We start from the raw sequence: 46,985 nt of genomic DNA on the forward strand, positions 1-46,985 counted from the left end.
CCGCTTTGAATTAAGGGTGTAGGTGCTTGATTTCAAAGGACGCATCAATACGTCCCTGTAGCTCTCTGCAACATCCCTGTTGCAGAAGCCTTTTCAATCAACCACCTACACCCACTAAAATTGGAGGGGGTGAGCAGATACGCTGAATGAACGGCTGAGCATCAGCTTATTCCAAATTTGCAAAGGTTTTCACGGTAATTTTTTTTGAAAATGATACGGTAACCTTTGTTTTTTTAAGGAGAGCCCTAATGACGCAACTATTATCCGCAACCGCCACACAAGCCGACTTTACAGAATTATTATGCCAAGAGTTTCTTTCATCGAAAGGTTATGGCGCGTTCGCATTTTTAAGTGCCTATGATGCCGCTCAGTTATTCACGAGCTATTCAAAGCAAAACCGCTCTGACAAGGATTTTATAAAAGACTTTGTTCGTAGCTTTGTCTGCGGAAGAATTACATTACCTCTCTGATGGTCCGTTTTGACCATTCCCCTGTTTTATTTGTACTCATTGACGAGTAAGCAAGCTGTTCCGGATTGCCTCTGTTTTCGTAATTGTTCAGCGGAACAACAAAACGAATGTGATGGACCGGGCAGGTTGGGTTAGCTCGGAGAGCTAGCCCAACAATCGAAGTATCCAGATTCCGAAAAGTCTAATTGTTGAGTTACGGCTATCGCCTAATCCAGCCGCCATTCCCAGAGTGATATTTTCAGTGTCATTTTGGTCTGGGAAAAGCCCTTTTTCCTTCAAATTGAGAATTGCTCGAGCTATCGCTGCCCGTTGGTGTATTTCAAGCATTAATGATAGGCTTTATATCAAACGACTATCCTTAAATTCGCAAGTTAGTCCATGGAAAGCACGAAAAACGCAAAAAACAAAAAGCATTATGTCCGTATTGCGCACTCTTTAATTTTGGCTATGTTCGCGTTAATAGTAGGCGTCGCCCCGGTAGGGATTGCCGGGGTCCAGAAGCCATGGATGGCGTTGGGCTTTCACATCCTTGTGACCTGGATTCGCTTACGCGGTCTAACGGCTCCGGCAATCCATGCCGGAATGACGGTGTTGATTTACTTTCAACTACTAACGAGAACATAGCCTTAATTTTTGGGACGGCAAGCTACGATTCGTTATTTCGTTAAATATTTTCATGCTTTTCTGGACAGATAATTTTTGTAACTACTTGCCCGCTTTGAATTAAGGGTGTAGGCGATTGATTTCAAAGGACGCGTGAATAGGTCCCTGTAGCTCTCTGCAACATTCCTGTTGCAGAAGCCTTTACAATCAACCACACCCAATAAATTTAAACAAGGTGAGCAGATGCTGATTATTAAGATTATTGAACGTGAGGCTTGAGTCTATATGAGCGCAAATGACAAATGTAACCAAGGTGAAGCCTGGGGTTCGCGTTTTGGGGTGATTTTAGCGGTCGCCGGTTCTGCTGTGGGATTGGGTAATTTTTTGCGCTTTCCGGGACAAGTGGCTGCCAACGGCGGTGGCGCATTTATGGTGCCTTACTTCATCTGCTTCATTCTGGTCGGCATTCCTATTTGCTGGGCGGAATGGACAATGGGGCGCTATGGCGGAAGGCATGGCTTTAATTCGGTACCGGGTATCTTTTCAGTTTTATGGCGGCATCCGCTCAGTAAATACTTTGGTGCGTTAGGTTTGCTGATACCCATCGTAATCTACATGTATTACGTTTACATCGAATCGTGGTGTTTGGCGTATGCCTGGTACTATCTGAGCGGTGAACTTGACCTGGGCAGAAATCCGGCTGTTTACGGTGCATTTTTCAGTCAATTTACCGGCATGGAGGCGCATGGAAGCGTATTTAAAGACGGCATAAAGCCGGTGTTCTGGTTTTTTTGCATCACCTTTCTGATTAATTTCTATTTCATCTACCGGGGCTTGACGCGCGGTATTGAAACCTTTTGTAAATATGCAATTCCGCTGTTGATTATTGCTGCGGTAGTGGTTGCATTCCGGGTTTTAACCTTGCCGGAACAGCCGATACCCAAGCCGTGGCAGACGGTTTTACCGACAGTGATCAATCAGGATCAGTGGCAAGCCATCCAACAATTGGCAATGAATCCACAAACCCGCCCGGCTGAACTAAAACAACAGGTTGAAAATAGTATTGCCGATTATCTGGCTCATCAGTTGAAATCAGCTGACACTCAAATTACCCAGGAAAATGTGCTGGTTCCTCCGGCCGGTTTTGCCAAAACAGAGGCGGCTTATGCTTTGGCGATGGTTGAAATCAGGTCCGGTCAACAAAGCAATGCTTATAGAATCTGGCTGGAAAAGGCAAAAGACGAACTGGATCAAGAAACTAAATTGGCATTAAGGGCCTTGGAGAAAGAAGCGCTTCAAGCGGATAAAAGTAATTCAGTTGAACATCAAGAAATGATTCATCGGCAACGATTAGTCTATTTTTCTAAACTGACTTTAGATTCTGTAGATCAACTTGCAGCTAATTTAGCGTTGGTCAACGGTGCTGAACGCTTCGGTCATTTTAAGGCGCTGGTTTTACGTTCAGCGGCACTTGAAGTGGCCGAATTACCAAGAAATGTGAGCAATGGCTTGGGTTACATGTGGAATCCCGATTTTGAAAGGCTCAAGGATCCAGCCGTCTGGCTGGCTGCGGCAGGACAAATCTTTTTCTCGTTATCGGTAGGATTCGGCGTTATTTTGACGTATGCCAGTTATCTTAAAAGAGACGACGATGTCGTATTGTCCGGTTTAACCGCATCAGTGACCAATGAGTTTTGTGAAGTCTGTTTAGGCGGGTTGGTCGCTATTCCTGCGACCTTTATTTTTCTCGGAACCGCGTTGACCATGGAAGCGGTCGCCGGTTCGACGTTTGGCCTCGGGTTTAACACACTACCTACCGTGTTTGCCGGTATGCCGGATGGTCGCTGGTATGGGGCTTTGTGGTTTATGCTTTTATTTTTAGCGGCCATAACCAGTTCATTAAGCATGCTGCAGCCGGCGATTGCTTTTCTTGAGGAAGGCTTCGGCCTGAAACGGCGCAGTAGTGTTGCCGCGTTAGGTTTAATGACGCTCAGCGGTGCCTTGCTGGTTGTTTATTTTTCCGGTAATGCAGTTGCGTTATCGACGATGGATGACTGGATAGGAACGGTCGGTATATTTCTGTTAGCGACGATAGAAGTGATTGTCTTTGCTTGGGTTTTGGGGGTTGATAAGGGTATGGACGAGGCCAACAGAGGGTCCGATTTATTGATACCCAAAGCTTTTCGTTTTGTTTTTAAATTCATTACCCCGGCCTTTTTATTAGTCATCCTGGGCAGTTGGCTGGTCCAGTCGCTTCCGGCAAAAATCGAGGCGGTTCGAGCTCAGCCTGAAGTATTACTGATTGTTTTATATTTGGTGATCAGTCTGATTTTTCTAGTGTTGATGGTGTCATTGGCGGGTGAAAATTGGCGCAGGAAGGCCATTCATGAAGAGGGGGATGTGTGACCTTATCCGGTTTGATTGTGATGATAGCCAGCTATCTATTGGTAGCGGTGTTGATGATATTCTGTTTTTTCAGGGTCTTGACTAATCCTCAGAGTGCGCTTAAAGAACATGCCCCGATGGACATTGATACGCAGGATGAGGATCCGCCTCTTGATTAAGCTTAGAGCCTGGATTCCGCTCCGCGTCATCCAGGCTACGAAACACGTTACTTGGGCGCTGATGAAAAAATGGAACCATCCAGAAACTCGCTCTGAGTTTCAATCAATTTGTCGTCTTTTTGTTCAATAAACAAAGCGGAAAGTTTTTGTGCATTAGCGGCTTTCAAACCTTCTTCCCGGCCCATGCACAATAAGGCGGTAGACCAGGCGTCTGCAATCGTCGGGTTGGGGTGTATCACCGTTACTGAAACCAGATCGTGAGTCACCGGGCGTCCGGTGCGGGCATCCAGAATGTGGCTATAGCGTTTTCCATCAGCATCGAAATAATGCCGGTAAGTGCCGGACGTCATGATGGCCGTCGGTAAATCCTTGGGTGTGGTGATGATTTTCTGCACGGTTTGTTTGCCGGGCACCGGTCTTTCAACCGCGATTCGCCAGGCCTGTTGATCCGGCTTGTGACCATTGGTTTTTAGTTCGCCGCCGATTTCGACCAGATAGTGTTTAATGCCTTGCGCTTCGAAAATGTGGCTGACGGTTTCAACCGTATAGCCTTGGGCGATGGATGAAACATCAACGGTCAGTTCCGGATGCAGTTTTTGTAAATGGGTATCATCGATGACTTTCAATTTATCCAGACCCGAGCGCGCCAATGTAAGCTGAATTTGTTCATCGCTAGGAATTGCCAATACGTCCTCTCTAAATCCCCACAATTCAAAAAAAGGCTTGATTGTTAAATCATAGCAACCCTGGCTTTCTTTATGAACCGACTGAGCGATGCGGATTAAGTCGATAATTTCGCTGTCTGTTTCCTGGGCTTCTGTCGTACGATTTTTGTTGAATTGCTCTATGACAGAATCATCACGGTAGTTGGATAAGAGCTGATCAATACGTTCCAGTTCGGCTTCAACTGCTTTTTTTATTGCGGCTGCATCAACCGGTGACTCGGACCAGTAACTGATGTGATAGCTGGTACCTTGCGTCATGCCCTGGAACTTTTGGATGGAAGGTCCTGAACAGGCCGTGAGTATTAAAAACAAGCTGACAAAAAGGGGGTTGAGCGTTTTCAATGCATACCTCACAAGGCCGAGATGGCCAGATAACCGGTATAAGCCATAAATACCGATAACAGAACACCACCCTCTATTCGGTTGATGCTCCCTTTGCCATCCCTGGAATAGCCCAGGATAAAGATGCCAAGGGTCAGTAAGGCCATCACAGGCCAATCGCGGGTCAGAATTTCCGAAGGAATTGACATCGGTTGAATCGCACCGGCAATACCGATCACAGCGGTTGTATTAAAGAGATTCGAGCCAATGACATTGCCTATTGCGATATCGTCTTCGCCTTTACGTGCGGCAATAATTGACGAGGCCAGTTCGGGTAAGGAGGTGCCGATCGCAACGATCGTCAAACCGATGATCAGGTCGCTGACACCGAGGCTATGCGCAATATTAACCGCGCCCCAGACCAGCATTCTGGAACTGACAATCAGTAAAACCAAACCGGCGACAACCCAGATGATCCCTTTTTTGAAAGGCATGGGGTGTTTGTCCAATTCTGAATCAACTTCTTGGGCCAGAGCATCGCCGCGGTTTTTTATGCCTTGGTAAATCGACCAGCCTATAATTAAGAAGAAGACACCGAGCAAGCCGATTGCATCCATTCGGCTAAACTCTCCATCATATATTTGAAATAATGCAAACAGCGTAACTGCAGCAAGAATCGGCAGTTCTTTTTTGATGATTTGAGAGTGAACCGTAATCGGGCTGATCAGTGCCGTTATACCTAGAATCATGGCAATATTGGCGATGTTGGAGCCGTATCCATTACCTAAGGCCAAGCCGGGGTTACCTTGCATGGCGGCAAGCGCGGAAACCGTCATTTCAGGCGCAGAAGTACCAAAGCCGACGATGACCATGCCTATCAACAAGGGTGGCATGCCTAAATGCCGGGCAACGGACGCCGCGCCCTCTACAAAACGATCTGCACTCCAGACCAGCAACGCAAGTCCCAAGACAATCATAACGATGGACAAAGCCATAAACTCTCCGTAAAAATGTAAAAAATAATGCGGCTTAATGATGAAGCAAGATCAACCGGGTACAGTCAGTGTGTTTTTGGTTTTTTTATCCAGACCCGGAAAAGACTTAAAAAATGCGTATGTTTTAGATACAAATTCATTGGTTGGGCTTGAATGCAGAATTGAGCTCGTGAAGGCGCACATAGTACGGTGAAAGACAGTGTCGGGCAAGTCAGGACTTGAAACGGCGTGGGGTGTAAGTATAGGTTTATTCTTACAGTAGCGTGATCAGCGGATGTGTCATGCCTTAAATAGCAAGGGCGGATATTAATTATTAAGCGTAGGTTGGGCGGCGTGCTTTTCGCAACCCAACAATTATCGCACTTGCCTTGAAATGTTGGGTTGGCTATCGCCAACCGAAACCTACTCGGTACATTACCTTAATTTTGTTGCTCCGCTGAATCGTTACGGTAGACAAAACGCCTCAATACCCGGTTAATTCAACATACCCTTGCCCGGAAATAGGGCGGCCGTTTTTTTCTCCGGTCAGTTTGACCGCGCCTTCCCAATAACGGTATCGCCCGTTCAACTCCTGATCGTTGATGAAAGGCGTAATGTCAAGACTGATGGCCTGTTCCGGAATCGTCAGACGCCATTTAGCCGGATAGGTACTTTGGGAATGCGGGCTTGTCCATTGTTTGGAAACGTCAATAGTGACACTGGCGGCACTGAGACGAATCTGTGAGTTATCTGCTTCGACGATGATGCCGGAACTGAAAGTGTCGGCCTTGCCGTCCTTGCGCCTAAGCCGGTAAAACATGATTTCACTGTGATCGGACAATTGCAGTGAAAACCAGTCCCAACCGGCTTGTTCGACTGACAGCGCGCTGGTACTCCACTCCCTGTCCATCCAGCTGGTGCCGGAGACCGAAAAAGGTTGATTCTTTATGCGGATGGAACCCGCCGTCGCCAAGCGAGTAAAGGAATAATAATAAGAGGCATTGCCCGCTTGTTCGCTTTTCTGGCTAAGGCCTTGATTGCCTTGCAAGACGACAGGTTTTTCCATCGTCAGCTGTAAATCAATCGCCACCGTTGAGTTTTTTGCGGTGAGTTTGAGCGGGAAAATAGTTTGACCGCTGCCTTCAGCCGACCAATCGTTAAGCCAGACCCGAAAGGGCTCAGCTTCAGCGCCTGCCAAATCCAATCCGGCACGGCTGAAACGTTCGTCATGATAAAAAGCGTTGCCCTGAATATCGGTAACAGTGAAGTGAGCCATATACATCTGTCGGTTTCGCCAGGCCGATTCAGAAGAGGTTGTCTGTGCCGCCAAGGCAAAACGGAAAAATGTCAATTGATAGCCGAATGGCCGCCCCGACGCATCTTTTAGATTGCCTGTGAAATACCACCATTCGGTACGGTAATCAGGATGAGCGCCATGGTCGGCAGGAAATTCGAACGGTCTGGGGGAATAGGCTTTGGCAAAGCCTTTATCATCAGCCATCAATACGTTAGCTGGGGCATCCTGTCTTTGCGTTGCTAACGGGTCATGCGCCTGAAAAAAGCGAACGCCTGCGAACGCCAGTAATACACTGATGAGCAAAAGACTGAATAAAAAGGCAGATTTTTTCATCATTCGTTACGCAAGGCGATAGCAGGGCTGGTTTTGGCCATTTTTAAGGAGGGCAGAATGCCGGCCAGTAAGGCCGCGGTCAATGCCAGCAGCAAGCCTTGAAACAGTGAGGCGGTATTCACATGAAATTCCATTGTCCAGCCGAATGACCGTTGATAGACCACAAATATCAGCACATAGGCGACGATAAAACCAACTGGAATCGAAAATATGCCGGCAACCAGTCCCATCAATCCGGTTTCTGATGTGATCATGATCGATAATTGCCTGGGCGTTACGCCTATCGCTCTGAGAATTCCCAACTGCCGGGTTCGTTCATATTGCAAAGCCATCAGCGCGCCAAATACGCCGACAAAGGCAATTCCTGCCGCCAGCCAGCGTAAGGCCTCGGTCACTGCAAATGTTTGCCCGAACACTTCCATCGAGGCCTCATAAATAGCTTTGTTGGACCTGACTGATTGCGCGCCTTTCATTAATCCTGCAATGCGAGGTTCCAATGCATTCAGATCGGTATCCGGCTGGGCATAAATGCCGATGCCGGTGAAGCCTAAATCAGGCCAGTAACGTAAATAGAGTTTTCGGCTCATGGCGATATGCCCCCGGTCGCCGCTGTAATCCTTGTAAATGGCCAGTATTTTGAAAGCCTGTTGACCTTGTGCGGTATGCAGTAAAAGGTCTTGCCCGGGGTTTAGCTGGTGATGATAAGCGTAAGGTTCGGTGATAAAAACGCCTTGTTGTTCAAAGGTCTGCCAAATATCAGCTTGTGGCGTATGAGTAAAAAGGAAACCGTGTTGGGCTTGATCGTTGAGTTCGAAAACAGACGCATCAATCAGACCGTCTTCGCCTCGGATACGCGTATGCAGCACACTGCTTAGCCTGGCGACTCCCGGAATTTCAGCAATTGCTGCTTTCAGTTGCTGATCGGCCGCAGCTTTGTTGTCAGCCAGTTTTTCACCGGGCAAGGCCACATATAAATCTGCCTGCAAGCTGATTTTCAGCCAGTCCGATACGGTTTGACGGAAGCTGGAAATCATCAAATCCATACCGATGGTCGCCGATACGGCAATCATCAGCGCGGCAATAGCGATGCCGGTCCGGCTTATTTCAGCCGTTACCAGTCGGGGTGGCAGTTTGCCCAGCACGCCGAATAGGCGCCCTGTTACCCATTCGACGCCTTTCATAATGACTAAGGTGATGCCCGGAGTCATTAATGCAAACCCGAACAACAGCATAAAGATGCACGCCAGGCCCAGTCGAATGCTGGTTTCTGAAAAATAGGCCAGGCTTAAGCCAAAAAGTATGAATATCAGGCTTAAACTGGTCGCGATTTTGATGATGCGTCTGATGCCCGATTCCAGTTGCGAGCGAATAATTACCGTAGATGGCGCCAATCGGGCCGCTTCCAAAGCGGGCGGCAGCACGGCCAATAGCGTTGCGCAAACACCCAGCCCTATGGCTTTGCCGATTTGCCAGTAAGAGACAAACCAATCGCCGCCTTCAATTCTGAAAAATATACTGTTCACCGTTGCCGAGACCAGATGCAACAGGCCTTGGGCTAAAACAATACCCAGCAAAATGCCGGTACCGGTGCCCGCCAGGGCCAGTAGCAACGCTTCCTGCACAATCATCGTAAACACCTGTTTCCGGCTGACGCCCAGTAAACGCAAACTGCCTATCAAGCGCCACCGTTGAATCACCAGAAAGGTCATGGTGTTATAGATGAGAAACATGCCCACCAGTAGCGACAGCAAGCCCAATGCATTCAGATTAATGGAAAATGCTTCGGTCATTTGCCGCATGGCCTGATTGTGCGTTTCCATGGCAATCAACTCAGCGGTATTCGGAAGGCTGTCTCGGATAGCATCGATCAAGGAAGGTTGGTGATCACTGTCATCCAGCACCCAATCAATGAAGCTCAGTTTACCGGATAAACCGGTGACTTCCTGAGCGGTGGCAATGTCGGTGATCAGCATGTTATCCAGCGCGTGTCGGCTTAGCGAGTCGCTGAGTGCGATCAAACCGATGATTTGCATCTTCCGCTCACCCTGGCCTGTGCTGATTGTCAGCCAGTCATCAACCTTCAATTCGAGTTTTTGGGCGGTATGCTCGCTGATCAAGAGGGTATTCGGTTCTGTGATTAATCGGCCGGCGAGTGCCGATTGATCCTCGGTCAATGCATTTTGCCAGCTAGCCTGAAGGCCTTTTTCAGCAAATGGATCGATACCCAGTAAAGTAAAGCGCGACTCGGGAAATTGGTTGAGTATTACCGTTGATTGAAGTACCGGGGATAATGTGCGCAGTCCCTTATCGACTTTGAGTTGACGATAAATACGCTCATCAAGGCCGCCATCGCCGCCTATGATTCTGTGCGTTGCCGTACCGGAAATAGCGCGTCCAGCCTGAGTGAATGATTGCAGCGAGCTTTCCAGCGCGATATCGATAGCAATGACGACAGCAACGCCCAGTGTAATGCCTAACAATGCCAAGGCCAGTTGCCAGGGATGTTTCAATAAAAAGTTGCGGCTGGCGCGGTTAACTAATGAAGTCATAAGGTCTTTTCAACGGTAACCAGCGTTTTGTCCCGGATAGTAAAGACTCTATCGGCCAGCCCCATAACTTCCTGACTGTGGGTTGCCATGATCATGGTTTTACCGGTTTGTCGTACCAGCGTATCCAATAATGCCAAGACCTGTTTGCCGGTTTCCAGGTCCAGGTTGCCCGTGGGTTCGTCGGCTAAAACGATGGCCGGTTCATGGATCAGTGACCGGGCTATTGCGATACGTTGCTGCTCGCCTCCCGAAAGACGGTCCGGATAACTGTCCTGACGCGGCTTTAAGTCCAGTTGATCAAGCAGGTTCAAGGCCTTGTCGACATCGGTATCGGTCATGCGATGCAGTAATTCCAAAGGCAATAATAAATTTTCCAGCACGGTGAGTGTTGGAATCAGATTGTAAGCCTGAAATACAAACCCTATATGCCGGCGTCTGAAGAGTGTACGTTCGTTTTCAGGCAACGCGGTTAAGTCAGTGCCCATCAGGTTAACTCGTCCACTGTTGGGCTGGTCGATACCGCTCAGCAGGTTCAGCAAGGTTGATTTTCCCGAGCCGCTTCTGCCCAGTAGCACGATCAACTCGCCTTGACGGATATTCACCGTTACATTATCCAGAATGGTTTGTTCAAGTCCTGATTCCCAATAACTTTTGGTCACTTGTTGGAGTGTGATGGCTGTTTCAGCAGAAGTCATGGTTTTTACGGATTCAGTAGTGAGAAAAAGGGCCTGGATAATGGCTATCAGGTTCACGCCGGTAAGCGGTAATAAGTTACTTTACGCCTGTTTGTTGATCAGTGATGCACACAATTTATCTTGAACCCGCGCTTGTGCAAATCAGGTCCTGAAGGACAAAACAGAAGACGGTTACCTTGATAATCATTAGAATGCAAAAAACGTCATGATAACAAGATCCGGAAGCAGTCGTTAAGACCGGACTGATTTCGGGAAAGACATTAAATTAAGGAGCATTACATGGATAATTATGGCCATATTTTGGTTGCAGTGGATTACTCGCATCATTGCCGCATCGTTGCAGAAAAAGCCCGGCAACTGGCAAGCCTGCATCAGGCACAACTCAGCCTTTTGCATGTGCTGGATAATATCCCCATGCCGCAAATGCAGTACGGCACGATAATACCTCTGGATGAGCTGTCCGATAACGCGTTATTGGAAGCTGAAAAAACCAAGCTGATAGAACTGGGTAAAGATTTGGGTATCAGTAAAGATAATTGCCAACTGGTTTGGGGCATGCCCAAGCGGGAAATCACGCTGTTTGCTGACCGCAAAGATGTGGATTTGATTGTCGTCGGTTCACATGGCCGCCATGGCCTCGCCTTATTGCTGGGTTCTACCGCCAATGCTGTGTTACATCATGCACACTGCGATGTGCTGTCGGTGCGTTTGAAAGATTAATGGTAACTACTCGCCCGCTTTGGAGTAAGGGTGTAGGTGCTTGATTTCAAAGGACGCATCAATACGTCCCTGTAGCTCTCTGCAACATCCGTGTTGCAGAAGCCTTTTCAATCAACCACCTACACCCACTAAAATTGGAGGGGGTGAGCAGATACCCCAAATGGGTCTAAAATTAATCTTGGTTTCTTGACGGTCAGGAATATCTATGCATAAAAGTATCTTGCTCTATTTACTATTCAGCCTTGCATTACTTTCCTGTAAAGATCGGGAGCGCTCAGTTGTTCGATCGGAAACAAGGATCACTGAAAACAGATTAGTGCTGGTTTGCGACAATGGTTATGACATAAGCGCCATCTACTATGCGCCTGATTCAGAGGGCCGATTGTCCAAACTCTCTTTAAAAATCAGCCGGGATGGTAAAACAGAGGACGTGGAAATGATCCCTGCGATTGCGGCCAGCGGCGCGAAATTCGAAACTCCGGATCGTCATCGATCTTTTTGGGAGCATCAAGGTGAGTTTGCTTTGGGAATAGACGATAAAAACGTCAGTGTTTGCCGTCAAGCCGTCAAGAAAACAGTGCCATAGCGAATGCCGGCGAAAAAAGATGTATCTTCTTTCTCTGGCAGTTTCCTGCAAGAGAACACTAAAGTGTTATTTTTTAAATGGGTTGTGATGAGTTGATTAAATTAAACTTTATCGTATTGCCTTAGGATCAGTACTGTTCAGCCTTAAAACGCTTTTTTCACCGGACAATATTTCTATTAATTCGCCCTGTAGCTCCTGACTATTCCATGACTTGTTGAGGCGGCCGCTGTAGCTGAAGCGATCGGTATAAATGGGTTTTAGGGTGAATTCCAGCCATCGTCCGTTAATGCGACCTTCGCCTGTTTCATACACTTTTTGCATGGCAGGGTCGATGTGTTCAATGTTGACCTGATCGCCTTGTTGAACGATTCTCAGATAGTTGCCGCCATCAAAATACCAATGTCCGGAAAAATCGGCAGGCAGCCATACTGTCCCAATGATGGCGGACACCAGCAGGCCTAAGGCGATAAGTCCGGCTGCTTTTTTCCAGGTAAAACTTTTGCCATCGACTTGCCTTTGTTTATCAAGGCCCTGGTCAAGAAGAGGATTGACCGATTCAATCAGTTTTTCTACATCGGCTGCCCACCGGCTATCGGTCAATTCTATCGCTTGCCGAAAAGCCAATGCAGAAATACTCGCGGGTAAATCGCTGGGCGCGGGCATTCGGGCGCCTTTCACTAAAACAGGGATAATGAGTATGTTGCGTTGCAGTGCTGTTTCAATTTCCAGGCGAACAAAATCTTCTGGATCATCAATTCTGCGGTGGCCTGCCTCGTCAAGACACGTAAGCCATTCTTTACCCATCATAACCAGCATGACGTGTGCGCTGTTCAGATTGTCATTGATGGTCATAAAAAAGTTCTGGCCGGGTGAGATGTCGTCATAATCCCGAAAAACCAGATCTTCACCCCATTCCTTCGCCAATCTGTCCGCTAAACGCCCTGTATATCCGGCGCTATCGCTACGGCGATATGAAATAAAAACGATGCTCATCATCCTCTCCCCAAAAACTTCATTGACGTTGAAATCTCTTTATTGCCCGCTAAGGACATAGAAAATCGTTAAGTTTGCCCTATCTCGATTGGAGGCGTAGACTTCTTCCTAGTCGCCTGATTTCCAGAGGACGCATCTATGCCGCCTATAAATGTCATTCGTTATAGCTTAATTTTTCTGTTACTCGCTGGCTTAAAGGTAGCGCCGGTGACGGCTCAAATGCAAGCGACACCTCAAAGCAGCAGCATCGTTCAATTGCAGATACAGGATGCAATAGGCCCGGCTACCAGCGATTATATCGAACGAAGCATGGACAAAGCGGTTGAATCCGGAGCAAAAGCTGTTTTAATTTTGCTTGATACGCCAGGCGGGCTTGATACTTCGATGCGGCAGATCATCAAAAAGATCATTGCTTCTCCGATACCTGTCATTACTTATGTCTCTCCGGGAGGCGCAAGAGCTGCCAGCGCCGGAACCTACCTGCTCTATGCCAGTCATGTTGCCGCGATGACACCCGGCACTAATCTGGGGGCCGCGACACCGGTTCAACTGATTCCTGCAGGCAATCCGGACGAGCCGTCCGGTGATGAGCTGGATAAATCCAAACCTTCCGGCGATAAATCTAAGGGGGAAACTGTAAAAAATCCGATGATGCAAAAAGCGCTTAACGATGCTGTCGCCTATATCAGAAGTCTGGCCGAGATGCGCGGCAGAAACGCCGATTGGGCGGAGCGCGCGGTTAGGGATGCTGCCAGTTTGTCCGCTGAGCAAGCCTTAAAGCTAAAGGTGATCGACATCGTGGCTATCGATAGGACAGATTTACTGAAACAACTCGATAACCGGGTAATCCCTGTTTTGGGTCAAAATCTCACGCTGCAAACGAAAGATGCTGAAATCAGGTTGATCGAACCGGATTGGCGCAGTGAGCTTCTGGCCGTCATAACGAATCCCAACATTGCCTATATTCTGCTGCTGGCCGGTATTTACGGTCTGATTTTCGAATTTTCAAATCCCGGCAGTATTATCCCTGGAACGATCGGCGGTATTTGTTTGCTGCTGGCTTTGTTTGCTTTTCAGGTGTTGCCGGTTAATTATGCCGGCATGGCGCTGATCTTGTTAGGCATCGCTTTAATGATCGCCGAAGCGTTCGTGCCCAGCATCGGCATACTCGGATTCGGCGGATTGACCGCATTTGTTATCGGTTCGGTTATTCTGATGGACACCGATGCTCCGGGATTCGGTATCAATATCGCGTTGATCGGCGCATTCGCGCTCAGCAGCGCCGCATTTTTAATCATCGCCCTGGGTCTTTTGCTAAAGGCCCGACATAAGTCGGTCGTCACCGGCTCGGAAGAATTGTCCGGTTCAATCGGTATTGCTTTGGATGATTTTAGCGGTACGGGCTTGGTTCGCGTCCACAGCGAAATCTGGCGAGCCCGTACTCGCGAATCATTGCATAAAAACCAAAAAATTCAGGTCAATAACAGGGATGGTTTAATTCTTGAGGTGAGTTCCATTCCTAATCAGGAGAATCCCCATGTTTGAATATTTCATTTATGTGTTCGGCAGTTTTGTCTTTCTTTTATTGATCAGCGCGTTCAGAGTTTTACGCGAATACGAACGTGGGGTCGTTTTTATGCTCGGGCGTTTTTATAAGGTCAAAGGCCCCGGATTTATTCTGGTTATCCCGCTGATTCAACAAATGGTCAGAGTCGACCTGCGGACGATTGTGATGGATGTGCCGTCACAAGATGTGATTTCGCGTGACAATGTGTCGGTTAAAGTCAATGCCGTGGTCTATTTCCGGGTTATCGACCCCGATAAAGCCATTATTCAAGTGGAAAACTTTTACGAAGCGACCAGCCAATTGGCTCAGACTACCTTACGTTCCGTGCTGGGCCAGCATGAATTGGATGAAATGTTGGCGGAACGGGACAAGCTCAATATCGATATACAGACGATACTGGATCAACAGACCGATGCCTGGGGCATCAAAGTCGCCAATGTTGAAATTAAACATGTCGATCTTGATGAGAGCATGGTCAGGGCGATTGCCAAGCAGGCGGAGGCTGAGCGGACGCGCCGTGCGAAAATTATCCACGCAGAGGGTGAAATGCAGGCTTCTGAAAAATTATTGCAGGCCGCCAGAATTCTTACCCAGCAACCTGAGGCTATTCAGCTACGTTATCTGCAAACACTGACTGAAATTGCGGGCGAAAAATCATCGACCATAGTCTTTCCTTTGCCAATCGATATTTTAAAAAGTCTGGTGAAATAAAAAAGCGGAGAACAATGCAGGTGAGGTTGCTCTGGTGATTAATCCTGCTTAAAGGGCAGCATCCCTGCTGCCGTCAAGGCCGCAAAGCGCACTTCTCTTCCTCTTGATCATCAAACTGGGAGTTGCTGGCTTGAGCGGTGAGCGATATAAACGGCGTTTGCGCGCTATTGCTTTAAACAACCCTGTCCTGTGGCTCCTTGCCGCCAAAAAAATCGGCTAGATTGGCTAGGACGCGATTGCCCATTGCTGTTCTTGTGCTTAAGGTTGCGCTGCCCAGATGAGGTAGCAGGGTCACGTTATCCAGCGTTAAAAACCCAGGATTGATATTGGGTTCCCCTTCGTAAACATCCAGCCCTGCTCCGGCAATTTGGCGATGTTGTAATGCATCAATTAGCGCCTGGCTGTCAACGACATCGCCACGGGCGGTGTTAATCAGATGTGCCGAAGGTTTCATCAATTTCAGCGAGTCGGCATTGATAAGATGCCTGGTTTCCGGACTGCCGGGGCAGTGCAAGGATACATAATCGGCTGCTGCAAGCAATTCCGGTAACGTTGGGCAGCGTTCAGCTTTTAATTCATCGGCTACCGATTGATCGGCGGTGCGAGGGCTGAAATAAATGATTTTCATGCCAAAGCCATGGTGCGCCTTACGTGCCATCGCTATCGCGATACGTCCGAAGCCAATCAAACCCAGTGTGGCGCCGGTGACATCGCTGCTCAGCATATGGGTTGGGCACCAGCCGGTCCATTGTCCTGCTCTGACCTGACGGTCTCCCTCGGCGCCTCGCCTTGCGGACATTAACAATAAGGTCATGGCCAGATCGGCGGTGCTTTCAGTTAGAACGCCCGGTGTATTGGTGACTACGATGTTGTTGGCTTTGGCGGCCTGGATATCGATATGATTGAAGCCCACGCCAAAATTACCCAGAATTTTACAGCGTTTGTCCGCTGTATTGATGACATCAGCTGGAAACGCGTCGCAGACCGAAGGGCAGACAGCGTCGAAGTTTTTCAGTGCAGATTTAAACTCATCGGCCGTCAGGGGGCGGTCATCGGTATTGAGCGTGACATCGTAAAGTGCTTTGAGTTTTTCTTCGACTGAGGAAGGCCATTTACGCGTAACAAAGACTTTGGGTTTACTCATGGGCTAATCTCGAAGGGTGGTGCGACAGAAAATGCTGTAGGTTGGTGTCGTAACAAACGAATAAAATGGTGTAACTAATCGCCCGCCTTGAATTGAGTGTGTAGATGATTGATTTGAAAAGACGCATAACTAGGTCCCTATAATTCTCTGCAATATCCCTGTTGCAGAAGCCTTTGTAATCAACTGCCTATACCTAATAGAGTTGGTCTGGGTGGGCGGATCGAAATATTTATATACAGAAAAAGCTTGATCAAAATGAGGGCGATCTCCGGGCCGTGACCCGGAGATCGCCCTCACGAGATGATCTGTTTTACGCTAACAGCAGGAAAAAACTTTACGCAGTTGCGCGGTAGTATTCAACTGCGGCGCCAACGCCGCTGCCGGGTTTGATGTCAAACCCATTATCAAGCAAGGCCATTTCCACACCGGCAAACGCGCCTAACATGGAAACATCATTCATGTCGCCAACATGGCCGATACGGAACACTTTGCCTGCCACTTCCGACAGTCCTGCGCCCAATGACAAATTGTATTTGCTGTAAGCGGTGCTGATCACTGCGCGGGCATCTTTATCAGCCGGTACAACAACCGCAGTCACGGTATTGGATTCAAATCCGGGTTTGGCGCATTGTTCCAAGCCCCAGGCGGCGACTGCCTTGCGAGTGCCTTCCGCCAGTCTGTGGTGACGGGCGTAAACATTTTCCAGGCCTTCTTCAAGTAACAGGTCTAACGATTTACGTAAACCATAAAGCATGGGAATGGACGGTGTGTAAGGCGTGTAACCGTCTTTGTTGGCGGTCAGTTGATCTTTAAGGTCAAGAAACGCTCTTGGGCAACGGGCCGTATCGCAGGCTTTGATCGCTTTTTGACTGAACGCAACAAAAGCGCCTCCGGCAGGCAGCATGAAACCTTTTTGCGATCCGGAAATTGCGCCGTCTACACCCCATTCATCCATTCTGAAATCAAGGCTCGCTATTGAGCTGACGCCATCGACAAACAGTAAGGCGGGATGATTAGCCGCATCCATTGCTTTACGAACGCCGCCTATATCACTGGTAACGCCGGTCGCGGTTTCGTTGTGAGTCGCCAGAAAGGCCTTGATTTCATGTTTGGTGTCGGCTTTCAGTCTGGCTTCAAGGTCATCCAAAGGAATGCCTTCACCCCAGGGGCGTTCAACCACGGTCACATCAAATCCCAGGCGATTGGCCATGGCTGCCCATAAATGGCTGAATTGCCCGAAGCGGTAAATCAGTACTTTATCGCCAGGGCTTAACGTATTGGTCAATGCAATTTCCCAACCGGCGGTTCCGGTTGCTGGAAATATAAAGGCATGACCGTCCTCGGTTCTGAATATTTTTTTCAGATCAGCGAGCAGCGGTTTGAACAGGTCAGGGAATTTGGGTGAGCGATGGTCTTCGCCGTTAACATTCATCGCACTCAGTACTTCTATGGGAATGTTGGTGGGACCTGGAACGTATAAATGATTACGACCTGCCATTGTGGGTTGCCTCTTTAAATCAGTTTAAAATGGGATTAAAAAATGGAATTGGCGTTGATGCCAAAAGCCAGCAATGATCCCATAGTTGATTTGAATCAGCAAGCCCGGTTTATGTCAGGCCAGCTAACGAATAACGTGATTACAAGCAGGGCTAAAACCAGCTGATTTTTCACGGCTTTGTCATCAATTCCCTGTTTAATGATAAAAAAGGGAAGGCTTACGTCAACCCTCAAAGCCCCATTAACAGTTCAAACCGGGAATTGCTGTAAGAATGGTGAAAACATTGGTCGGCTTGTTCATGATGCAGCGCATCAGTCGCTCTATCACCAAGGCGTCAGCACACGTTGCAAATCAGGTGTTCATGTTTTAGGGTTAGGGCCAAACCGGTTAACTCCGGGTTTGCTGTCTTGCACCATGAACACGATAAGCGCAATGACACCCACGATAGGAATGAATGCGATAAGCAGCCACCATCCGCTTCTATCGGTGTCGTGAAGTCTTCTTATGGAAACGGCGATACCGGGAATAAGCACCGCCAATGAGTAAATGCCGCCGAATAGACCAACCCCTGTTTCAGCGTTAAACGTGCCGGTCAGCCCGTCTATAAACGCCATGCCAATTCCAATCAGCATGTTAAAAAGGACGAAATACCAATACTCGCAGCGTCTGGCTCTGCCGTTAAAATCGGCATATTTTTTGAGAACCTCAACGTACCAATTCATATTTTTTCTCCTAAAGTTTTCGATAATCGAGTATCAACATTTAATGGCGAGTCAAAAATATATCTGAAAGCGGTTGTATAAATCCACTGTCCGAATGGCATAAGAAGTAGTCCGATTGTGAAGAAACGTCAAGTTAAAAAATTGACATTATTATCCTCAAAAGTAAAATGTCCGATTGTTTTGCGCTCGGGTCAGTTCCTTGATAGCCGAGGTTAGCCAAGTGCCTTTTTAAAAGGCCTTAATTTTTGATTTTTTAACTTGCCTGTTTAGGAACGTACAAAAAATGAGTCATACCTTATATGAAGCGTCTGTTCAACGCGTGCAACGCTGCGAACTCGCTGTTCCCGGCTCTAGTCCCGATATGTTTGAGAAAGCGTTAAAAAGTGGCGTTGATTTTGTGTTTCTGGATCTTGAAGATGCAGTAGCGCCGGATGACAAAATTCAAGCGCGAAAAAACGTGATCGAGGCGATCAACGATCTGGACTGGAAAGGTAACGGGATCACCGTTTCTGTGCGTATTAACGGTTTGGATACACAATTTATGACGCGCGACGTGGTCGATCTGGTCGAGCAGGCCGGGCATAAATTGGAAACCATCCTGATCCCTAAAGTCGGTGTTTATTCGGATGTTTACATGGTGGAAGCCATGGTCAATCAGTTGGAAATGCAGCAGCGCCTAAAAAACAGAATAGGTATAGAAGCGTTAATTGAGACTGCGCTGGGTATGGCCAATGTAGAGGATATTGCGCGTCAAGGCGCATCAGGGCGACTTGAGGCTCTGCACTTTGGTGTTGCCGATTATGCCGCGAGCAATCGGGCAAGAACGACCAATATCGGCGGGTTGAATCCTGATTATCCGGGCGATCAATGGCATGCCGCCATCAGCCGTATGACTGTGGCTTGCCGTGCTTTCGGCTTGCGTCCGATAGACGGTCCATTTGGCGATATCAAAGATCCTGACGGCTATAAGGCTGCGGCTAGACGCGCTGCCGCGCTGGGTTGTGAGGGTAAATGGGCGATACATCCTTCCCAGGTTGCATTGGCGAATGAAGTCTTCACCCCACCGGCGGCTGAAATAGACAAAGCCAAACGGATTTTGGCGGCATTAAAAGAAGCGGCCGCGCAAGGGAAAGGTGCTGCAGCACTGGATGGCCGGTTAATAGATGCGGCGTCCGAAAAGATGGCTAACAATGTCGTTAAAGCTGCAGAAGCGATTGCCGCTAAAAGCTAATAAATAAAAATGTCGAGGGGGTGGTTTCCCCTTCGTTGATGATTTTCTGAAATAGTTGAGGGTGATGCATTGGATATCCACGAGTATCAGGCGAAGGAAATTTTAGCGGAATACGGCGTGAAGATCGCTGACGGCGGTTTAGCCTACAGTCCTGAAGAAGCTGTCCAGCGTACCAGAGAAATCGGGGGCTCAGTTTGGGTGGTTAAAGCCCAGATTCATTCCGGTGCGCGAGGTAAAGCAGGCGGTGTCATTATTTGTAAAAGTCATGATGAAGTTGAAGCGGCTGCCGGTAAATTATTGGGCAAGCGGCTGGTGACCCATCAGACCGGGCCTGCCGGTAAAGTCTGTTACCGTTTATATGTAGAGGCCGGTACCGATATTGCCAAAGAATTGTACTTTTGCCTTCTGGTGGATCGCTGTGCAGAGCGCATTGTCATGGTCGGGTCCGCACAAGGTGGTATGGATATCGAGACCCTGGCAGCAACTCAGCCGGAAGCCATCACTAAAATTTATATCGAACCCTCGGTAGGTTTGCAGGACTTTCAGGCAAGAGAGATGGCTTTTGCGCTGGGTATTCCGGTGTCAATGTTGAATGCTGCGGTAAAAACCATCAAGGGTATTTACCGGGCAATGCGAGCCAATGACGCCAGCATGGTCGAAGTTAACCCCTTAGTTATTACGGCAAAAGAAGACTTGATCGCACTCGATGCCAAAATGGGCTTTGATGATAACGCCTTGTTCCGTCGGCACAGAATCGCCGAACTGCGCGATAAAACCCAAGAAGATCCACGTGAAATGGCCGCTGCTGACCGCGGTTTGAGCTATGTCGGACTGGATGGTGATATTGGTTGCATGATCAATGGCGCAGGCCTTGCGATGGCTACTATGGATATGATTAAGCTGGCGGGTGGTGAGCCGGCCAATTTTCTGGATGTGGGTGGCGGCGCTTCGCCGGAGCGGACTGAAAAAGCCTTCCGACTGGTGTTGGCGGATAAAAATGTCAAAGCCATGCTGGTCAATATTTTTGCAGGTATCAATCGGTGTGATTGGATTGCGGAGGGTGTCGTTCATGCCGTCAAGAAAATCGATATGAAAGTGCCTCTGATTGTCCGGTTGTCCGGAACCAATGTTGATGAAGGAAGACGAATTATTGCCGAAAGCGGTTTGCCCATCATTATGGCGGAAACTCTGGCTGAAGCGGCTGAAAAAGCTGTTCAGGCTCGTAATGAAGTTGTCGCTAATGCTGCCGGTTAAGAGGAAAAGTAATGGCTATTTTGATTGACGAAAACACACGCATTATTGTTCAGGGATTTACCGGTAAAATCGGCAGCTTTCATGCACAGGACATGATCAATTACGGCTCAAAAGTCGTGGGCGGCATTACGCCCGGCAAAGGCGGCCAGACTCATTTGGGTTTGCCTGTATTTAACACGGTTAAAGAATCAGTAGAGCAATTGGGGGCCGAGGCCAGTATCGTTTTCGTGCCGCCGGCATTTGCTGCCGATTCGATAATGGAAGCCGCTGAAGCCGGGATCAAATATTGTGTGGCGATTACTGACGGTATTCCCACGCAGGATATGATGAAGGTTAAAAACTTTTTGCGCAGATTTCCTGTCGAGGAACGCATGGTTTTGACCGGACCGAATTGTGCGGGCACGATTAGCCCGGGTCGTGCGATGCTCGGCATAATGCCTGGACATATTTACATGCAGGGCAATGTCGGCATTGTCGGACGCTCAGGAACGCTGGGCTATGAAGCGGCGGATCAGATGAAGCGGTTGGGTATCGGTATTTCGACTTCGGTAGGCATTGGCGGTGACCCTATTAACGGCAGTTCACACCGGGACATTCTTGAAAAATTTGAACAGGATCCTGAAACCAAAGTGGTTTTGATGATTGGTGAAATCGGCGGCCCGCAAGAAGTAGACGCCGGGCATTTTGCTAAAGAATTCATGAGTAAACCCGTGGTAGCTTATATTGCCGGATTGACCGCACCTGAAGGACGCCGGATGGGGCATGCGGGTGCCATTATTTCTTCTGCAGGTGAGAGTGCGGCCGAAAAAGTCGCTATGCTAAGAGACTTGGGTGTGATTATTGCACCTACGCCTTCAGCGATGGGTGAAACCGTTGCCGCAATTTTGGCAAAATCGTAAAACCCAGAGGCTTTAAATTTATCGCCCACTTTAGCCACGTAAGTTATTCTGTTTTCGTTCCGTCAATGGTTTTTCTACAAATCATTGCCGGAACGACTGAAAATGTCAGTCAACGAGTTAAGATAGATTAACTACAGCCTTCCCGTATGTTTATACACTCATGAATAAACCCGTTATCTATGCACTTGATTTTGATGGTGTGCTCTGTGACAGTGCCGTCGAGACTGCAATAACCGGATGGAAAGCTGCCTTGCAGTTGTGGCCGGATATGTCGCCTGCGTTTCCTGAGCAGCGCTTGATTGATGAGTTTCGTAGAGTCAGACCCATTATTGAAACCGGTTTTGAGGCTATCCTGGTCATGCGCCTGCTTTATGAAGGTGGGTCCAGCGACTACATTTTTGAACATTTTGCTGAATTCAGACCGGCGCTTATCGAAAAATCCGGCCAATCGATAGACGGTTTAAAGCAGCTGTTTGGCGAAATCAGAGACGCCTGGATTCATGATAATTTGCCCGAATGGCTAACCTATAATCCTTTGTTTCCGGGTATTACTGAAAAATTGAGGAATCTTGAGAATCAGGGGCATTGGTTTATTGTCACGACTAAACAGGAACGGTTTGTGTCGCACATTTTAACGGCCAATCATATTTTTATTCCCGGCGACCGAATTTTTGGCCTGGACCGCAATAAAATCAAAGAAGATATTCTGATTGATCTGGTCAATTATTTCCCTGATGCGTCTATGCACTTCATAGAAGACAGATTAATCGCGTTACTGAATGTCCAGAAAAATCCGCAATTGAAAAACGTTAAGTTATTGCTGGCTACCTGGGGTTATAACACTGAGCAGGATAGAGATGACGCAGGACGTAGGGGAATAGAGTTGCTGCCTATAGAAAATTTCATCATTTAGAATTTGTTGGGACCAACCGCAACCTAAACGATGCATCACCTTTGATTTATGGCTCCGCTGAATAGTTATACCTTTCGCACTTCAAATTTCGGCAGCGCCTAAGGCGGCAGCGGGTTGTTCGGCAAAGGCTATGCAAGCATGGATGCTGGCATAGAGCCTACATGGATGGTTTTACGGCGTCCTTTGACGGGCACCCCGGTGCCGAATTTCGATCTACGATGGGTATGTCTTTCTATTGACTTTTTGTATCTGCTCACCGCCTCCAATTTTAGTGGGTGTAGGTGGTTGATTGAAAAGGCTTCTGCAACAGGGATGTTGCAGAGAGCTACAGGGACGTATTGATGCGTCCTTTGAAATCAAGTACCTACACCTTTAATTCAAAGCGGGCGAGTAGTTACGACTTTTTAAGCTAAGTCTTCCCTGTATTTCCCAGTTTGATATTTTCAGCGTCATTTTGGGCTGGGAAAAACCTTTCTAGGAACGCCGTAAACCCTCAGAGGGGGCTTGGCAGCAGCATTCCTGATGCCGACATCCTCAAAAAGCTTCCCCCAGCGCTTTTTCCCTTCATATTGATAATTGCTGGAGTCTTCCTCTGTTTGTTTTAATATCAAAACTTTGTGGTAACCTGACACAGATAAAACTTGCTTCGGGTCTAATCAATTCATGTTTACCAATACCTTACCGATTATATTTTCATCCAGCCAGCTGATAGGCCCGTTGGAGTTTTTTATCATCTTTAGTACTTTATTCGGGATCATTTTTATCAGTGCTCCGTTTTCCGAACCGGATTGGGAGATGCCGGACGTTAAATCCTTTAGCCTGTATCAATATCTGCTCGCTATCTGGAATGGCGCGCTAGGCTTGAATAAGCTGTTCTGGCCTTTTTTCATTGTTTTTAATGCGGGTCTTTACGGGGCTGATGCACTGGTTCAGTCGGGAATGATCAGTGTTTCCAGTTGGTCAAATATTCATGTCATGATGCTGGGCCCGGTTTTATGGTGGACTCTGGGTGTCTGGAGAGGTTCTTCTCATTCGAATTCAAGGCTTTGGATTGCGTTGGCAAGGTTGATGGTCGTGTCCGCTTATATTGAATACGTGATGCGGTTTTATATCAGCAAGGCGCTACCGCGGCTTTTTTTCAATTGTGAAGAATTATTGATGGACTATTTTCAGTGTTTTTAATCTGAATACTGCCGTGAAACGCTTGTTTTTTGCGCTATGGCCGGATGAATCAGTACGCGAACAGTGTACGGGCCTGATCAACAAGCTGGATTCATCATCAATGAAGTTTGTAAACGCTGGAAATTTGCACGTTACTGTCTGCTTTTTAGGTTCGGTCAATAGCAATTGCGAGGTAGCTTTAATGGCTTCAGCATCAGATATTGTCATGCAACCGGCCAGTCTGACCTTTGATCAACTGAGTTTTTGGAAGGCGCCCAAAGTCCTTTGTTTAACCAGTTCCCAGAGCGATTCGGGGGCGTCTAGTTTAGCGGACGAAATCTCCGCTTTGGCTCGCAGCTTGGGGATTAGGCTGGATGAAAGACCTTATTTGCCGCATGTGACTTTAGCCAGAGGGGTGAAAGATAAAGTGGAAATAGGCTTTGACCCGATTGTATGGGTTAGCCATTCATTTTGTCTGGTTCAATCCTGCTCGACTGAGTCTGGCGTTGAGTACCGGGTGCTTAAGTGCTGGCCTGCTCCGACTTCAGTCGGTTAAGTCTTGACTGATAGCTGTTTGACTTCGCTGATGAGGCTACCTTCCGCTAAACGGGTATGTATCCGGTCTCCTTCATTAAGTTGAGTTGAGCTGCTGATTACTTTTCCCGTTTTGATTTCTGTTACCAGAGCGTAACCTCGGCTCAGCGTTGCCAAAGGGCTATACGCATGCAAGTTTTGGCCTGCCTGAATAAGACGCTGGGTCAGCCGTTCCAATTTAACGCTTAAAGCCGCTGACAGGCGCTGATCTGAATGAGCCAGTCTCATTTTTAGTGTATTGACGCGATTGGAGGGCAGTTGTTGATTGAGTTTTGCCGATTGAACGGCCAATGAACTTTTGTGATGATTGATCAGGCGGCCTATGGCTCGGACCATTCTGAGTTCCATTTCGTCAACTCGTTGAGCATTGCGGACCAGCTTTTGTCCAGGGTGTTGTTGCTCCAGACGTTTGACTAACCAATCCATTTTTTGCTGTTTTTGCGCTAATTGACGAGACAGTTGCTGCTGTAATTTCAATGCGTACGACTGGAACATCGTTTGCCATTCGCGCTGATCGGGAACGGCGTGTTCTGCGGCAGCGGAGGGAGTAGCCGCTCTTAAATCTGATACAAAGTCGGCGATGGTAAAATCGATCTCATGCCCTATTCCGGAAATGACGGGAATGGGACAGGCGAAAATGGCTCTGGCCACTATTTCTTCATTGAAAGCCCATAAATCTTCAAGCGAGCCCCCGCCTCTAGCTAAGATGATGACATCACAATCGCCACTCGCAGCTGCCGTATTCAGGGCTTTGGTGATCTCGTATTTTGCGTTGTCTCCTTGTACGGCTGTCGGATAGATAACGACAGGTACCGCCCGGAATCGCCTTTTAAGAACGGTCAGCACATCTCTGATTGCAGCGCCTGTGGGCGATGTGATTACGCCAATAGTTGAGGGGAGCAAAGGGATTGATTTTTTATAGCGGGTGTCAAATAATCCCTCTTGTCCCAGTTTGAATTTAAGTGCTTCAAAGGCTCTTCGCAGCGCGCCGTCGCCTATCTCTTCAAGTTCGTCAACAACCAGCTGATAATCGCCCCGGGGTTCGTATAAAGTGACTTGTGCCCGGGCAATAACCTGCATCCCGTTGCCCGGTTTAAAATGGGTCCGGCGATGCTGAGAACGGAACATCGCGCAACGAACCTGAGCCTGGCTATCTTTTAGCGTGAAATAAATATGGCCTGAAGAGGGCGTCGTCAGGTTCGATATTTCACCCTCAACGCGAACACTTAAAAAATGCTCATTAAGTAAGCGTTTACTTTCACTGTTTAACTGTGAAACAGTTAATATTTCCTGATCGAAGTCGGTAGTATCTTTAATCATTAGTGAGGATTATCTTTTTTTTGTTAAGTCACTATTAATTTTGCGATGGGCATTATATGCGCCACGTTGATATCAATAAGGAATATTTATGAAACGAGTCAGATTGATTGCTTTTCTTTTCTGCAGTTTATGGGCTATATCCAGTTTTGCGGATTACGGTGGAACCCTGCCCCCCTCTCAAAAAGACGATAATTTTCTAAATCAGTTTGCTGCCAGAAAACAACTGCAACAAAAGAAAATTGAAAAAGCGTACAAAAAGGGTTTGATCACGCGCCAGGACTTGAGGGATTTATCGCGAGGCCAAGCCAAACTGGCACAATTGGAGCAGCGATTTAAAGCGGATGGCCAGTTGAGCCTGAAGGAAAAACACGTTCTATCCAATAAACTCGATATGCTGAATCAAAAACTCACTACTTACCGGTATTATTCGTCTTACCAAGCGGTAAAACCCCGTTCATTTGCAGAGACCAGCGGAGATACAGTGACTGTTCCTGCCAGGAATGAGCCTTATAGAGGAATAAATCCACCGCCGATGTTGGAAGGTTTCAAAATGAAATAGTTTCACATTGTCAGCGTGAAGTTAACGTTTTATTAGCTTTTAAGCTTATTTTCCCGCTCTATGAGTTGCATGTACTTTTGAATGGTTGATTCCATGGCGTTTGAAACCCCTAGTAACTTGCAACCAATCTTTTGAATTTTATCGGGTTTATCATTGTTTACCGGATTGCAGCTGGATATTTCCAAAGAGACCTTAATTTCCCCTATGTTTTCCAGAACAAGCGTTACGTTGTCGTACTGAGTTCCCGGAGTCCACAAATGATTATATTCACAGGTGTCGTCTAAAAATGAAACGCCGGATATGCTGAGATCGAAAATGCGTAATTGTATGATTTCTTCAGTTTCCAGGCTTAAATTAATAAAGCTTTGTTTAGATAGCGGCGACTTGACGCGATAAAATCGCCTCCGTTGGAACCAGAAAAGCTTTTCCGGTAACGGCATTGCGAAGACCACTTCCCCTTTTAGTTTGACTGGTTTGATTTTTTTTCCTTCGAATCTGACACGAATACCCGAAAAATTGCATTTAAATTCAATGTCAGAAGAAAGCGGCAGCTGTTTATTCAAATAATCCTTAGGCCCGTAATCAAAAAATAAAATCCCTTTTTCGGTATCTATTTCGATCAAGGTGGTTAAAAACGATTCATTATTTCCGAATTGAACAGTGATCAATGTTTTCTGTTTGAGCAAAAGCGTCAGATTACTAATGATCTGCTGTTTGCCCTTAAGAAGATACGCAATTTCATTTTCCATGGAAACGTTATACTTTATTTTAATTATTGGTTTTATAAGATAATCTTCATTTTATTCTAACAAGGAAATTCAAATTGACAGCCTGGTTTTTTCTATTTGCGGCCGGTTTTGCCGAAATCATCTTCGTATTAAGCTTAAAATTCAGCATGGGTTTTACCAAGCTGATACCCAGTTTAATGACGCTCGTTTTTGGTGCGGGAAGTTTTTATTTGTTGACGGTTGCTATTAAAACGTTACCCCTGGGAACTGCCTATGCCGTTTGGACCGGCATGGGACTCGTCGGTGTCGCCATCCTTGGTATTGTCATTTTCAAAGAATCTGCGGATGTCCCCAGGCTCATTTCACTGGTGCTGGTGCTCGCAGGTATTGTGGGTCTTAAATTAACGGATATTTCTCACTAATTATGCTGCATCTGGTTTTTGAATCTTCGCCAGAGCCAATAGTTCTGGAAAGAATCGATAAAGGGGATGACGTTGTTTTTATCGGGATGTCGGTACAAAGGTTGATAAGTCAGGCTTTTAAGGAAAAAATCAGAGGTTTGAGTAAGGAAATTAAATGGTATGCCTTACAAGACGCGTTGCTGATACACGGCATTCAACCATCTGAATTTCCCGATAATATCGAAGTTATCGGCTACCTCGATTTGATCCGTTTAACGACCGTCAATGAGGTGATTCATTCATGGTCTTGATTGTTCATGGGGTGTCCCTTGAGACCACGGATCAAGGTTTTTTAGTGGATATGACCCAGTGGAACGAGGATGTCGCGAACCAACTGGCACAACTGGACAATATTGAATTAACGTCCGAGCATTGGGAAATTTTAGGGTTTATCAGGGATTATTATAACCGTTACAAGCATTTGCCCAACGCGCGCATGTTTACAAAGGCAATTGCTAAGCAGTTAGGTGAACAAAAGGGAAATAGCCGTTATTTACACCGGTTATTCCCGGATGGTCCACTGAAAACTGCTTGCAAACTGGCGGGTTTGCCTAAACCGCCAACCTGTTTGTAGCATCAGCCTTCCTTAAATTTATGAATGAGACGCCGCTCCTTTTTGTTGGGTTTATGCGGTCTATCGTAATGGGGAAACAGCGATTGCTCTTCTTTTTGTTGAATAATTAGAGCCTGACGGCGGCTTTTACTTTCTTCTGATTCCTCATAGAGTAATGCAGCTTCCGGCGCAGGACGTCTTTGGTTGTTAAGGCTTTTTACGACAATATCCCAACGGTATTGATCTTTCATTATTTCCAGCCGAACCCCCACGCCAATCTCCTTGCCAGGTTTTGCCCGTTGATTATTCAGGTGCACTTTTCCGCCGGCTATGGCTTCTGCAGCCAGTTTGCGGGTTTTAAAAAAACGAGCAGCCCAAAGCCATTTATCTAGCCGGATTGAGGTGAGGGCTTCCATTTACTGGGATGCTTGCCAGGCCTGGTAGCCGCCGGCAAGACTCACGGCTTTTTCATAGCCCATCTTCAGCAGATTTTCAGTGGCCAGCGCAGCACGTCCGCCCGTCTGGCAATAAACCAGGATATCTGCATCCTGTTTGTTTTTGAAATCCGGGTGATTTTCAATTCTAAATTCCAGAATGCCTCTAGAAATATTGATGGCATCAGGCAAGGCGCCATTAATAAATTCAGCCGGCGTTCTGACATCTAACACAATGAATTTGGATAATACCTTTTTGGCGGTGGCTACATCAATTTCAGTGATGTTTTGTTTAGCGGCGGCAACTAGGTCTATAGCGGTCAATTTCATCAATAAGTCTCCGTTCAAATTCTAACAATGTTAGCAATAATCATTGTTTGTAGACCAGGGTTTTTTGGACTGAGCGGCTTTAAAATGGAGGCCGAGCTATCAAAAATTTGCCCATCAAGTCGGGTTACAATCGGGTAGAATCCTATTTTTGGTTTAACGATAGGACGGCTACTGTGAATTTAGAGAAAGTTATTTTCGGTTTCTTCATCGTTTTGTCTTTAACGTTGAATTTTGGCTTTTTTCTTGGGGAGATCAATAATCCTGACCATCACAACGTTTTAGAGTTGTTTATTGTGATTGTTGTTAACTTCATTGCAACGGTTTTAAAGCTGGGTGATCGATCGCAAATTGGAGCGGTATTGTTGTCAACAAGTCTGGTTGCTGATCTCGAGCTGATTGCAGCTGCCACTTATTGGACGGTCGCCGTTCATGTCACCGAAACAGGAATGACCCCCGATGTGATGGTCACCATTATTTCGTTAAGTGGCGGCGCGTTGTTGGCCAATGTCATTTCTGTTGTAATCCTGGTCTCAGAGACGCTGATGTCTCGGCTTTAAATTACTGTTTCACTGAGGTTGTCATGGCTGAATCAATCGATCTCAATCGGGTAAGCTTCATTGTCATGCGTGAAATGCGCAGTCCGATCATCGCCTTAATTGTGGTTTATGCGATCTCTATTCTGGTCATGGTTTCTATTCCCGGACCGGTCATAGAGGGTAAAACGCATAACATGAGCATATTTCATGCGCTTTACTTCATGACATATACCGCGACGACGACCGGATTTGGTGAAATCCCCTATGAGTTTAATAATGCCCAACGGTTTTGGGCAATGGCTTGTCTGTATGTCAGTGTTATTACCTGGTTTTATGCAATAGGCAGCATAGTCCGGTTATTTCAAAACCCTTTTTTTGTCAGGGCGCTGGAAGAGCGGCAATTTACAAAAGCGGTCAAGCGCATTTCCGGGCCGTTTTTTATAGTCTGCGGATTTGGTGATACAGGCAGCCTGTTGGCTCGTGGGCTCAGTGATCATGGCTTTCCAGCCGTCATCATAGATGATAATGAAGAGCGGATTAAGACACTGAAACTACGTGATTACCGCGTGGCCATGTCCGGATTTTGCGCCGATGCCAGTGTGCCGAAACATCTGTTGGAGGCCGGTGTTCAGCATCCCAATTGTAAAGCCGTAGTGGCTATTACGAATTGTGAGGAGACCAATTTAAAAATTGCAGCGCTGGCGCGGTTGCTGAATCCAGGAATTGGTATTATCGCCATGTCAAAGGTTGAAGTATTTGAAGAAACCTTGGCAACTTTGGGCGGTGAGGTGCATGTGGTCGATCCGTTTAAAACCTTTGCCAAAGTCCTGGGTTCTGCACTAAAACACCCGGAATATACAGGACTGAGCCAATGGCTGGCCAAAGAGCCGGGTGCAACCCTGAATAAATTTTGCGCACCTCCAATGGGGCATTGGATCATTTGCGGGTACGGCAGAATGGGGCATGAAGTCAATCGTGTGCTGACGCTGCATGGGATTGATACGACCGTTATCGACCCTCATGAAGCAACCGGTTCCGAATCACCTGCTCAATATATTGTGGGTAGGACGACGGCAAAAACCCTTGTCAAAGCAAGAGTCGATCAAGCCGTTGGCATTCTGGCCGGTACTGATGATGATGGGCATAATCTGGGTATCTTGTTAAATGCCAGAAATCTTAATCCCGGTTTGTTTTCATTGGTCCGGCAAAATCGTCATGAGAACCGGCTTGCTTTTGCCGCGGCCAATATTGATTTGATCATGCAGCCGACAATGGTAACGTCCAGACGTATACTTTTTTTGCTGATCGCTCCTTTGTTGAAACCTTTTTTTGCTTATCTTGTGGCCGATGAACCCGATCGTCAGCAAGAGTTACTGGCCGTTATCCAGCGGTTAAATGACAAAATTGGGGTCAGGCAACCGCATCTGCAAACCATCTTCATTAACGAGAATTCCAGTCATGCAGCTTTAAAGTATTTGGCAGACGGAAATTCGCTGAGATTGGGCCATTTAATCAGGCATCCTGATGACTTAACTAAACAGTTACCTATTGTTGTTTTGATAATCAAATCCGGTGATACACTCATTCCACTGCCTTCAGATGATTATCAGCTTAAATCAGGCGATCAACTGCTTCTGTGCGGCACGCAGTCAGCTGTAAGGCTATTGAATGCAACACTCAATAATGAGTACACCCTGGCCTTTGTGCAAAGTGGTCAAATCCTTCCCAGAGGCTATGTTATGCAATGGTTTGCGCGCAGACAGATATTTACGATTCAAAATTAACGATGTTTTTAACGGGGCGGATTAAATCAGGATTGGGAGTCAGTTCGGGATTCTAAAAACAAAAGACCACTGGGTGTAGGTGCTTGATTTCAAAGGACGCATTAACACGACCCTGTAGCTCCCTGCAACATCCCTGTTGCAGAAGCCTTTTCAATCAACCACCTACACCCAATAAAATGGGAAGGGGTGAGTCGATGCCTATAGAGAAACATTTAAAAACTTTGCTGTAAGACCATAAGCATTTATACTTTGCGCCTTTTTGCTACGCTTACAACACTATGAAAATCAACGCAATCTATCCCGGAACATTTGACCCGGTTACCAATGGTCATCTGGATTTGATTGCCAGAGCCGCTAAGCTTTACGATCAGGTCATCGTTGCTGTGGCCGAAAACAATAACAAATCACCTTTGTTTTCCATTGAAGAGCGTGTTGCACTGGCGCGTGCGGTCACGAGTGATTTTGCCAATGTGAATGTTATCGGATTTGATAATCTGCTGGTGGATTGTGCCAAGGAACAAGGTGCTCACGTTATTTTACGAGGCCTGCGGGCGGTATCTGATTTTGAGTACGAATTTCAGCTGGCCGGTATGAATCGGAGGCTTTCTCCCGATCTGGAAACTGTTTTTCTGACGCCCGCCGAACAATATGAATTTATTTCATCCAGCATGATCAGAGAAATTGCCAGATTGAAGGGCAATGTCTCTAGTTTTGTTCCTGATGTGGTTTTAAACGGTCTAATCAAAAAATTTAGCTAGGAGTCTTTGTGGCGCTGATTATTCAAGACGAATGCATTAATTGCGATGTGTGTGAGCCCGAGTGCCCCAACGGTGCTATTTCTCAGGGCGAAGATATTTATGTAATCGATCCTGCTCTGTGTACGGAGTGCGTCGGTCATCATGGTCTGCCTCAGTGTATCGAGGTGTGTCCGGTGGATTGCATCGACAAAGATCCTATGCATGTCGAGAGTCACGATAGTTTGTATCAAAAATATCTAAAGCTCACCCAGTAGCTTGATGCTGCCAGAAAACGATCGTTCAGACCTAATGAAGACGGATTATTAGAAATTGTTACAGTGAGCAAGCCAATCCAGACTGTCGAATGTCGATGAGGTGGGTCTGTATTCGGCGCCAACCCAACCGGAATACCCTGATTCTGTAATGGCGGAAAATACCTCGTTAAAATCGATTTCTCCGGTGCCGGGCTGTCTCCTGCCCGGGCAATCGGCAAATTGAATATGACCGATTTTGTGACCGTTCAGATGAATGAACCTTGCCACATTTTCCCCCATACGTTGCATATGATAAATGTCGTATTGCATGAACAGATCAGGGTGGTCGAGTTCTGCCATAATCTCCAACATCTGTTTGCCGCTGTGAATGATAAATCCGGGCATGTCGAAGGTGTTGATGGCTTCAAAGACGGTTTTAACGCCCAACGGTGCAAAAGTCGTTACGGCGAGTGACAAGTTGATTTTGAAGACGGTCAGGTAAGCGTCGATACGGCTGACATCATGGCAACAGCCGGGTAAGACATTGATGGCTTCCGGCTTTAAAACGTTGATGTACTCGGCTGTTTGAGCTAAAGCCTGCCTGAATGCCTGCGCTTTTTCCGGAACGGCAGCCAAGCCTTCTCCGCCTTGCAGTAAATCGTCGGTCGCAACATTGAACAGAATCAGTTTTAAGCCATTATTGACCAGTTCGGCTTGAATAGTTTCCGGTGTTTCTTCGTAAGGAAACTGGATTTCTACGGCTGAAAAACCGCTGTTTTTCGCCGCTTTGAAGCGTTCAAGTAAAGGCAGTTCTGTAAAAAGCAGGCTTAAATTGGCGGCAAATTGCATTAGCGTTGGCTGTAAAGCTTTATCAGAGTTGATGGATCTTGATCCAGGAAGCCATGGCTGCCGTGCAGTTGCATCAATTGCGCTGCCAGCCCGGACATCGGTGTGGCATGACCTTGCCTGGATGCAATATCAATTGCCATATTAAGGTCTTTTAACAGGGTTTTAACCCGCCATTTGACCGGCTCGAAGGTTTCGTTCGCCATCTCGGGTCCGACGATCTGCAAAGGTTTTGAGTCGGCAAAACCACCGGCCAACGCTTCCGGAATCCGGGCCGCATCAACGCCAGCCGATTTCGCCAAAGCCATCATCTCAGCGATGACCAGTACATTGCAGCTGACGATCATTTGATTACAAATTTTGGTCACTTGACCGCTGCCGGTTTCGCCCATGTGGGTGAGTTGCTGATACAGAGGTTTCAAGACTTCACGAGCTATTGCTACCGCGTCGTTACTGCCGCCTGCCATAATCGCCAGACTGCCTTGCTCGGCGCCTGCAACGCCGCCGGACACCGGCGCATCGACCCATTGTATGCCGCAGTATTGTTCAACCCGGGAAGCGAGTTCGCGTGTTGTTTCAGGATGTATGCTGGACAAATCAATAATCAGCTGACCTTGTCGGCCGCAAGGAAGAATGTGTTGGTTTACAACTGTTTCTACAGCCGCAGTATCAGCAAGACATAGGATCATGATATCGGATGCCTCGATTAACACGCCGCTGTCAGCAAAGGCAACCGCGCCAGCGTCGACGACAGGGGTCAGTTTCTCCGGAGTGCGATTCCAGACATTGACTTTAAAACCGGCATTTAATAAACGTAAAGTGAGCGGTTTGCCCATGAGTCCTATGCCGATAAAACCCAGTGTATATTTTTGTTGGGGCATAACTATCTATCCTGATGAATACGAAAGTCTTAAAAATTTGAGCTACGTGAGTCAGTTCTCTTTGATGTATACCTTTCGCACTTCAAATTTCGGCAGTGCTTAAGGAGGCAACGGGTTGTTCGGCAAATGCTTTGCCTGCATGGATGTATTTACGGCGTCCTTTGAAGGGCACCCCGGTGCCGAATTTCGATCTACGATGGGTATAATAAACAAATCATATCATTCATTTTATCAACTGTATGGCTGATAAAAGGTCCGGTTTCAGGAGCCGATGCGACATGTTCGAAAAAAAGATAATACTAGACATTACCTGGGTTAAGTCTGCTGTTTCGCAAAGCCGGACGATAAAAAAACGGTTTACTGGAAAAATAGGTGTGCTTGTTTTTGCCCTGTTTGGGTTTATCGTTTTAGGCTGGCAGCCAGTTGTTTACGCCAAGACTTCAAATTTGGCGATAGCCAGCGCTCATCCTTTGGCAACCCAGGCCGGAATGGAAGTGATCGATCAGGGAGGTAATGCGTTTGATGCAGCGGTTGCCGTCAGTGCTGCATTGGCCGTCGTTGAGCCTTCGGGTTCAGGCTTGGGCGGCGGCGGTTTCTGGTTGTTACATAGAGCCCGTGACGGCTTTGAAACGATGCTGGACGGACGTGAAAAAGCGCCTATGGCTGCGCATAAAGCGATGTTTCTGGATAAAGGCGGCAAAATAATTCCAGGCTTGTCCATCACGGGCCCCCTCTCGGCAGGTATTCCGGGGGTGCCCGCTGCATTGGCTCATTTGGCGGAACATTATGGTCAACTGCCTTTGTCTGAATCTTTAAAACCTGCTATTCGGTATGCCCGGGAAGGGTTTCCGGTCGGCGATAAATACCGTAAGTTGGTGTCGTTTAGGCTTAAGGAATTACAAAAATCGGAAACGGCAGCGGAAATTTTTCTGGACCGGGGGCAATTGCCTGAAAAAGGCTGGATTTTAAGACAGCTGGAATTGGCGGCTACATTGGAAAGATTGGCGCAATTTGGGAGAGATGGCTTTTATTCAGGCGTAATTGCAGAAAAATTACTTGATTCGGTAAAATCCAGTGGCGGTATTTGGCAGCAAGACGATCTGAATAATTACCGGGTCATTGAACGGGCGCCCGTGCGAGGCAGTTTTCATGGTCTACGCATTACCAGCGCATCACTGCCGTCATCGGGCGGAATAGGGCTCATTGAGTCGTTAAATATTTTAAGTGAATACGATTTGGCCAAGGTCGATTCAGCGACAAGAAAACATTTGATTGTTGAAGCGATGCGTCGCAGTTACAGGGATAGGGCCATGTATTTGGGTGATCCTGACTTTGTCGATGCGCCGGTCGCTCGTTTGATCAATCCGGACTATGCCGCGGGACTTAGGGTTTCGCTCAGACCGGATAAAGCCTTGGCTAGCAGCTTCCTTGCCGGTGAAATGACCGGTCAATCAGGCGGCGACAATACGACACATTTCTCAATTATTGATGCGGAAGGCAATCGGGTGGCGGCGACGCTCAGCATAAATTATCCTTTCGGTGCTGCTTTTGTGGCGAACGGAACCGGCGTTTTACTGAATGATGAAATGGATGATTTTGTCAGTTTGCCGGGCGCCATGAATGTTTATGGTCTGGTGGGCGGCGCAGCTAATGCCATTGAACCCGGCAAACGCATGTTGTCGAGTATGGCGCCTTCATTTGTCGAAGACGAGCAGCGAGTGGCTGTGATAGGCACGCCGGGCGGGAGCCGTATCATTTCCATGGTGTTGCTGGCGGTGCTGGATATTGCGGAGGGTAAAAGGCCCATGTCCTGGGTCAGTGTACCTCGCTTTCATCACCAATATCTGCCGGATGTCATTCAATACGAAGCCGGTGGCTTGAGTTCGACTGAAATTGAAGGCTTGACTCGGCTAGGGCATGCTGTAAAGCAAACACCTTATCAGTATGGTGATATGCAGGTCGTACAATTTGATAAAGGTACCCGGCAATTTGATGCGGCCAGCGATCCGCGCGGCGAGGGTTTGGCGTTGACCCGTAACGAATGAGTCTGGTTTTGACAGATTCCGCAGTGGATCTGTGGCAGGTGACCTTACAGTCAACTGAAGTTGTCGATCCTTATTATTTGTCGATTCTGGATGAGGCTCAGCGCGCCAATCTGCTGAATTTTAAGCAGCCGTGCCTCAGGGCAAACTATGCACAAATGCAGGCCATTCGGCGGCAAATTTTGGCGCAGTATTTGGATGAAGCTCCTGATGCTCTTAAATTCGGAAAAGGACAATACGGTAAACCTTTTTTGGAAAACGATCCGGAGCTGGCGTTTAATGTATCGCATTCGGCTAACTGTTTTGTCGTCGCAGTATCTCGGGATTGTGATGTAGGCGTGGACGTCGAAGTGATCAAATCCAGAAATAATCTGCAGGGTTTGGTCAGTCGATGTTTTGCATCAGAAGAGCAAGCTTATTGGCAGGCCCTGAGTCAAGATCAACAATTGCTTGAGTTTTACCGGTTATGGACGGGCAAGGAGGCGTTTGTCAAGGCGGTAGGTCGGGGCATTGCGTTAGGTCTTGATCGTTGTGTTATTGATACGCAGCAGCCGTTTCAGTGGTTGCGTTTACCTGACCCATACGGATCCGTTCTTCAATGGCAGATTGCAGCTGTTGATTTGGAAGATCAACAGGTTTGTTGTTCGCTAGTTCATAACAAGCAGCACGTTACCATCAACTTTAGGCAATGGTTATGATAAGCCTTAATTTCAGACAAGTAGTACCCTTGCGTTGTTTAGCTAGCCTTATGTCGCTTGCGACTTTGGTTTTGGTTTTTAAAAGCGTTGGCGCAGATGACTATAAACCAGCCCTTCTTGGTGAGGGAATTGTAACTTTTGAAACTCAGGGGCGTTTGCTGGAAGTGGAAGTGGCAGCCAGTGAAGAAGCCAGGGCCAGGGGATTGATGTTCAGGGAAGATTTGGAGGCTGATAAAGGCATGTTGTTTGTGTTTTCTGACGACCAGCTACGCGGTGTTTGGATGAAAAACACCTTGTTGCCGCTGGATATTCTGTTTATTTCAAAAGAGGGCAGGGTCGTCTCGCTGCTGCCTCATGTATCCCCGTGTATCAATGAAGACTGTGATGTCTATGATTCCGGTCTTCCCGCGCGTTACATGCTGGAGGTTAATGCCGGTTATGCCGCGCGTTGGAATATCAGGCAAGGTGATCCGGTGCGGGTAACCATTAAACAATAATTACCGTCGATGTTGCAAAGCATTGTCTGGTCACAGCAATTCTCAATTTGAAGGAGAAACGGGCTGGTGGAAGCTTTTTGAGGATGTCGGCTACAGGGCAGATTTTTATTCCGGACAAAATCTGCATTTCCACCGTCCTTGGCGGTCAGATGCCGCTGTGAAGCCCCCATGAAAGGGTTTACGGCGTTCCTCGAAAGGCTTTCCCAGCCCAAAATGAGCTGAAAATATCAAACTGGGAAATACTGGTCTGGTCAAGGCTGTTTGGGTTTTGAAAAGTCTGGTTTATCGTATCTGCTCACCCCTTCCCATTTTATTGGGTGTAGGTGGTTGATTGAAAAGGCTTCTGCAACAGGGATGTTGCAGCGAGCTACAGGGACGTATTGATGCGTCCTTTGAAATCAAGCACCTACACCCTTAATTCAAAGCGGGCGAGTAGTTACGGTTAATCAATTATGACAGTATCAACGGCACTTCGCGGGCTTGTTGTTCAATGATCCTGTAGCCGCGCATTTCGAGAACGCCTTTGGTGTTCAGTGAAATGATCAAATTGAGGGTATCGGGATAAGCCGCCATCGCCAGATCAGTTGCAGAAGGTTGCGCTGGCGCTTTAGGATGAGAATGATAAATCGCAAACAATTCCTCGCCTTTTTCTCGTATGTTCTGCATCGCATTAATTTGCTGCCCCGGTTCCATAAGAAATTTATCGGCAGGGTGTTCGGCCGCATTCGCAATGGGATAACATTGATGGGCCATGCCCTGGTAGCTGCTGATAAGACCGCATATCTCGGCATCTGGCGAGAGTTGCGCCAAATGCAGCAACTGGTTGGTAATTTTACGTGGAATAGCAATTTCTGGGGGTTGCATAGTTTCAAAACCTAATTAAGTGAAGAGTGATCGGTGATCAAGACTGCCATTGTCCATAAGTCAACCGTGGGTGGCCCGATAAATCCCGGAAAGTTTGAATATTTTGGAAATGAAATTCACGAAAAATAGTCTGAACTTCATTGTGCTGATTATAGCCATGCTCGATCAGTAAATGGCCTTGTGGTTGCAGATGTTTTCGTGCATTGCCGGCAATCTGTTCGATATCACCAAGCCCGCGGTTAGCGGCAATCAATGCATTTTGAGGCTCGAATCTGACGTCTCCCGTCAAAAGATGCGGGTCTTCCGGTGCAATGTAAGGCGGATTGCTGACAACAAGATCAAATGCGCGGTCTTTTATCTGATCGAACCAATGGCTCTGGATGAAAGTAATATTTTCAGTTTGGTGGGTCCGTGCATTGCTTTGGGCTACTTTCAATGCGCCGCAGCTGGCATCGACTGCCGTGACCTCAATCAAAGGTCTTTCAGCAGCAAGCGTAATCGCGATAATGCCGGAGCCGGTGCCCAGGTCAATGACATTGAATGGTTGGATTTGCGGGATCAAAGTTAATGCCACTTCAATCAATAACTCGGTTTCGGGTCTGGGTATCAAGACATCAGGGTTGACCGCGAAATCTCGTGACCAGAACTCACGTTGACCTGTCAGATAAGCGATCGGTATCCCTTCGCTACGCTTACCAACCAGATGATCAAAGCAGTCGGCTTGCTCGCCGCTAACTTCCCGTTCCGGCCAGGCTTTAAGATAGGAGCGATTTTTACCTAGGGTCAAACTTAACAGGATTTCCGCCTCAAGCTGAGGAGAATCTACTTCTGGTAGCAGTGTTTGTATGCCCTTGATTAGCAGGTTTTTTATTGTAAGCATGCGCGACTTATTCTTCGCCCAGTTGTGTCAATAGCTTGGCCTGATGTTCGTTAATCAAAGGTTCAATGACTTGTTCCATCGAGCCTTGCATGATTTCATCGAGTTTATAAAGCGTCAAATTGATCCTATGGTCGGTCATGCGGCCTTGAGGAAAGTTGTAGGTGCGTATGCGTTCTGAACGGTCGCCGCTACCTACCTGCAGTTTTCGGTTTTGTGCCTGCTCTGATTGCTGTTTTTCCTGCTCGGCGGCCAGTAGTCGTGATTGCAGCAGCGACATGGCTCGGGCGCGGTTTTTATGTTGTGAACGTTCGTCCTGGCATTCGACCACTACGCCGCTGGGGATATGGGTAATCCGTATGGCCGATTCGGTTTTATTGATGTGCTGACCGCCTGCACCGGAAGAACGGTAGGTGTCTACGCGCAAATCCGCGGGATTGATGTCGATAGCATCAACTTCTTCTGCTTCAGGCATCACCGCAACAGTACACGCGGAGGTATGCACCCGGCCTTGCGATTCGGTTTCAGGAACCCGTTGAACGCGATGTGCACCGGATTCGAATTTTAATTGTGAGTAGACGTCCTGTCCTGAAACGCGCAGCACGATTTCTTTGTAACCACCGTGATCTCCGGGGCTTTCGCTGATCGATTCGGTTTTCCAGCCTTTTTTTTCTGCAAAACGTTGATACATCCGGGCCAGATCGCCTGAAAAAATGGCGGCTTCATCGCCCCCCGTCCCGGCCCTTATTTCGAGGTAGATGTTGCGATTGTCATTGGGATCTTTGGGCAACAACAGAATTTGCAGCTCTTGTTCTATGGCGGCTTGTTGTTTATCAAGGGTTGATATTTCTTCTTTAGCCATTTCCCTTAGCTCAGGGTCACTGTCTTTGGCCATTTCATGAGCAGATTCGAGGTTTGCCAATGTTTCTTCGAAATGCTTATAACAATCAACAATAGGTTTGATCTGCGCATATTCCTGACTTAGCGAGCGAAATTTATTCTGGTTGCTTTGGGTTTCAGGTTGAGCAAGTAGGGCGGTAATTTCGTCAAAGCGTTCGCTGAGACTGTCAAGTCGGTTTGCTATGGATGGTTTCATTGAGTTGATGATAATTTAAAAATTTCACGCGCGGCCGCGATCAGATCGTGCCTTTCGTTTGCCCCTGCTTCTCTTATTTGAGCGCTTGGCGTGTGAATGAGTTTATTGGTCAGGCTATGAGCCAGACGATTGAGTGCTTCTTCGGCAGACAGGCCGTTATTCAGCATTTTTAGGGTTTTAAACAGGGCTTCGTCGCGGATCGATTCTGCCTGCAGGCGATAATCTCGGATCGTGTTTTGGGCGCCTTGAGCTCGAAGCCAGGATAAAAAATGTTCGACTTCCGTATCGATGATTTCTTCGGCTTGAAGCGCTGCTCGGCGGCGGTTGTCCATATTTTGGTCAATAGTATTCTGGAGATCATCGACGGTGTAAAGGTAAACATCTTTCAGTTGTTCCACTTCTGCTTCGATATCTCTTGGGACGGCAAGATCAACCATGAACATGGGCTTGTGTTTACGCTTTTTGATGGCGCTTTCTACACTCCCTTTGCCTAGGATAGGCAGTTGACTGGCGGTGGACGATACAACAATATCGGCTTCGGCCAAATGCGTAGGGAGTTCCGTCAACGAAATGGCATAGCCGTTATATCGGCTTGCCAGTGCGTGGGCTTTGTCAAAAGTACGGTTTGCGATAATGATTCTACCAATACCGTGTTGGCTGAGATGTCGCGCTGTTAATTCTATGGTTTCCCCGGCGCCTATTAAAATAGCGGTTTGTTCACTTAGCTTGTCAAAAATCTGCTGCGCAAGTTGAACCGCTGCAAATGCAATTGATACCGGGCTTGAGCCGATAGCTGTGTCTGTTCTTACTTTTTTGGCGGCTGAAAAAGTGTACTGGAATAACTTGCCTAGGTATTTGCCAAGCGTGCCGGCTTCTGAAGCCGCCTGGTAAGCCGTTTTCATTTGTCCCAAAATTTGAGGTTCACCTAATATCATAGAATCGAGTCCGCATGCGACGCGAAACATATGACGAATCAGTTGGCTGTCTTGGTGTATGTATAAGTAGGGGGCGAACTCGGCTGATTTAATGTTCCGATTATCAGCAACCCAGTCGATTAATAATTGTTTGTTTTCTGTGGGTGATTCGCAATAAAATTCCGTGCGGTTGCAGGTTGATAATATGGCGGCTTCGGAAATGCCATTTAATCGCCATAAATCTTGTAATGATGTTTCCAGTATATCGGCAGGAAAAGCCAATCGCTCGCGAATTGAAACCGGCGCTGTATTGTAATTGATTCCAACGGCTAGCAGTGTCATGAGTCAAAAGTATCAGGGGCTTAATGATTAATGGTTACGGACTGAACTTAGCTTTATCAGATGCGTCTCAGCGGTTACAAGCATAAGCCCATTGGCCGGGTAATTCTGAACATATGGGCTTAGAGAGGTATTTTAAAGAAATGTTGCGCGTTTATCCAAACGTTATAAATCAACTGTCAAGTTTGATCGCGTTTTCTGTTAATCTATTATGTAGATGTTGTCATGAAAAATCATAGGATATTTGTGTGTTGATCAATAAGTTGCTTGCAGTGCTGATGCTTGTTTATTTAAATGGCTGTTCGTCATTGTCAGAAAAAAATGGCACTGATTTGGAAGCGGCGGTTGGGGGAGATGGAATAACTCCCGAGGTCGATGCTTCAAAAACTGCGATTGATCCTGATGTTATGTATATGCTGCTTGCGGCCGAAATAGCCGGACAACGAGAGCAATTTGATGTGGCTCTGGAAGGCTATCTTGAGGCGGCAAAGCGTGTCAAAGACGTTAGACTGGCTGAGCGTGCGGCAAAAATTGCACTGTACACAAAGAATACAGAGAAAGCAGAGGAGGCAGTTGGATTATGGCTAAAGCAAGAGCCTAATAATTTAACGGCCAGGAAGATATCTTTGCTTGCGGCGCTTAGAAAGGAAGATAAAAAAATGGGTGTCACTGATGCGCTTGAAATACTCGAAAAAGACCCTGAAGGGTTCGATGGCACGCTCATGGAGTTGTTTAAGGCTTTAGGTCCTAAAGCAAATGCAGCATTTATCTACGATGTCATGGAGGAAGTCGCCATTCAGCAGCCGGATCAGGCATCTGTTTATTTTGTTCAGTCTATGCTGGCTATGCAGTTGAACAGTCATGTGCTGGCAGGGCAAAAGATAAAAAAAGCCTTGGATATTAATCCTGAATGGGACAAGGCTTTATTATTGGAAGCTCAAATTGCAGTCGTGTCTAATGACGTTGAGAAAGCTAAAAAGCTGCTCGCAAAATTGAGTAAGAAAGACTCTGAAAACGTTAAAGTAAGAAAATTACTGGCGCAGTTGCTGATTAAATCTTCAGATTACGAAGGGGCTGGGCAGATTTATCGTGAAATTATCGACATCAGCCCTGACGATGTTGAATCAAAGTTTTCTTTGGCTTTGGTTTATTTGCAGTTGGAACAAGACGATAAGGCTTCGAGCGTGTTCAAAGAATTGGTTTTGATTCCTGAATTCCAGGATCAGGCCGGTTTTTACCTGGGCCGAATAGCGGTCAGAGCAGAGCGCAATGAAGAGGGTTTGGTTTGGTTTGATAAGGTAACCAGCGGCCCTTTTAGTTTTGATGCTCGAATAGCAGCCATATCCCTTTTGATAAAGCAAGGAGAATTTGATTCAGCAAGTAAGCGGCTGGATGATTTGCCGAAAAAAACTACCGAGCAGAAGGTGCGTGGCATCTTGGTAAGGTCTGAGCTCTACAATGAGCAGAAACGTTACGAAGAAGCATTTCAGATGCTGAATGACGCCATACAGGAAATGCCAGAGCAAAAGGAGTTGCTATATACCCGGGCCTTGGTTGCTGAGCGGATGGGCAAGCTGGATATTCTTGAGCTGGATTTGAAAAGAATTTTAGTGAATCATCCTGATGATGTGAGCGCCTTAAATGCTCTGGGATATACGCTTGCAGATCAAACTACTCGCTACGTTGAGGCTCAGCAATACCTTGAAAGGGCTCTTAGTTTGCAGCCTGACGAGGCGGTTATTCTTGATAGTTACGGATGGCTGCAGTTTAAGCTGAATAATTTGACTAAAGCCTTAGAGTATTTGGAAAGGGCTTATGCGTTGCAGCCGGAAAATGAGATTGCCGCTCATTTGATTGAAGTTCTATGGGAATTAGGAAGAAAAAAAGAGGCAATCCGTTTATTTGACCAAGCGATTAAAAATGCTCCGGATGATGAGTATCTGCTTGATTTTAAGAAAAGAGTGTTAGATGTTCGGTGAGTATCTGAAGTCGACTTCAGGTCATGTTGGGAGGGTCATAATTTTATGCTCACTTATTCAGTCGGCTGGTTGCACGCTGAGTACTGTAAAGGATACGACTGATTATGTACTTTCTGACAGAAGTGCTTTAGAAAAGTTGAATTATTGGGACTTTGAAGGGCGTATCGCAGTAATTTTAAAAGATGACTCGTGGTCCGGATCGATGAGTTGGGCTCAGAGTGGCGAGCAGGGAGTTATTAAAATCTCAGGACCTCTGGGGCAAGGGGGGGTGGAAATCAAGATCAAGGAGGGCTATCTGAGTATTAATGACGGCGAGAACGTCATTGATTATTCTGATCAAGATGAGGCGTCGCTTGTTAATGAACTTGGCTTTTATGTGCCGATAAGGTCTTTGGTTTATTGGGTTCGAGGTTTGGCGGATCCGGATATTGATTACATTGAGACTGATCAAGGTTTTATGCAAAGTGGTTGGCAGGTTCTGTTTAAAGCCATGCAGAGAACGGAGGTTGGGTTGATGCCCCATAAGGTATATTTAACCAATCAGGCTGTTAGGCTTAAGTTAATTGTGGATCAGTGGGTTATAAATGAGTGAGACCGCTAAATTAGCTAGTAAGTGGGAAAGGCGCTGGCCGGCTCCGGCCAAGTTGAATTTGATGTTGCGAATTACTGGCCGTAGGGAAGATGGATATCACTTGTTGCAAACCGTTTTTCATTTTGTAGAACTATGTGACTGGATTGTTTTCACTCCCAGACCCGATGGCGAGGTCAGGTTAAAAAACACACTACCCAATGTTGCTGAAGACGATGATCTGACAGTCAGGGCTGCAAAATTACTTAAAAATGAAACAGGTTATGCCGGTGGGGTAACCATTGATATAGAAAAAAATCTGCCTATGGGCGGCGGCTTAGGGGGCGGTAGTTCCGATGCGGCAACCACATTGATTGTGTTGAATCATCTTTGGGAATTGGGATTGAGCCAGGAAAGGATGATGCAGATGGGCTTGCAGCTTGGTGCGGATGTGCCGGTTTTTGTGTTCGGAAAAAGTGCCTGGGCTGAAGGTGTGGGAGAAGTGCTCTCTGAAATAACTATCCCAGAATCCTGGTTTGTCATTATCAAGCCGGATTGCCATGTCAACACAAGAGAAATATTTTTATCAAAAGATTTGACAAGAGACAGTAAATCTATCAATATAAGCGACTTTCTTGCTGGGCAATATAACAATGATTGTCTGGAAACAGTTCGTAGGCTCTATCCTTCGGTAGGTATGTCTTTGCAGGACTTGTCTAGGTTTTCAGTAGGCAGGTTGACAGGGACGGGGGCATGTGTTTTTGCTCAATTTGAAACTAAAGATAAGGCAACGGATGCGTATTTAGCGTTAAAAGATAAATGGCGAGTACATCTTGCAAAAGGATTGAACAGTTCTCCATTGTACTTGAGTCTTTACGATTAAAGACAGCAAGTATTATCAAAATATTAATGGGCCGTCGCCAAGCGGTAAGGCACGGGGTTTTGATCTCCGCATACCAAGGTTCGAATCCTTGCGGCCCAGCCATATTGTCTATCATCAATTATCAAAGTTGGGAGTGCCGGAATGAGTGATGCATCGTTAATGGTGTTTTCCGGGAATGCCAATAGAGCGTTAGCGGAAGGTATCGTTAAAAAGCTCAGTATGCGTCTAGGAATGGCTACGGTAGGCAGGTTTAGTGATGGAGAAGTTGCGGTCGAGGTAGAGGAAAATGTAAGAGGCAAGGATGTTTTTGTTATCCAGCCAACATGCTCGCCGACAAATGAAAATTTGATGGAGCTACTGGTAATGATTGATGCTTTTAAGAGGGCGTCAGCATTCAGAATTACAGCTGTTATGCCTTATTACGGTTATGCCAGGCAAGATAGGCGGTCTCGATCTGCGCGAGTACCAATCAGTGCAAAGCTTGTTGCAAAAATGATTGGTGAGGCTGGTGCTGATAGAGTGTTAACCGTAGACTTGCACGCAGATCAAATACAGGGATTTTTTGATATTCCGGTCGATAATGTTTATTCGTCACCCTTGCTTTTAGGGGATGTGTGGCGTCAAAAGTATAAAGATTTAATTGTTGTATCGCCTGATGTTGGTGGAGTTGTCAGGGCAAGGGCGCTGGCTAAGCGTCTGGATGATGCTGATTTGGCAATTATCGATAAACGTCGGCCAAAGGCGAACGTATCGGAGATTATGCATATCATTGGTGATGTGGATGGTCGGACCTGTGTTCTGATTGATGATTTGGTGGATACGGCCGGCACATTGTGTCATGCCGCTGATGCCCTGAAAAAAAATGGTGCGGTAAAAGTGGTGGCTTATTGTACCCATGCTGTGTTGTCAGGGCCGGCAGTAAGTAATATAAGAAATTCAGTGCTTGATGAATTGGTCGTAACCGATACTATTCCTTTGAGTCGTGAAGCAGAGGAAACTGGTAAGATTCGTCAATTGAGTGTTGCAGAGATGCTGGCAGAGACAATTCGGCGCATTGCTGTAGGTGAGTCGGTCAGTTCGCTCTATGTTGATTAATTAATTTTTAGATATCAATGCGTTTTGAGCGCAAGTTTGGAGAATAAAATGTCTAGCGTATTTGAATTCGTTGCAGAGCCCCGTGAGTTATCGGGAACATCAGCTGCCAGATCGGTGCGGAGAAAAGATAGGGTTCCTGCGATTCTATACGGTGGAACAGAGGCTCCTTTAATGATTACGTTGAGCCATAACGAAGTGAGAAAGCATCTGGAACATGAGGCGGTTTATTCTCACGTGTTAGATGTGTCTGTAGGTGGTAAAAAAGAAAAAGCAGTGTTGAAAGCGGTGCAAAGACATCCTGCAAAACCAAAAATACTTCACCTGGATTTTTTAAGAGTCAGTGCAAACGAAAAGATTAAAATGCACGTTCCTATTCATTTTATCAATGAAGATAAATCTATAGGCGCGAAGCAAGGCGGCGTAGTTATGCATAGCATGGTTGATCTTGAGGTAATGTGTTTACCTGAAAACCTGCCTGAGTTCATTGAGGTTGATTTGAAAGACCTTAATTTGGGCGAGTCATTACATATATCGCAAATTACTGCTCCCAAAGGCGTAGAATTTGTGGCTCTTTCTCATGCTGGGGATCATGATTCCGACGTATCGGTTGTGACCATTATACCGCCAACGGTATCTGACGCTGGTAATGCTTAAGATAGGTAATAAAGTTTTTAATAAACGTTGACAATTAGTTAATAAATTGAAATAATTGCCGACTTTCCGGTTATGGAGGGGTTCCCGAGCGGCCAAAGGGATCAGACTGTAAATCTGCCGGCTCTGCCTTCGGAGGTTCGAATCCTCCCCCCTCCACCATCATTAAAGCAAGAAAGGTACGCGGGTGTAGTTCAATGGTAGAACTCCAGCCTTCCAAGCTGGTCGCGTGGGTTCGATTCCCATCACCCGCTCCATATGCAACCCGATTTGAGGCCCATATAGCTCAGCAGGTAGAGCACTTCCTTGGTAAGGAAGAGGTCACCGGTTCAAATCCGGTTATGGGCTCCAGTAGGTTTTGAATTAAGAGTTTAATATTGCTCAGGAATGAAAAATGTCCAAAGAAAAATTTGAACGTAAAAAACCCCATGTAAACGTAGGCACCATTGGTCACGTTGATCATGGTAAAACGACCTTAACAGCGGCATTGACGAAAGTCATGGCGGATTTGCGTGGAGGCACCTTCAAAGCCTAC

The 46,985-nt window shown here is 46.9% G+C and carries 50 protein-coding genes and 4 tRNA genes; 35 read left to right on the plus strand and 19 right to left on the minus strand.

From position 1 onward, the window contains the following. Positions 1 to 248: 248 nt before the first annotated feature. The 4 genes from Q7V32_RS09325 to Q7V32_RS09340 all read left to right on the plus strand — a co-directional run bounded on the left by Q7V32_RS09325 (position 249) and on the right by Q7V32_RS09340 (position 3,637). Positions 249 to 470 (plus strand): hypothetical protein, encoded by a 222-nt coding sequence (locus tag Q7V32_RS09325; RefSeq protein ID WP_304896706.1) that lies wholly within the window; start codon positions 249 to 251, stop codon positions 468 to 470. Between the two features lie 378 nt (positions 471 to 848). After that, entirely contained in the window at positions 849 to 1,094 is a 246-nt protein-coding gene (locus tag Q7V32_RS09330; protein ID WP_304896707.1) for a hypothetical protein, read from the plus strand. Between the two features lie 264 nt (positions 1,095 to 1,358). Further along, positions 1,359 to 3,479 (plus strand): hypothetical protein, encoded by a 2,121-nt coding sequence (locus Q7V32_RS09335; RefSeq protein ID WP_304896708.1) that lies wholly within the window; start codon positions 1,359 to 1,361, stop codon positions 3,477 to 3,479. Continuing rightward, positions 3,476 to 3,637, plus strand: coding sequence for a hypothetical protein (locus tag Q7V32_RS09340; RefSeq protein ID WP_304896709.1), 162 nt, complete (start codon positions 3,476 to 3,478; stop codon positions 3,635 to 3,637). The genes Q7V32_RS09335 and Q7V32_RS09340 overlap by 4 nt, the downstream gene beginning before the upstream one ends. 47 nt (positions 3,638 to 3,684) lie before the next feature. On the opposite strand, the gene Q7V32_RS09345 is transcribed toward Q7V32_RS09340, so the two are convergent. From Q7V32_RS09345 to Q7V32_RS09365, 5 genes are all read right to left on the minus strand, one after another. Beyond that, positions 3,685 to 4,704, minus strand: a complete 1,020-nt coding sequence (locus tag Q7V32_RS09345) for an FAD:protein FMN transferase (RefSeq protein ID WP_304896710.1) — start codon at positions 4,702 to 4,704, stop codon at positions 3,685 to 3,687. An 8-nt stretch (positions 4,705 to 4,712) separates the two neighbouring features. Continuing rightward, a complete protein-coding gene (locus tag Q7V32_RS09350) occupies positions 4,713 to 5,678 on the minus strand; it encodes a calcium/sodium antiporter (protein ID WP_304896711.1) in 966 nt (321 codons plus the stop codon). A 463-nt stretch (positions 5,679 to 6,141) separates the two neighbouring features. Continuing rightward, positions 6,142 to 7,290: a lipocalin-like domain-containing protein gene (locus Q7V32_RS09355; protein ID WP_304896712.1), complete on the minus strand. Its 1,149-nt coding sequence runs from the start codon at positions 7,288 to 7,290 to the stop codon at positions 6,142 to 6,144. Further along, on the minus strand, positions 7,287 to 9,836 hold the full coding sequence (locus Q7V32_RS09360) for an FtsX-like permease family protein (RefSeq protein ID WP_304896713.1): 2,550 nt from the start codon (positions 9,834 to 9,836) through the stop codon (positions 7,287 to 7,289). Before Q7V32_RS09360 ends, Q7V32_RS09355 begins: the two co-directional genes overlap by 4 nt. Beyond that, the gene (locus Q7V32_RS09365) at positions 9,833 to 10,531 is read right to left on the minus strand and encodes an ABC transporter ATP-binding protein (RefSeq protein ID WP_304896714.1); all 699 of its coding nucleotides are present in this window, start codon (positions 10,529 to 10,531) and stop codon (positions 9,833 to 9,835) included. The genes Q7V32_RS09360 and Q7V32_RS09365 overlap by 4 nt, the downstream gene beginning before the upstream one ends. A 279-nt stretch (positions 10,532 to 10,810) precedes the next feature. On the opposite strand from Q7V32_RS09365, the gene Q7V32_RS09370 reads away from it, so the two are divergent. Next, entirely contained in the window at positions 10,811 to 11,251 is a 441-nt protein-coding gene (locus Q7V32_RS09370; protein ID WP_304896715.1) for a universal stress protein, read from the plus strand. 205 nt (positions 11,252 to 11,456) lie between these two features. After that, entirely contained in the window at positions 11,457 to 11,837 is a 381-nt protein-coding gene (locus Q7V32_RS09375) for an MliC family protein (protein WP_304896716.1), read from the plus strand. 108 nt (positions 11,838 to 11,945) lie between these two features. Here the strand turns inward: Q7V32_RS09375 and Q7V32_RS09380 are convergent, their stop codons facing one another. Then, positions 11,946 to 12,830 carry a toll/interleukin-1 receptor domain-containing protein gene (locus Q7V32_RS09380; protein WP_304896717.1) on the minus strand — a complete coding sequence of 295 codons (885 nt, stop codon included), beginning with the start codon at positions 12,828 to 12,830 and terminating at the stop codon, positions 11,946 to 11,948. Positions 12,831 to 12,968: 138 nt separating this feature from the next. On the opposite strand from Q7V32_RS09380, the gene Q7V32_RS09385 reads away from it, so the two are divergent. Together Q7V32_RS09385 and Q7V32_RS09390 are read left to right on the plus strand one after the other, a co-directional pair. Next, positions 12,969 to 14,375 (plus strand): nodulation protein NfeD, encoded by a 1,407-nt coding sequence (locus tag Q7V32_RS09385; protein ID WP_304896718.1) that lies wholly within the window; start codon positions 12,969 to 12,971, stop codon positions 14,373 to 14,375. Then, complete coding sequence (locus tag Q7V32_RS09390) at positions 14,368 to 15,108, plus strand: slipin family protein (protein ID WP_304896719.1); 741 nt, start codon at positions 14,368 to 14,370, stop codon at positions 15,106 to 15,108. The genes Q7V32_RS09385 and Q7V32_RS09390 overlap by 8 nt, the downstream gene beginning before the upstream one ends. 172 nt (positions 15,109 to 15,280) lie before the next feature. On the opposite strand, the gene Q7V32_RS09395 is transcribed toward Q7V32_RS09390, so the two are convergent. From Q7V32_RS09395 to Q7V32_RS09405, 3 genes are all read right to left on the minus strand, one after another. Then, a complete protein-coding gene (locus Q7V32_RS09395) occupies positions 15,281 to 16,252 on the minus strand; it encodes a D-glycerate dehydrogenase (RefSeq protein ID WP_304896720.1) in 972 nt (323 codons plus the stop codon). A 334-nt stretch (positions 16,253 to 16,586) separates the two neighbouring features. Then, entirely contained in the window at positions 16,587 to 17,750 is a 1,164-nt protein-coding gene (locus Q7V32_RS09400; protein WP_304896721.1) for an aminotransferase class V-fold PLP-dependent enzyme, read from the minus strand. Positions 17,751 to 18,109: 359 nt separating this feature from the next. Beyond that, positions 18,110 to 18,472, minus strand: coding sequence for a DUF805 domain-containing protein (locus Q7V32_RS09405; protein WP_304896722.1), 363 nt, complete (start codon positions 18,470 to 18,472; stop codon positions 18,110 to 18,112). A gap of 283 nt (positions 18,473 to 18,755) precedes the next feature. Here Q7V32_RS09405 and Q7V32_RS09410 point away from each other — a divergent pair, with 283 nt between their 5' ends. The 6 genes from Q7V32_RS09410 (at position 18,756) to thpR (ending at position 24,486) form a co-directional block, all read left to right on the plus strand. Next, a complete protein-coding gene (locus tag Q7V32_RS09410) occupies positions 18,756 to 19,703 on the plus strand; it encodes a CoA ester lyase (RefSeq protein WP_304896723.1) in 948 nt (315 codons plus the stop codon). A 69-nt stretch (positions 19,704 to 19,772) separates the two neighbouring features. Beyond that, the gene (locus Q7V32_RS09415; RefSeq protein ID WP_304896724.1) at positions 19,773 to 20,957 is read left to right on the plus strand and encodes a malate--CoA ligase subunit beta; all 1,185 of its coding nucleotides are present in this window, start codon (positions 19,773 to 19,775) and stop codon (positions 20,955 to 20,957) included. An 11-nt stretch (positions 20,958 to 20,968) separates the two neighbouring features. Next, positions 20,969 to 21,856 carry a succinate--CoA ligase subunit alpha gene (sucD, locus tag Q7V32_RS09420; RefSeq protein ID WP_304896725.1) on the plus strand — a complete coding sequence of 296 codons (888 nt, stop codon included), beginning with the start codon at positions 20,969 to 20,971 and terminating at the stop codon, positions 21,854 to 21,856. Positions 21,857 to 22,016: 160 nt separating this feature from the next. Further along, a complete protein-coding gene (locus tag Q7V32_RS09425; RefSeq protein ID WP_304896726.1) occupies positions 22,017 to 22,769 on the plus strand; it encodes an HAD family hydrolase in 753 nt (250 codons plus the stop codon). Between the two features lie 663 nt (positions 22,770 to 23,432). Next, positions 23,433 to 23,951, plus strand: coding sequence for a hypothetical protein (locus Q7V32_RS09430; protein ID WP_304896727.1), 519 nt, complete (start codon positions 23,433 to 23,435; stop codon positions 23,949 to 23,951). 13 nt (positions 23,952 to 23,964) lie between these two features. Next, on the plus strand, positions 23,965 to 24,486 hold the full coding sequence (thpR, locus tag Q7V32_RS09435; RefSeq protein WP_304896728.1) for an RNA 2',3'-cyclic phosphodiesterase: 522 nt from the start codon (positions 23,965 to 23,967) through the stop codon (positions 24,484 to 24,486). On the opposite strand, the gene xseA is transcribed toward thpR, so the two are convergent. Then, complete coding sequence (gene xseA / locus Q7V32_RS09440; RefSeq protein WP_304896729.1) at positions 24,483 to 25,844, minus strand: exodeoxyribonuclease VII large subunit; 1,362 nt, start codon at positions 25,842 to 25,844, stop codon at positions 24,483 to 24,485. The genes thpR and xseA overlap by 4 nt on opposite strands. Positions 25,845 to 25,932: 88 nt before the next feature. Between xseA and Q7V32_RS09445 the strand changes: the two genes are divergently transcribed. Beyond that, positions 25,933 to 26,403, plus strand: coding sequence for a hypothetical protein (locus tag Q7V32_RS09445; protein ID WP_304896730.1), 471 nt, complete (start codon positions 25,933 to 25,935; stop codon positions 26,401 to 26,403). A 32-nt stretch (positions 26,404 to 26,435) separates the two neighbouring features. Here the strand turns inward: Q7V32_RS09445 and Q7V32_RS09450 are convergent, their stop codons facing one another. Next, on the minus strand, positions 26,436 to 27,152 hold the full coding sequence (locus Q7V32_RS09450; RefSeq protein ID WP_304896731.1) for a flagellar brake protein: 717 nt from the start codon (positions 27,150 to 27,152) through the stop codon (positions 26,436 to 26,438). A gap of 74 nt (positions 27,153 to 27,226) precedes the next feature. Here Q7V32_RS09450 and Q7V32_RS09455 point away from each other — a divergent pair, with 74 nt between their 5' ends. The 3 genes from Q7V32_RS09455 to Q7V32_RS09465 are packed head-to-tail and all read left to right on the plus strand — an operon-like array spanning position 27,227 to position 28,166. Then, positions 27,227 to 27,553, plus strand: a complete 327-nt coding sequence (locus Q7V32_RS09455; protein ID WP_304896732.1) for a multidrug efflux SMR transporter — start codon at positions 27,227 to 27,229, stop codon at positions 27,551 to 27,553. A gap of 2 nt (positions 27,554 to 27,555) precedes the next feature. Beyond that, positions 27,556 to 27,843 (plus strand): DsrH/TusB family sulfur metabolism protein, encoded by a 288-nt coding sequence (locus Q7V32_RS09460; RefSeq protein ID WP_304896733.1) that lies wholly within the window; start codon positions 27,556 to 27,558, stop codon positions 27,841 to 27,843. Then, positions 27,834 to 28,166, plus strand: coding sequence for a TusE/DsrC/DsvC family sulfur relay protein (locus tag Q7V32_RS09465; RefSeq protein ID WP_304896734.1), 333 nt, complete (start codon positions 27,834 to 27,836; stop codon positions 28,164 to 28,166). Before Q7V32_RS09460 ends, Q7V32_RS09465 begins: the two co-directional genes overlap by 10 nt. A gap of 2 nt (positions 28,167 to 28,168) precedes the next feature. Here Q7V32_RS09465 and Q7V32_RS09470 read toward each other — a convergent pair whose 3' ends face one another. Both Q7V32_RS09470 and Q7V32_RS09475 read right to left on the minus strand, forming a co-directional pair. Then, the gene (locus tag Q7V32_RS09470; protein ID WP_304896735.1) at positions 28,169 to 28,561 is read right to left on the minus strand and encodes an RNA-binding S4 domain-containing protein; all 393 of its coding nucleotides are present in this window, start codon (positions 28,559 to 28,561) and stop codon (positions 28,169 to 28,171) included. Continuing rightward, the gene (locus Q7V32_RS09475; protein WP_304896736.1) at positions 28,562 to 28,909 is read right to left on the minus strand and encodes a rhodanese-like domain-containing protein; all 348 of its coding nucleotides are present in this window, start codon (positions 28,907 to 28,909) and stop codon (positions 28,562 to 28,564) included. Positions 28,910 to 29,082: 173 nt separating this feature from the next. Between Q7V32_RS09475 and Q7V32_RS09480 the strand changes: the two genes are divergently transcribed. The 4 genes from Q7V32_RS09480 (at position 29,083) to Q7V32_RS09495 (ending at position 32,241) form a co-directional block, all read left to right on the plus strand. Beyond that, positions 29,083 to 29,466 carry a DUF6394 family protein gene (locus Q7V32_RS09480; protein WP_304896737.1) on the plus strand — a complete coding sequence of 128 codons (384 nt, stop codon included), beginning with the start codon at positions 29,083 to 29,085 and terminating at the stop codon, positions 29,464 to 29,466. A gap of 23 nt (positions 29,467 to 29,489) precedes the next feature. After that, the gene (locus tag Q7V32_RS09485; protein WP_304896738.1) at positions 29,490 to 31,229 is read left to right on the plus strand and encodes a TrkA family potassium uptake protein; all 1,740 of its coding nucleotides are present in this window, start codon (positions 29,490 to 29,492) and stop codon (positions 31,227 to 31,229) included. Between the two features lie 278 nt (positions 31,230 to 31,507). Beyond that, complete coding sequence (gene coaD, locus Q7V32_RS09490) at positions 31,508 to 31,987, plus strand: pantetheine-phosphate adenylyltransferase (RefSeq protein WP_304896739.1); 480 nt, start codon at positions 31,508 to 31,510, stop codon at positions 31,985 to 31,987. Positions 31,988 to 31,995: 8 nt separating this feature from the next. Continuing rightward, complete coding sequence (locus Q7V32_RS09495; protein WP_304896740.1) at positions 31,996 to 32,241, plus strand: YfhL family 4Fe-4S dicluster ferredoxin; 246 nt, start codon at positions 31,996 to 31,998, stop codon at positions 32,239 to 32,241. Between the two features lie 48 nt (positions 32,242 to 32,289). On the opposite strand, the gene Q7V32_RS09500 is transcribed toward Q7V32_RS09495, so the two are convergent. After that, complete coding sequence (locus Q7V32_RS09500) at positions 32,290 to 33,069, minus strand: hydroxypyruvate isomerase family protein (protein WP_304896741.1); 780 nt, start codon at positions 33,067 to 33,069, stop codon at positions 32,290 to 32,292. Continuing rightward, positions 33,069 to 33,947 carry an NAD(P)-dependent oxidoreductase gene (locus Q7V32_RS09505; RefSeq protein ID WP_304896742.1) on the minus strand — a complete coding sequence of 293 codons (879 nt, stop codon included), beginning with the start codon at positions 33,945 to 33,947 and terminating at the stop codon, positions 33,069 to 33,071. The genes Q7V32_RS09500 and Q7V32_RS09505 overlap by 1 nt, the downstream gene beginning before the upstream one ends. Positions 33,948 to 34,225: 278 nt before the next feature. On the opposite strand from Q7V32_RS09505, the gene ggt reads away from it, so the two are divergent. The 3 genes from ggt to Q7V32_RS09520 are packed head-to-tail and all read left to right on the plus strand — an operon-like array spanning position 34,226 to position 37,184. Next, positions 34,226 to 35,992: a gamma-glutamyltransferase gene (ggt, locus tag Q7V32_RS09510; RefSeq protein ID WP_304896743.1), complete on the plus strand. Its 1,767-nt coding sequence runs from the start codon at positions 34,226 to 34,228 to the stop codon at positions 35,990 to 35,992. Between the two features lie 8 nt (positions 35,993 to 36,000). Further along, positions 36,001 to 36,687, plus strand: coding sequence for a 4'-phosphopantetheinyl transferase superfamily protein (locus Q7V32_RS09515; protein ID WP_304896744.1), 687 nt, complete (start codon positions 36,001 to 36,003; stop codon positions 36,685 to 36,687). A gap of 50 nt (positions 36,688 to 36,737) precedes the next feature. Then, a complete protein-coding gene (locus Q7V32_RS09520; protein WP_304896745.1) occupies positions 36,738 to 37,184 on the plus strand; it encodes a DUF192 domain-containing protein in 447 nt (148 codons plus the stop codon). 450 nt (positions 37,185 to 37,634) lie between these two features. Here Q7V32_RS09520 and Q7V32_RS09525 read toward each other — a convergent pair whose 3' ends face one another. Genes Q7V32_RS09525 through hemA form a run of 4 tightly spaced genes read right to left on the minus strand, consistent with a single transcriptional unit; the run spans position 37,635 to position 41,277 of the window. Next, on the minus strand, positions 37,635 to 38,048 hold the full coding sequence (locus Q7V32_RS09525) for a M67 family metallopeptidase (protein ID WP_304896746.1): 414 nt from the start codon (positions 38,046 to 38,048) through the stop codon (positions 37,635 to 37,637). A gap of 37 nt (positions 38,049 to 38,085) precedes the next feature. After that, positions 38,086 to 38,928, minus strand: a complete 843-nt coding sequence (gene prmC, locus Q7V32_RS09530) for a peptide chain release factor N(5)-glutamine methyltransferase (RefSeq protein ID WP_304896747.1) — start codon at positions 38,926 to 38,928, stop codon at positions 38,086 to 38,088. 7 nt (positions 38,929 to 38,935) lie between these two features. Beyond that, the gene (gene prfA, locus Q7V32_RS09535; protein ID WP_304896748.1) at positions 38,936 to 40,021 is read right to left on the minus strand and encodes a peptide chain release factor 1; all 1,086 of its coding nucleotides are present in this window, start codon (positions 40,019 to 40,021) and stop codon (positions 38,936 to 38,938) included. Then, complete coding sequence (gene hemA / locus Q7V32_RS09540) at positions 40,018 to 41,277, minus strand: glutamyl-tRNA reductase (protein WP_304896749.1); 1,260 nt, start codon at positions 41,275 to 41,277, stop codon at positions 40,018 to 40,020. Before hemA ends, prfA begins: the two co-directional genes overlap by 4 nt. A gap of 245 nt (positions 41,278 to 41,522) precedes the next feature. Here hemA and Q7V32_RS09545 point away from each other — a divergent pair, with 245 nt between their 5' ends. The 10 genes from Q7V32_RS09545 to Q7V32_RS09590 all read left to right on the plus strand — a co-directional run. Then, the gene (locus Q7V32_RS09545) at positions 41,523 to 43,253 is read left to right on the plus strand and encodes a tetratricopeptide repeat protein (RefSeq protein WP_304896750.1); all 1,731 of its coding nucleotides are present in this window, start codon (positions 41,523 to 41,525) and stop codon (positions 43,251 to 43,253) included. Then, the gene (gene lolB, locus Q7V32_RS09550) at positions 43,243 to 43,845 is read left to right on the plus strand and encodes a lipoprotein insertase outer membrane protein LolB (protein WP_304896751.1); all 603 of its coding nucleotides are present in this window, start codon (positions 43,243 to 43,245) and stop codon (positions 43,843 to 43,845) included. The genes Q7V32_RS09545 and lolB overlap by 11 nt, the downstream gene beginning before the upstream one ends. Next, positions 43,838 to 44,704 carry a 4-(cytidine 5'-diphospho)-2-C-methyl-D-erythritol kinase gene (gene ispE, locus Q7V32_RS09555; protein ID WP_304896752.1) on the plus strand — a complete coding sequence of 289 codons (867 nt, stop codon included), beginning with the start codon at positions 43,838 to 43,840 and terminating at the stop codon, positions 44,702 to 44,704. Before lolB ends, ispE begins: the two co-directional genes overlap by 8 nt. Positions 44,705 to 44,731: 27 nt before the next feature. Further along, positions 44,732 to 44,806, plus strand: a tRNA-Gln gene (locus Q7V32_RS09560). A gap of 39 nt (positions 44,807 to 44,845) precedes the next feature. Continuing rightward, on the plus strand, positions 44,846 to 45,799 hold the full coding sequence (locus Q7V32_RS09565; protein WP_304896753.1) for a ribose-phosphate diphosphokinase: 954 nt from the start codon (positions 44,846 to 44,848) through the stop codon (positions 45,797 to 45,799). A gap of 48 nt (positions 45,800 to 45,847) precedes the next feature. Next, entirely contained in the window at positions 45,848 to 46,453 is a 606-nt protein-coding gene (locus tag Q7V32_RS09570; RefSeq protein ID WP_304896754.1) for a 50S ribosomal protein L25/general stress protein Ctc, read from the plus strand. 74 nt (positions 46,454 to 46,527) lie between these two features. Next, positions 46,528 to 46,612, plus strand: a tRNA-Tyr gene (locus Q7V32_RS09575). A gap of 21 nt (positions 46,613 to 46,633) precedes the next feature. After that, positions 46,634 to 46,707, plus strand: a tRNA-Gly gene (locus Q7V32_RS09580). 18 nt (positions 46,708 to 46,725) lie between these two features. After that, positions 46,726 to 46,801, plus strand: a tRNA-Thr gene (locus Q7V32_RS09585). A gap of 43 nt (positions 46,802 to 46,844) precedes the next feature. Then, on the plus strand, positions 46,845 to 46,985 hold a 141-nt coding region (locus Q7V32_RS09590; protein ID WP_304895698.1), incomplete at its 3' end, for a GTP-binding protein.

The sequence above is a fragment of the Methylicorpusculum sp. genome, from assembly GCF_030651835.1.
Taxonomy (GTDB): Bacteria; Pseudomonadota; Gammaproteobacteria; order Methylococcales; family Methylomonadaceae; genus Methylicorpusculum.

Excerpts from the sequence above, each read along its gene's own strand:
- hemA (WP_304896749.1), bottom strand. The coding sequence starts at position 41,277 with ATGACACTGCTAGCCGTTGGAATCAATTACAATACAGCGCCGGTTTCA.
- Q7V32_RS09330 (WP_304896707.1), top strand. The coding sequence starts at position 849 with ATGGAAAGCACGAAAAACGCAAAAAACAAAAAGCATTATGTCCGTATT.
- coaD (WP_304896739.1), top strand. The coding sequence starts at position 31,508 with ATGAAAATCAACGCAATCTATCCCGGAACATTTGACCCGGTTACCAAT.
- Q7V32_RS09335 (WP_304896708.1), top strand. The coding sequence starts at position 1,359 with ATGAGCGCAAATGACAAATGTAACCAAGGTGAAGCCTGGGGTTCGCGT.
- Q7V32_RS09465 (WP_304896734.1), top strand. The coding sequence starts at position 27,834 with ATGGTCTTGATTGTTCATGGGGTGTCCCTTGAGACCACGGATCAAGGT.
- Q7V32_RS09355 (WP_304896712.1), bottom strand. The coding sequence starts at position 7,290 with ATGATGAAAAAATCTGCCTTTTTATTCAGTCTTTTGCTCATCAGTGTA.
- prmC (WP_304896747.1), bottom strand. The coding sequence starts at position 38,928 with ATGCTTACAATAAAAAACCTGCTAATCAAGGGCATACAAACACTGCTA.
- sucD (WP_304896725.1), top strand. The coding sequence starts at position 20,969 with ATGGCTATTTTGATTGACGAAAACACACGCATTATTGTTCAGGGATTT.
- Q7V32_RS09375 (WP_304896716.1), top strand. The coding sequence starts at position 11,457 with ATGCATAAAAGTATCTTGCTCTATTTACTATTCAGCCTTGCATTACTT.
- Q7V32_RS09500 (WP_304896741.1), bottom strand. The coding sequence starts at position 33,069 with ATGCAATTTGCCGCCAATTTAAGCCTGCTTTTTACAGAACTGCCTTTA.
- prfA (WP_304896748.1), bottom strand. The coding sequence starts at position 40,021 with ATGAAACCATCCATAGCAAACCGACTTGACAGTCTCAGCGAACGCTTT.
- Q7V32_RS09370 (WP_304896715.1), top strand. The coding sequence starts at position 10,811 with ATGGATAATTATGGCCATATTTTGGTTGCAGTGGATTACTCGCATCAT.
- Q7V32_RS09405 (WP_304896722.1), bottom strand. The coding sequence starts at position 18,472 with ATGAATTGGTACGTTGAGGTTCTCAAAAAATATGCCGATTTTAACGGC.
- Q7V32_RS09410 (WP_304896723.1), top strand. The coding sequence starts at position 18,756 with ATGAGTCATACCTTATATGAAGCGTCTGTTCAACGCGTGCAACGCTGC.
- Q7V32_RS09385 (WP_304896718.1), top strand. The coding sequence starts at position 12,969 with ATGCCGCCTATAAATGTCATTCGTTATAGCTTAATTTTTCTGTTACTC.
- ispE (WP_304896752.1), top strand. The coding sequence starts at position 43,838 with ATGAGTGAGACCGCTAAATTAGCTAGTAAGTGGGAAAGGCGCTGGCCG.
- xseA (WP_304896729.1), bottom strand. The coding sequence starts at position 25,844 with ATGATTAAAGATACTACCGACTTCGATCAGGAAATATTAACTGTTTCA.
- Q7V32_RS09400 (WP_304896721.1), bottom strand. The coding sequence starts at position 17,750 with ATGGCAGGTCGTAATCATTTATACGTTCCAGGTCCCACCAACATTCCC.
- Q7V32_RS09430 (WP_304896727.1), top strand. The coding sequence starts at position 23,433 with ATGTTTACCAATACCTTACCGATTATATTTTCATCCAGCCAGCTGATA.
- ggt (WP_304896743.1), top strand. The coding sequence starts at position 34,226 with ATGTTCGAAAAAAAGATAATACTAGACATTACCTGGGTTAAGTCTGCT.
- Q7V32_RS09390 (WP_304896719.1), top strand. The coding sequence starts at position 14,368 with ATGTTTGAATATTTCATTTATGTGTTCGGCAGTTTTGTCTTTCTTTTA.
- Q7V32_RS09380 (WP_304896717.1), bottom strand. The coding sequence starts at position 12,830 with ATGAGCATCGTTTTTATTTCATATCGCCGTAGCGATAGCGCCGGATAT.
- Q7V32_RS09470 (WP_304896735.1), bottom strand. The coding sequence starts at position 28,561 with ATGGAAGCCCTCACCTCAATCCGGCTAGATAAATGGCTTTGGGCTGCT.
- Q7V32_RS09525 (WP_304896746.1), bottom strand. The coding sequence starts at position 38,048 with ATGCAACCCCCAGAAATTGCTATTCCACGTAAAATTACCAACCAGTTG.
- Q7V32_RS09365 (WP_304896714.1), bottom strand. The coding sequence starts at position 10,531 with ATGACTTCTGCTGAAACAGCCATCACACTCCAACAAGTGACCAAAAGT.
- Q7V32_RS09460 (WP_304896733.1), top strand. The coding sequence starts at position 27,556 with ATGCTGCATCTGGTTTTTGAATCTTCGCCAGAGCCAATAGTTCTGGAA.
- Q7V32_RS09505 (WP_304896742.1), bottom strand. The coding sequence starts at position 33,947 with ATGCCCCAACAAAAATATACACTGGGTTTTATCGGCATAGGACTCATG.
- Q7V32_RS09360 (WP_304896713.1), bottom strand. The coding sequence starts at position 9,836 with ATGACTTCATTAGTTAACCGCGCCAGCCGCAACTTTTTATTGAAACAT.
- Q7V32_RS09445 (WP_304896730.1), top strand. The coding sequence starts at position 25,933 with ATGAAACGAGTCAGATTGATTGCTTTTCTTTTCTGCAGTTTATGGGCT.
- Q7V32_RS09395 (WP_304896720.1), bottom strand. The coding sequence starts at position 16,252 with ATGAGTAAACCCAAAGTCTTTGTTACGCGTAAATGGCCTTCCTCAGTC.
- Q7V32_RS09325 (WP_304896706.1), top strand. The coding sequence starts at position 249 with ATGACGCAACTATTATCCGCAACCGCCACACAAGCCGACTTTACAGAA.
- Q7V32_RS09450 (WP_304896731.1), bottom strand. The coding sequence starts at position 27,152 with ATGGAAAATGAAATTGCGTATCTTCTTAAGGGCAAACAGCAGATCATT.
- Q7V32_RS09565 (WP_304896753.1), top strand. The coding sequence starts at position 44,846 with ATGAGTGATGCATCGTTAATGGTGTTTTCCGGGAATGCCAATAGAGCG.
- Q7V32_RS09475 (WP_304896736.1), bottom strand. The coding sequence starts at position 28,909 with ATGAAATTGACCGCTATAGACCTAGTTGCCGCCGCTAAACAAAACATC.
- Q7V32_RS09425 (WP_304896726.1), top strand. The coding sequence starts at position 22,017 with ATGAATAAACCCGTTATCTATGCACTTGATTTTGATGGTGTGCTCTGT.
- Q7V32_RS09570 (WP_304896754.1), top strand. The coding sequence starts at position 45,848 with ATGTCTAGCGTATTTGAATTCGTTGCAGAGCCCCGTGAGTTATCGGGA.
- Q7V32_RS09485 (WP_304896738.1), top strand. The coding sequence starts at position 29,490 with ATGGCTGAATCAATCGATCTCAATCGGGTAAGCTTCATTGTCATGCGT.
- Q7V32_RS09520 (WP_304896745.1), top strand. The coding sequence starts at position 36,738 with ATGTCGCTTGCGACTTTGGTTTTGGTTTTTAAAAGCGTTGGCGCAGAT.
- lolB (WP_304896751.1), top strand. The coding sequence starts at position 43,243 with ATGTTCGGTGAGTATCTGAAGTCGACTTCAGGTCATGTTGGGAGGGTC.
- Q7V32_RS09350 (WP_304896711.1), bottom strand. The coding sequence starts at position 5,678 with ATGGCTTTGTCCATCGTTATGATTGTCTTGGGACTTGCGTTGCTGGTC.